The sequence below is a fragment of the Buttiauxella cochleicola genome, from assembly GCF_021282435.1.
Lineage (GTDB): Bacteria > Pseudomonadota > Gammaproteobacteria > Enterobacterales > Enterobacteriaceae > Buttiauxella > Buttiauxella massiliensis.
The window spans coordinates 1-57,671 of record NZ_JAJSOT010000008.1; the positions used below are offsets into that span (position 1 = coordinate 1).

52 protein-coding genes (1 of these 52 running past the window's edge) are annotated in these 57,671 nt (G+C 50.3%); 16 read left to right on the plus strand and 36 right to left on the minus strand.

The window, feature by feature from the left end; all coding sequences use genetic code 11:
- Nucleotides 1-281: 281 nt before the first annotated feature.
- Complete coding sequence (gmhB, locus tag LVQ77_RS17305) at nucleotides 282-842, minus strand: D-glycero-beta-D-manno-heptose 1,7-bisphosphate 7-phosphatase (RefSeq protein WP_151995019.1); 561 nt, start codon at nucleotides 840-842, stop codon at nucleotides 282-284.
- A 190-nt stretch (nucleotides 843-1,032) separates the two neighbouring features.
- Between gmhB and metN the strand changes: the two genes are divergently transcribed.
- From metN to proS, 6 genes are all read left to right on the plus strand, one after another.
- Complete coding sequence (gene metN, locus LVQ77_RS17310) at nucleotides 1,033-2,064, plus strand: methionine ABC transporter ATP-binding protein MetN (protein WP_232905103.1); 1,032 nt, start codon at nucleotides 1,033-1,035, stop codon at nucleotides 2,062-2,064.
- Complete coding sequence (locus LVQ77_RS17315; protein WP_034493533.1) at nucleotides 2,057-2,710, plus strand: methionine ABC transporter permease MetI; 654 nt, start codon at nucleotides 2,057-2,059, stop codon at nucleotides 2,708-2,710. The genes metN and LVQ77_RS17315 overlap by 8 nt, the downstream gene beginning before the upstream one ends.
- A gap of 44 nt (nucleotides 2,711-2,754) precedes the next feature.
- On the plus strand, nucleotides 2,755-3,570 hold the full coding sequence (gene metQ, locus LVQ77_RS17320) for a methionine ABC transporter substrate-binding lipoprotein MetQ (RefSeq protein ID WP_154151392.1): 816 nt from the start codon (nucleotides 2,755-2,757) through the stop codon (nucleotides 3,568-3,570).
- Nucleotides 3,571-3,684: 114 nt separating this feature from the next.
- Nucleotides 3,685-4,089, plus strand: coding sequence for an envelope stress sensor lipoprotein RcsF (gene rcsF, locus LVQ77_RS17325; RefSeq protein WP_232866201.1), 405 nt, complete (start codon nucleotides 3,685-3,687; stop codon nucleotides 4,087-4,089).
- Entirely contained in the window at nucleotides 4,086-4,793 is a 708-nt protein-coding gene (gene tsaA / locus LVQ77_RS17330; protein WP_232905104.1) for a tRNA (N6-threonylcarbamoyladenosine(37)-N6)-methyltransferase TrmO, read from the plus strand. Before rcsF ends, tsaA begins: the two co-directional genes overlap by 4 nt.
- Nucleotides 4,794-4,906: 113 nt before the next feature.
- Nucleotides 4,907-6,625 (plus strand): proline--tRNA ligase, encoded by a 1,719-nt coding sequence (gene proS / locus LVQ77_RS17335; RefSeq protein ID WP_232866198.1) that lies wholly within the window; start codon nucleotides 4,907-4,909, stop codon nucleotides 6,623-6,625.
- Between the two features lie 66 nt (nucleotides 6,626-6,691).
- On the opposite strand, the gene nlpE is transcribed toward proS, so the two are convergent.
- Genes nlpE through LVQ77_RS17350 form a run of 3 tightly spaced genes read right to left on the minus strand, consistent with a single transcriptional unit; the run spans nucleotide 6,692 to nucleotide 8,387 of the window.
- Nucleotides 6,692-7,387, minus strand: coding sequence for an envelope stress response activation lipoprotein NlpE (gene nlpE / locus LVQ77_RS17340; RefSeq protein ID WP_232866205.1), 696 nt, complete (start codon nucleotides 7,385-7,387; stop codon nucleotides 6,692-6,694).
- 38 nt (nucleotides 7,388-7,425) lie between these two features.
- Complete coding sequence (arfB, locus tag LVQ77_RS17345; RefSeq protein ID WP_151995014.1) at nucleotides 7,426-7,845, minus strand: alternative ribosome rescue aminoacyl-tRNA hydrolase ArfB; 420 nt, start codon at nucleotides 7,843-7,845, stop codon at nucleotides 7,426-7,428.
- Nucleotides 7,845-8,387 (minus strand): YaeQ family protein, encoded by a 543-nt coding sequence (locus LVQ77_RS17350; RefSeq protein ID WP_151995013.1) that lies wholly within the window; start codon nucleotides 8,385-8,387, stop codon nucleotides 7,845-7,847. The genes arfB and LVQ77_RS17350 overlap by 1 nt, the downstream gene beginning before the upstream one ends.
- A gap of 205 nt (nucleotides 8,388-8,592) precedes the next feature.
- On the opposite strand from LVQ77_RS17350, the gene LVQ77_RS17355 reads away from it, so the two are divergent.
- Nucleotides 8,593-8,793, plus strand: a complete 201-nt coding sequence (locus LVQ77_RS17355; RefSeq protein ID WP_064540227.1) for a YaeP family protein — start codon at nucleotides 8,593-8,595, stop codon at nucleotides 8,791-8,793.
- The gene (gene rof / locus LVQ77_RS17360; protein WP_151995012.1) at nucleotides 8,780-9,040 is read left to right on the plus strand and encodes a Rho-binding antiterminator; all 261 of its coding nucleotides are present in this window, start codon (nucleotides 8,780-8,782) and stop codon (nucleotides 9,038-9,040) included. Before LVQ77_RS17355 ends, rof begins: the two co-directional genes overlap by 14 nt.
- A 46-nt stretch (nucleotides 9,041-9,086) precedes the next feature.
- On the opposite strand, the gene LVQ77_RS17365 is transcribed toward rof, so the two are convergent.
- The 21 genes from LVQ77_RS17365 to rpsB all read right to left on the minus strand — a co-directional run bounded on the left by LVQ77_RS17365 (nucleotide 9,087) and on the right by rpsB (nucleotide 33,378).
- Nucleotides 9,087-9,398: a c-type cytochrome gene (locus LVQ77_RS17365; RefSeq protein WP_233338217.1), complete on the minus strand. Its 312-nt coding sequence runs from the start codon at nucleotides 9,396-9,398 to the stop codon at nucleotides 9,087-9,089.
- Nucleotides 9,395-10,705, minus strand: a complete 1,311-nt coding sequence (gene tilS / locus LVQ77_RS17370; protein WP_232905105.1) for a tRNA lysidine(34) synthetase TilS — start codon at nucleotides 10,703-10,705, stop codon at nucleotides 9,395-9,397. The genes LVQ77_RS17365 and tilS overlap by 4 nt, the downstream gene beginning before the upstream one ends.
- 63 nt (nucleotides 10,706-10,768) lie before the next feature.
- Entirely contained in the window at nucleotides 10,769-11,158 is a 390-nt protein-coding gene (locus LVQ77_RS17375) for a VOC family protein (RefSeq protein WP_232905106.1), read from the minus strand.
- A 56-nt stretch (nucleotides 11,159-11,214) separates the two neighbouring features.
- Entirely contained in the window at nucleotides 11,215-13,356 is a 2,142-nt protein-coding gene (locus tag LVQ77_RS17380) for a lysine decarboxylase LdcC (protein ID WP_232905107.1), read from the minus strand.
- 270 nt (nucleotides 13,357-13,626) lie between these two features.
- Entirely contained in the window at nucleotides 13,627-14,586 is a 960-nt protein-coding gene (accA, locus tag LVQ77_RS17385; RefSeq protein WP_064516346.1) for an acetyl-CoA carboxylase carboxyl transferase subunit alpha, read from the minus strand.
- A 12-nt stretch (nucleotides 14,587-14,598) separates the two neighbouring features.
- Nucleotides 14,599-18,081, minus strand: coding sequence for a DNA polymerase III subunit alpha (dnaE, locus tag LVQ77_RS17390; protein ID WP_232905108.1), 3,483 nt, complete (start codon nucleotides 18,079-18,081; stop codon nucleotides 14,599-14,601).
- Nucleotides 18,082-18,119: 38 nt separating this feature from the next.
- Nucleotides 18,120-18,716 carry a ribonuclease HII gene (rnhB, locus tag LVQ77_RS17395; protein WP_134186980.1) on the minus strand — a complete coding sequence of 199 codons (597 nt, stop codon included), beginning with the start codon at nucleotides 18,714-18,716 and terminating at the stop codon, nucleotides 18,120-18,122.
- Nucleotides 18,713-19,861, minus strand: coding sequence for a lipid-A-disaccharide synthase (lpxB, locus tag LVQ77_RS17400; RefSeq protein ID WP_232905109.1), 1,149 nt, complete (start codon nucleotides 19,859-19,861; stop codon nucleotides 18,713-18,715). Before lpxB ends, rnhB begins: the two co-directional genes overlap by 4 nt.
- Complete coding sequence (lpxA, locus tag LVQ77_RS17405) at nucleotides 19,862-20,650, minus strand: acyl-ACP--UDP-N-acetylglucosamine O-acyltransferase (protein WP_232905110.1); 789 nt, start codon at nucleotides 20,648-20,650, stop codon at nucleotides 19,862-19,864. It lies immediately after the preceding gene.
- A gap of 3 nt (nucleotides 20,651-20,653) precedes the next feature.
- Entirely contained in the window at nucleotides 20,654-21,109 is a 456-nt protein-coding gene (gene fabZ, locus LVQ77_RS17410; RefSeq protein ID WP_064516336.1) for a 3-hydroxyacyl-ACP dehydratase FabZ, read from the minus strand.
- 116 nt (nucleotides 21,110-21,225) lie between these two features.
- Nucleotides 21,226-22,251, minus strand: a complete 1,026-nt coding sequence (gene lpxD, locus LVQ77_RS17415) for a UDP-3-O-(3-hydroxymyristoyl)glucosamine N-acyltransferase (RefSeq protein WP_154151412.1) — start codon at nucleotides 22,249-22,251, stop codon at nucleotides 21,226-21,228.
- Between the two features lie 3 nt (nucleotides 22,252-22,254).
- Nucleotides 22,255-22,755, minus strand: coding sequence for a molecular chaperone Skp (gene skp / locus LVQ77_RS17420; RefSeq protein WP_232866188.1), 501 nt, complete (start codon nucleotides 22,753-22,755; stop codon nucleotides 22,255-22,257).
- Nucleotides 22,756-22,876: 121 nt separating this feature from the next.
- The gene (gene bamA / locus LVQ77_RS17425; protein ID WP_232905111.1) at nucleotides 22,877-25,291 is read right to left on the minus strand and encodes an outer membrane protein assembly factor BamA; all 2,415 of its coding nucleotides are present in this window, start codon (nucleotides 25,289-25,291) and stop codon (nucleotides 22,877-22,879) included.
- A gap of 32 nt (nucleotides 25,292-25,323) precedes the next feature.
- Nucleotides 25,324-26,676 (minus strand): sigma E protease regulator RseP, encoded by a 1,353-nt coding sequence (gene rseP, locus LVQ77_RS17430; protein WP_232905112.1) that lies wholly within the window; start codon nucleotides 26,674-26,676, stop codon nucleotides 25,324-25,326.
- An 11-nt stretch (nucleotides 26,677-26,687) separates the two neighbouring features.
- A complete protein-coding gene (gene cdsA, locus LVQ77_RS17435; RefSeq protein ID WP_064516326.1) occupies nucleotides 26,688-27,545 on the minus strand; it encodes a phosphatidate cytidylyltransferase in 858 nt (285 codons plus the stop codon).
- Nucleotides 27,546-27,563: 18 nt separating this feature from the next.
- Nucleotides 27,564-28,316: a (2E,6E)-farnesyl-diphosphate-specific ditrans,polycis-undecaprenyl-diphosphate synthase gene (ispU, locus tag LVQ77_RS17440; protein WP_064516324.1), complete on the minus strand. Its 753-nt coding sequence runs from the start codon at nucleotides 28,314-28,316 to the stop codon at nucleotides 27,564-27,566.
- A 186-nt stretch (nucleotides 28,317-28,502) separates the two neighbouring features.
- Nucleotides 28,503-29,702: a 1-deoxy-D-xylulose-5-phosphate reductoisomerase gene (ispC, locus tag LVQ77_RS17445; RefSeq protein WP_232866182.1), complete on the minus strand. Its 1,200-nt coding sequence runs from the start codon at nucleotides 29,700-29,702 to the stop codon at nucleotides 28,503-28,505.
- A gap of 236 nt (nucleotides 29,703-29,938) precedes the next feature.
- A complete protein-coding gene (gene frr, locus LVQ77_RS17450) occupies nucleotides 29,939-30,496 on the minus strand; it encodes a ribosome recycling factor (RefSeq protein ID WP_034460857.1) in 558 nt (185 codons plus the stop codon).
- A gap of 160 nt (nucleotides 30,497-30,656) precedes the next feature.
- On the minus strand, nucleotides 30,657-31,382 hold the full coding sequence (gene pyrH / locus LVQ77_RS17455; protein WP_064516322.1) for a UMP kinase: 726 nt from the start codon (nucleotides 31,380-31,382) through the stop codon (nucleotides 30,657-30,659).
- Between the two features lie 143 nt (nucleotides 31,383-31,525).
- On the minus strand, nucleotides 31,526-32,377 hold the full coding sequence (tsf, locus tag LVQ77_RS17460; RefSeq protein ID WP_064516320.1) for a translation elongation factor Ts: 852 nt from the start codon (nucleotides 32,375-32,377) through the stop codon (nucleotides 31,526-31,528).
- A 275-nt stretch (nucleotides 32,378-32,652) separates the two neighbouring features.
- Nucleotides 32,653-33,378 (minus strand): 30S ribosomal protein S2, encoded by a 726-nt coding sequence (rpsB, locus tag LVQ77_RS17465; protein ID WP_064516318.1) that lies wholly within the window; start codon nucleotides 33,376-33,378, stop codon nucleotides 32,653-32,655.
- Nucleotides 33,379-33,689: 311 nt separating this feature from the next.
- Between rpsB and map the strand changes: the two genes are divergently transcribed.
- From map to LVQ77_RS17485, 4 genes are all read left to right on the plus strand, one after another.
- Nucleotides 33,690-34,484, plus strand: a complete 795-nt coding sequence (map, locus tag LVQ77_RS17470) for a type I methionyl aminopeptidase (RefSeq protein ID WP_151994998.1) — start codon at nucleotides 33,690-33,692, stop codon at nucleotides 34,482-34,484.
- A 62-nt stretch (nucleotides 34,485-34,546) separates the two neighbouring features.
- Nucleotides 34,547-37,219: a bifunctional uridylyltransferase/uridylyl-removing protein GlnD gene (gene glnD, locus LVQ77_RS17475; RefSeq protein ID WP_232905113.1), complete on the plus strand. Its 2,673-nt coding sequence runs from the start codon at nucleotides 34,547-34,549 to the stop codon at nucleotides 37,217-37,219.
- 45 nt (nucleotides 37,220-37,264) lie between these two features.
- The gene (gene dapD, locus LVQ77_RS17480) at nucleotides 37,265-38,089 is read left to right on the plus strand and encodes a 2,3,4,5-tetrahydropyridine-2,6-dicarboxylate N-succinyltransferase (protein WP_034461055.1); all 825 of its coding nucleotides are present in this window, start codon (nucleotides 37,265-37,267) and stop codon (nucleotides 38,087-38,089) included.
- Nucleotides 38,090-38,198: 109 nt separating this feature from the next.
- Complete coding sequence (locus LVQ77_RS17485) at nucleotides 38,199-38,588, plus strand: DUF3461 family protein (RefSeq protein WP_034460862.1); 390 nt, start codon at nucleotides 38,199-38,201, stop codon at nucleotides 38,586-38,588.
- Between the two features lie 31 nt (nucleotides 38,589-38,619).
- On the opposite strand, the gene LVQ77_RS17490 is transcribed toward LVQ77_RS17485, so the two are convergent.
- From LVQ77_RS17490 to dgt, 3 genes are all read right to left on the minus strand, one after another.
- Nucleotides 38,620-39,777 (minus strand): CdaR family transcriptional regulator, encoded by a 1,158-nt coding sequence (locus tag LVQ77_RS17490; protein ID WP_034460863.1) that lies wholly within the window; start codon nucleotides 39,775-39,777, stop codon nucleotides 38,620-38,622.
- Between the two features lie 167 nt (nucleotides 39,778-39,944).
- A complete protein-coding gene (gene degP, locus LVQ77_RS17495) occupies nucleotides 39,945-41,393 on the minus strand; it encodes a serine endoprotease DegP (protein WP_134186992.1) in 1,449 nt (482 codons plus the stop codon).
- A 143-nt stretch (nucleotides 41,394-41,536) separates the two neighbouring features.
- On the minus strand, nucleotides 41,537-43,051 hold the full coding sequence (dgt, locus tag LVQ77_RS17500; protein ID WP_232866180.1) for a dGTPase: 1,515 nt from the start codon (nucleotides 43,049-43,051) through the stop codon (nucleotides 41,537-41,539).
- Nucleotides 43,052-43,143: 92 nt separating this feature from the next.
- On the opposite strand from dgt, the gene mtnN reads away from it, so the two are divergent.
- From mtnN to LVQ77_RS17515, 3 genes are read left to right on the plus strand one after another with little or no spacing between them, the layout of a single operon-like run.
- On the plus strand, nucleotides 43,144-43,842 hold the full coding sequence (gene mtnN / locus LVQ77_RS17505; protein ID WP_134186996.1) for a 5'-methylthioadenosine/S-adenosylhomocysteine nucleosidase: 699 nt from the start codon (nucleotides 43,144-43,146) through the stop codon (nucleotides 43,840-43,842).
- A complete protein-coding gene (gene btuF / locus LVQ77_RS17510; protein ID WP_232866179.1) occupies nucleotides 43,835-44,635 on the plus strand; it encodes a vitamin B12 ABC transporter substrate-binding protein BtuF in 801 nt (266 codons plus the stop codon). The genes mtnN and btuF overlap by 8 nt, the downstream gene beginning before the upstream one ends.
- Nucleotides 44,636-44,660: 25 nt before the next feature.
- Nucleotides 44,661-45,281, plus strand: coding sequence for a TRIC cation channel family protein (locus tag LVQ77_RS17515; RefSeq protein WP_151994993.1), 621 nt, complete (start codon nucleotides 44,661-44,663; stop codon nucleotides 45,279-45,281).
- A gap of 186 nt (nucleotides 45,282-45,467) precedes the next feature.
- Here the strand turns inward: LVQ77_RS17515 and erpA are convergent, their stop codons facing one another.
- On the minus strand, nucleotides 45,468-45,815 hold the full coding sequence (gene erpA / locus LVQ77_RS17520; RefSeq protein ID WP_034460870.1) for an iron-sulfur cluster insertion protein ErpA: 348 nt from the start codon (nucleotides 45,813-45,815) through the stop codon (nucleotides 45,468-45,470).
- 82 nt (nucleotides 45,816-45,897) lie between these two features.
- Complete coding sequence (clcA, locus tag LVQ77_RS17525; RefSeq protein WP_232866178.1) at nucleotides 45,898-47,319, minus strand: H(+)/Cl(-) exchange transporter ClcA; 1,422 nt, start codon at nucleotides 47,317-47,319, stop codon at nucleotides 45,898-45,900.
- Between the two features lie 138 nt (nucleotides 47,320-47,457).
- On the opposite strand from clcA, the gene hemL reads away from it, so the two are divergent.
- Nucleotides 47,458-48,738, plus strand: a complete 1,281-nt coding sequence (hemL, locus tag LVQ77_RS17530) for a glutamate-1-semialdehyde 2,1-aminomutase (RefSeq protein WP_232905114.1) — start codon at nucleotides 47,458-47,460, stop codon at nucleotides 48,736-48,738.
- Nucleotides 48,739-48,773: 35 nt separating this feature from the next.
- Here hemL and fhuB read toward each other — a convergent pair whose 3' ends face one another.
- The 6 genes from fhuB to hrpB all read right to left on the minus strand — a co-directional run.
- Nucleotides 48,774-50,759: a Fe(3+)-hydroxamate ABC transporter permease FhuB gene (gene fhuB / locus LVQ77_RS17535; RefSeq protein ID WP_232905115.1), complete on the minus strand. Its 1,986-nt coding sequence runs from the start codon at nucleotides 50,757-50,759 to the stop codon at nucleotides 48,774-48,776.
- Entirely contained in the window at nucleotides 50,756-51,655 is a 900-nt protein-coding gene (gene fhuD / locus LVQ77_RS17540; RefSeq protein ID WP_232905116.1) for a Fe(3+)-hydroxamate ABC transporter substrate-binding protein FhuD, read from the minus strand. The genes fhuB and fhuD overlap by 4 nt, the downstream gene beginning before the upstream one ends.
- On the minus strand, nucleotides 51,655-52,452 hold the full coding sequence (fhuC, locus tag LVQ77_RS17545) for a Fe3+-hydroxamate ABC transporter ATP-binding protein FhuC (RefSeq protein ID WP_232905117.1): 798 nt from the start codon (nucleotides 52,450-52,452) through the stop codon (nucleotides 51,655-51,657). Before fhuC ends, fhuD begins: the two co-directional genes overlap by 1 nt.
- Nucleotides 52,453-52,499: 47 nt before the next feature.
- Nucleotides 52,500-54,731, minus strand: coding sequence for a ferrichrome porin FhuA (gene fhuA, locus LVQ77_RS17550; RefSeq protein ID WP_232905118.1), 2,232 nt, complete (start codon nucleotides 54,729-54,731; stop codon nucleotides 52,500-52,502).
- A gap of 212 nt (nucleotides 54,732-54,943) precedes the next feature.
- Entirely contained in the window at nucleotides 54,944-57,508 is a 2,565-nt protein-coding gene (gene mrcB, locus LVQ77_RS17555) for a bifunctional glycosyl transferase/transpeptidase (RefSeq protein ID WP_232905119.1), read from the minus strand.
- A gap of 79 nt (nucleotides 57,509-57,587) precedes the next feature.
- Nucleotides 57,588-57,671 carry the 3' portion of an ATP-dependent helicase HrpB gene (hrpB, locus tag LVQ77_RS17560; RefSeq protein ID WP_232905120.1) on the minus strand. It continues 2,349 nt past the right edge of the window, so the window shows 84 of its 2,433 coding nt (coding positions 2,350-2,433); its start codon lies beyond the right edge, outside the window — the gene reads right to left on this strand; it ends in the stop codon at nucleotides 57,588-57,590.

Sequence of the window (57,671 nt, forward strand, 5' to 3'; positions counted from 1 at the left end):
ATCTGAGATATCAATCCTGCGAGTGCCCACACAGATTGTCTGATAAATTGTTAAAGAGCAGTGAGTTGCGCGCTTTCGCTTGCTAACTCGAGGTGGCGTATATTACGCTTTCCTCTTTCAGAGTCAAGCGTTTATTTTCGCTTTTCATCTGGCTGACAAGCCGGTTTGTAAGCCGTTGTGCCGTGTCAGTGGAGGCGCAGTATAGGGATTTTCTGGAAGCTGACAACCCCTATTTTCAAAATAATTACCGACCGCACATTTTTTAGGCGTTAAGCTTATTTTTAGCGCGCTTTTATCGCTTTTGGCAGGTCTGCGAGGCTATTAATGACAAAATCAGCTGCAGCTTCGCTTTGCTCAGTGACTGGCTTACCAGTACGAACCAGTACTTTTGTCCCTACTTGTGCAGCTGACGCTGCCTGCATGTCTTCCAATTTGTCGCCAACCATATATGAAGAAGCCATATCTATATGAAGGAACTCTTGAGCAGAGAGCAACATGCCCGGTTGCGGTTTACGGCAATCACAGGTTTGGCGAAACTCTTCTATTATTGCATCTGGGTGATGCGGGCAATAATAGATACCATCCAGGTCAACACCGCGGTCTGCTAAAGACCAGTCCATCCACTCTGTCAGATTTTCAAAATCATCTTCCGTAAACATGCCACGGGCGATACCTGATTGGTTGGTGACAAGAACCAATGCATAGCCCATTGCTTTTAACTCACGCATTGCGTCAATCACACCATCAATGAACTCGAACTGATCAACTTCATGGACATAGCCATGATCAACATTAATGGTGCCATCACGATCGAGAAAAATAGCGGGAACAGACTGTGCCACTTGGAAACTCCTGAAACTGGGATTATTAGCCGTAGTATCGCATGATTTCTTATCCGGGCGAGAACAGACAATCATTCGCGGATTGATTTAGACGTCTGGATGCCTTAACATCCATATCGATAGCGGTCATCGCCCGTTATCGGCAGCAGAAAATGCCACGGCTTACACTCATACGATAATAAATAACCTAATGATTAAACTTTCGAATATCACCAAAGTGTTCCAACAAGGGAATCGCAGCATACAGGCGTTGAATAACGTCAGCCTGCATGTTCCTGCTGGGCAAATTTATGGCGTGATCGGCGCATCCGGAGCTGGGAAGAGCACTCTTATCCGCTGTGTAAATCTGCTTGAGCGCCCAACAGAGGGTTCAGTACTGGTCGATGGTCAGGAGCTGACAACACTTTCTGAAGGGCAGCTCACCAAAGCGCGCCGTCAGATTGGCATGATTTTCCAGCACTTTAATTTACTCTCTTCCCGTACCGTCTATGGCAACATTGCATTGCCATTAGAGTTGGACAATACGCCGCGCGAAGAAATCAAACGTCGCGTATCTGAATTACTTGATTTGGTCGGCCTGAGTGAAAAACATGATGCATACCCTGCCAATCTTTCTGGCGGGCAAAAACAGCGTGTCGCTATTGCTCGTGCACTGGCCAGCAATCCTAAAGTGTTGTTGTGTGATGAGGCCACCAGCGCACTCGACCCAGCAACAACGCGTTCGATTCTCGAACTACTGAAAGATATTAATCGCCGCCTTGGTCTGACTATTCTATTAATTACCCATGAAATGGATGTTGTTAAACGCATCTGTGACTGCGTTGCGGTCATTAGCGACGGTGAGTTAATAGAACAAGATACCGTAAGCGAAGTGTTCTCTCATCCAAAGACACCGCTGGCACAACAGTTTATTCAATCCACTTTGCATCTGGATATTCCGGAAGATTACGCACAGCGTTTGAGCGCCGATAAAAGCAAAACAACAGTTCCTTTACTGCGCCTGGAATTTACCGGCCAGTCTGTTGATGCTCCGCTACTTTCCGAAACCGCCCGCCGCTTTAATGTGAACAGCAATATTATCAGCGCGCAGATGGATTACGCCGGCGGCGTGAAGTTCGGCATTATGCTGTGTGAATTGCATGGTGAACATCAGGATATGGACGCTGCTATCACATACCTGCAGCAGCAACATGTAAAAGTAGAGGTGCTGGGTTATGTCTGAGCCAATGATGTGGTTACTGTTAAAAGGCGTGTATGAAACGCTGGCGATGACTTTTGTGTCTGGCTTCTTTGGCTTCGTTCTTGGTTTGCCTGTCGGTGTGCTTCTTTATATTACACGTCCGGGGCAAATCAGCGCGAACGCTAAGCTTTATAACAGCCTTTCGGCGTTAGTGAATATCTTCCGTTCTATCCCGTTCATTATATTGCTGGTATGGATGATTCCATTTACCCGAATGATTGTAGGAACGTCGATTGGCCTGCAAGCGGCTATTGTGCCGTTAACCGTAGGCGCAGCACCGTTTATCGCTCGTATGGTAGAAAACGCCCTATTGGAAATCCCTTCGGGCCTGATTGAAGCTTCGCGTGCAATGGGCGCAACACCAATGCAGATTATTCGCAAAGTTCTGCTACCAGAAGCACTACCGGGTCTGGTGAATGCTGCAACCATCACGCTGATTACACTGGTTGGCTATTCTGCTATGGGTGGTGCTGTTGGTGCCGGAGGCTTAGGTCAGATTGGTTATCAGTACGGTTATATCGGTTATAACGCTACCGTGATGAATACGGTATTAGTGTTATTGGTGGTATTAGTGTATTTAATTCAATTCTCAGGCGATCGTATCGTCCGGGCAGTGACTCACAAATAATACGTTCAACACAACATCGTTTTTACACATAGTAAGGAAGGGATATGTCTTTTAAATTTAAAACCTTTGCGGCAGTTGGTGCTCTGATTGGTTCTCTGGCACTTGTGGGTTGCGGTCAGGACGAGAAAGATCCAAACCATATTAAAGTTGGCGTCATCGTTGGTGCTGAACAGCAGGTTGCTGAAGTTGCGCAGAAAGTCGCAAAAGAGAAATACGGCCTGGATGTTGAGCTGGTTACCTTTAACGATTACGTTCTGCCAAACGAAGCTCTGAGCAAAGGCGATATTGATGCTAACGCCTTCCAGCACAAACCATACCTGGATCAGCAGATTAAAGACCGTGGCTACAAACTGGTTTCTGTTGGTAACACATTCGTCTACCCAATTGCAGGCTACTCCAAAAAAATCAAATCATTGGATGAACTGCAAACTGGCGCACAGATTGCTCTGCCAAACGACCCAACTAACCTTGGCCGTTCCCTGTTGCTGCTGCAGAAACAAGGTCTGATCAAACTGAAAGATGGTGTTGGCCTGCTGCCAACAGTTCTGGATGTGACTGAGAATCCTAAAAACCTGAAGCTGGTTGAACTGGAAGCACCACAACTGCCACGTTCTTTGGATGATGCTCAGATTGCTCTGGCTATCATCAATACCACTTACGCAAGCCAGATTGGCCTGACTCCAGCGAAAGACGGTATCTTCGTTGAAGATAAAGACTCTCCATATGTGAACATGATCGTTTCCCGTGAAGACAACAAAGATGCTGAAAACGTGAAGAAATTTGTTCAGGCTTACCAGTCTGACGAAGTTTACGAAGCAGCAAACAAAGTCTTCAACGGCGGCGCAGTAAAAGGCTGGTAAATTTCCATTCTTCTATTTTTGCGTAAATAATCTAAGACGGGCTTATGCCCGTCTTGTTATTTGTACGAGAGCTTGGTTCAATAATCGCGTTTTATCATTCATTGAGGAAAAATTATGCGTGCTTTACCGATCTGTTTATTAGCAGTCATGCTGAGCGGCTGTACGATGCTAAGCAGATCCCCTGTTGAACCTGTTAAAAGCACTGCAACGGCGCCGACGCCAGAACCTGCTAAGCCTAAAGCTCCACGTCCAGCACCAGTAAGAATCTATACCAATGCTGAAGAGTTAGTCGGTAAACCTTTCCGCGACCTCGGTGAAGTCAGCGGTGATTCATGCCAGGTTAGCAATCAGGATTCGCCACCGAATATCCCAACAGCTCGCAAACGCTTACAAGTAAACGCCTCAAAAATGAAAGCAAATGCGGTCTTACTACATAGCTGTGATGTCACCAGCGGTACGCCAGGGTGTTACCGTCAGGCTGTTTGCGTTGGTTCGGCGTTAAACGTTTCTGCAAAATGACTGCATTTAGTTTCGAGCAAATTGGCGTTATCCGCTCTCCTTATAAAGAGAAGTTTGCCGTCCCCCGCCAACCAGGTTTAGTCACTGATGGCGGGGGCGAATTGCATTTACAACCTCCCTACAATGTGGCGGATGCCGTTCGTGGCCTCGAAGGTTTTAGTCATCTATGGCTGCTATTTGTCTTTCACCAAACGATGGAAGGTGGCTGGCGGCCTACAGTTCGTCCACCGCGCCTGGGCGGGAATGCGCGTATGGGGGTTTTTGCCACGCGTTCAACCTTCCGGCCAAACCCTATCGGCATGTCGCTGGTTGAACTGAAAGGTATTCGTTGCCAGAAAGATCAGGTTATTTTGCAGCTAGGCAGTCTGGATTTAGTCGATGGCACCCCCATCGTTGATATCAAACCTTACCTGCCGTTTGCGGAAGCCGTGCCAGAAGCCATAGCGGGTTATGCGCAAAACGCCCCCGCAGCCGATATGCCGGTATATTTTACAGCTGATGTGCAGCAGCAATTACCGGTGCTGGATAAACGTTATCTTTATATTGAGCGTTTCATCCGCCAGGTGCTCGCACAAGACCCTCGTCCGGCCTATCGTAAAACGGAAGATGCGGGTAAAACCTACGCCGTTTTATTGCTGGATTTCAATGTTCGCTGGCGTGTGACAGACGAAGGTTCAGAAGTGTTTGCAATTGAGACCCGTTAATTTATCGCCCTTCTCTTTTGACATTCCGGCCACACTGGTAAACTAAAACACTTATTTTGCATCAGGCTACTCAGGTAGCCAGTTATCTGCCGTTCAAATGGAACCGTAACAACATGCGTACTAGCCAATATCTGCTCTCCACACTGAAGGAGACACCAGCCGACGCTGAGGTCATCAGCCACCAACTGATGCTGCGTGCCGGGATGATCCGCAAACTCGCTTCTGGTTTGTATACCTGGTTGCCGACCGGTCTGCGCGTCCTGAAAAAAGTCGAAAACATCGTGCGTGAAGAGATGAACAACGCCGGTGCCATCGAGATGTGCATGCCCGTGGTTCAGCCCGCAGATTTGTGGCAGGAGAGCGGTCGTTGGGAACAGTATGGCCCAGAGTTGCTGCGTTTTGTTGATCGCGGCGATCGCCCATTTGTTCTCGGCCCAACACACGAAGAAGTCATCACTGACCTGATTCGTAACGAACTGAGTTCTTACAAACAACTGCCACTGAACTTCTTCCAGATCCAGACGAAGTTCCGTGACGAAGTCCGCCCACGTTTCGGCGTCATGCGTTCCCGTGAATTCCTGATGAAAGATGCTTACTCTTTCCATACCTCTCAGGAATCCCTGCAGGAAACTTATGATGCAATGTATCAAGCCTACAGCAAAATCTTCACCCGAATGGGTCTGGATTTCCGCGCGGTAGAAGCGGATACCGGTTCAATCGGTGGCAGCGCATCTCACGAATTCCAGGTGCTGGCTCAGTGTGGTGAAGATGATGTTATCTTCTCAACCGAATCTGATTTTGCAGCGAACATCGAATTTGCTGAAGCAGTCGCTCCGGCTGGCGGTCGTGCGGCACCAACCGTTGAAATGACGCAGATCGACACTCCGAATGCGAAAACCATCGCTGAGTTGGTTGAACAGTTCAACCTGCCGGTAGAAAAAACCGTTAAGACTTTGATGGTTAAAGCTACCGAAGGCAGCGCTTACCCGCTGGTTGCTCTGCTGGTTCGTGGCGATCATGAACTAAATGAAGTTAAAGCAGAAAAACTGCCACAAGTTGCTAGCCCGCTGACTTTCGCGACCGAAGAAGAAATTCGTGCCGTCGCTAAAGCAGGTCCTGGCTCACTTGGCCCAATCAATCTGCCAATCCCTGTTGTGATTGACCGTACCGTTGCTGTAATGAGCGATTTCGCGGCAGGCGCAAACATCGACGGTAAACACTTCGTTGGTATTAACTGGGAACGTGATGTTGCGCTGCCAGAAGTTGCTGATATCCGTAACGTTGTTGAAGGTGATCCAAGCCCGGACGGTAAAGGTACCCTGCTGATTAAGCGCGGTATCGAAGTGGGCCATATCTTCCAGCTTGGCACTAAGTATTCAGAAGCGATGAAAGCTTCTGTTCAGGGTGAAGATGGCCGTAACCAGACGCTAACCATGGGTTGCTACGGTATCGGTGTGACTCGCGTAGTTGCTGCTGCAATCGAACAGAACAATGACGAGCGTGGCATTGTGTGGCCAGATGCAATCGCACCATTCCAGGTTGCGATTCTGCCAATGAACATGCACAAATCTTTCCGCGTGAAAGAACTGGCTGAAGAGCTGTACTCAACTCTGCGTGCCAAAGGCATCGACGTATTAATGGATGACCGTAAAGAGCGTCCAGGCGTGATGTTTGCCGATATGGAACTGATTGGTATTCCTCATACTGTCGTTATCGGCGATCGCAACCTTGATAGCGAAGAAGTTGAATACAAAAACCGCCGTGAAGGTGAGAAGCAGATGATCAAAACCGGCGAAATCATTGATTTCTTGCTGGCACAGATTCAACGCTAAGACTGGCGTATAAAGTAAAAAGCCCCGCTAAGTGATTAGCGGGGCTTTTTTATATCCACTTGTTTATCAATCGTGGCAGCTTTTCTTAGGCTCAAATTTGGCTGCTCGGTCTGCAACGACTGTTTTCTTCAACTCGCCGCTATCTGGTGATGCCTGCAATGTAAAGTGAGCATCAACCACCAGCAATACCGGCTGATAATCCTCACCCCGCGCTGCCGCATATCCACGTTCCAGTTCTGCGTTACTGGCCACAGCGAATGTTTTCCCTGTAGAGCAATCCTGGAAAATCGCCGCATCAGCCATGTACTTATACATGCCTTTCATGGTCATTGGCGTTGCAGGTAACGCTTCTTTACTTGGCGTCAGAGTGTAAGTGAGCTGAGACTCAATCAAGTTACCTGCCCTATCCAACATCTCCAGGTTATCGCCTTTCGGGCGGAAATAGAGTTTTTCGCCGTCGCGTTCAGTGAGAACCAATTTATCCGCGGTACGTGCCCAACTTCCGTAAGAGGCAAAGACTGAAGGTTCTTTCACGCCCTGATAACGTTGATTCATCACCCAGGTACCGTCTTTTTCCAAAAACAGCGACGTTTCAATCCCTGAACAATCCGCGCAAGGTAAAACCCCTTTGTAACTTTGCTGCATTGGCTGTAGCTCTGCGGCTTGAGCAGGCTGTAACGTTTGAACTTCAGCCCGGTTATTACAGCCAAAAAGTGCAAACAAGCTACACACAGCGATAGCTGACAATAGAATCTTTTTCACCATCTCTTCCTTCTTCTGGTCAATATCTTTGCCGTTCGTCATTCAGGGCGACGGACTTTCCCGCGTAATGATTTCGTCGTTGATTTCTGTGATTTCGATGCGAGACGGCGCTCTTTCGATGCACGCGTAGGTCGTGTGGCTCGTCGGTTTTTTTGCTCAACAGTTAACTCTTGAATCAATGAAATCAGCCTTGCTACTGCAGCTTCACGATTCATTTCCTGACTACGGTACTCCTGCGCCTTTATCACCACCACGCCATCGGGCGTAATAAGATGGTGGCTGGCCGCCAGCAAACGTTCTTTATAATACTCTGGCAGGCTGGAGGCCCGGATGTCAAAACGCAAATGAATTGCCGTTGAGGTTTTATTCACATGCTGGCCGCCCGCTCCCTGCGCGCGGATAGCCGTAATAGTGACCTCACTGTCCGGTATTGCAATCGTTCGTGACACTTCGATCATTAATGATGCTGCCAGGCCGTAAAGTGAATTTCGAGATTATTCTCAGCATCAGATAACCAGATTGCACCGTCCTGAATGGTGGCCTGTAAGTTCATCGAACGTGTACCAAATTCGCACAGCTTCGCCAGTTGCTCATCATCCAGATACCAGATAGACAAGTTTTGGTATTGCTTGAGTTTGTTCTGATGCTGCTGCCACCAGACTTCAGCGGCACGACTGTTATAAGTAAACAGCGCCACTTCACCAGACTGGCTACAGGCTTTTTTCAGGCGTTTTTCATCTGGCAGACCTAGTTCAATCCATAGGTCGATACCCATATGGTCGTTACGCTGCCAGATTTCCGGTTCTTCTTCTGCGCTTAAACCCCGGCTGAATTGCAGACGCTCGTTAGCGTATTTAATCCACGCCAGCAGACGCAGCATCATACGTTCTTGCGTTTCCGAAGGATGGCGCGCAAGCGTCAGATTGCTATCCAGGAACTGATTGCGATCGAGATCGGCAACATTCACCATCGCTTTATAGATTGTTGCTTTTAACGCCATCACACTTCTCCGAACTCAATTAGGCGCTCATTGTAACCAAAACCTCGCTAAAACGCTGTTATGTATTCACTCAAGTAGAGGGGTGCGCTGCTGATATCGGTTTCATGCCTGTGGTATAGTCACCTTGCTAAACAGAGTTTATCTTCGTAGGCTTAACTGGCATCACACGATTAAGTCTGAGGTCGGGACTCTGAAAGGAGGGCGTGTGGAAAAGTATTGTGAATTAGTACGAAAGCGCTATGCGGAAATAGCCAGCGGAGATTTGGGTTACATTCCCGATGCACTGGGCTGCGTCTTGAAGGTGCTGAACGAAGTGGCTTCCAACGAAGCACAACCAGAATCTATTAGGGAACAGGCGGCGTATGCGGCCGCGAACTTACTGGTGAGCGACTATGTCAATGAATGATGCCTATCAACCCATCAATTGTGATGATTATGACAATCTCGAGCTCGCCTGCCAGCAGAACTTAATACTGACGCTGGAGTTGAAGAGCGGAGAAGTTTTCAAGGCGAAAGCCAGTGATCTGGTGTCTCGTAAAAACATCGAATACTTGATTCTCGATGATGCCGGTACCACTCGCGAAGTTCGTCTCGATAAAATTGCCAGCTTCAGCCATCCTGAAATTGGTACTGTCGTAGTTAGCGAATCCTGATACGCAAAGTATCCGCATGCGTGGGCAGCCTTGGGGCTGCCCTTTTTTATGGCTTCATTGAAGCGTAATAAGCAGCCAGATTGCTGATGTCCTCGTCGGAAAGGCCACTTACATAAGCCTTCATCACTTCAGCTTGCCCACCACTACGCTCGCCCTTTTTATATGCCTTCAACGAGTGTTCAAGATACGCCTCGTTTTGCCCGGCAAGATTCGGGTACATCGGCACGGAAACTTTCCCCGTAGCCCCGTGGCACGCCACGCACATCATGGCTTTTTGCTCACCTGCAGCGGCATCACCTTTTGCCAGTACCGGTTGAGCACAAAATAATATGCCCGCTAAAACAATGATTCTCTTCATGATTTATTCTCCTTTTGCCAGTCGACATGCCAGCATGATTCTTCCGTCGCCTTTCCATCCTGGGTAACAAAAACCCCAAGAGCGGCAATCAATTTTTCGCCGTAATATAACAGCGGCGTTCTTTCGCGCTGCCATGGCGCAATACCTGACTCTTGCCAGATCTTTTTCAAACTACGGCCACGTTCGCGCCCAACGATATGGAACTGTCCGGAAGCCTTAAAACGTACGGTAACGGGCTCGTCAACACCAGGTATGCGAACCTCCTGCCCAATAGATGCCAATTGAAGAGTGCCTAAGCCACCGGGCAATGTTAATGGCGCAAAAGGTGCAGACCAGGAAACGATCTCATCACCCAATCCGTTCATCAACGGCAACCAGTACAATGCCCCCTGATATCGGCGAACTTCAAAGCTGCCAAATTTCAAACGGGGGTTGGCATCTTCACGACTTGTTGCAACTTCATTCCACAGGCGTGCCAGCGCTGCTCGCGAAGGCATAGCTGCTTTCTGACGGCCAAACCAGCGGCGTAGCAACGCCGAACGCCGGATATCACTGAGCGGCTTTAGAGGCTCAATGAGTAATGAGCCATCGTCCTGAATCAGCGCCTCAAGTTGTTCGGCAAGCAACTCATCAAGTAATTGTTCTTGCTCTCCACATAACTCAGCGCTGCGGGCAACGCTTTGTGGGAAATGGGGCCAACGCTGTTGGATTTCAGGAATGACCCGCAACCTTAAGAAATTCCGATCGTAGCTATCATCCTGGTTACTTTCGTCTTCTATCCACGTTAATTGATGTTCATTAGCCCACGCTTCCAGAACTTTGCGCGTCTGCCCCAGCAATGGCCGGATTAATTCTGTCTCACCAAACGGCAAACGTTCAGGCATTGCGGCCAGCCCCGCAGGGCCACTTCCCCGCTTCAGGGCAAGTAGAAATGTTTCACACTGGTCATCAAGGTGCTGCGCCGTCAGCAAAACTTCGTCTGGTCGTATTGTTTCAGCCAGCGCCTGATAACGTGCTGCTCGCGCATGGGCTTCAATCCCTAATCCATCGTCTGCCAACTGCACTCGTTTTACTTCAAACGGTACGTTCCATTGTTCGCAAACTTGCTGGCAATGTTCGGCCCAATTATCGGCATAGGGGCTTAAACCGTGATGAATATGCATGGCGCGAATCTGGAAATTAGCGACCTGCGTATCGCGAAGCGTAACCAACTGGTGGAGTAAAACCGTGGAATCCAGCCCACCACTAAACGCCACCAGCAAATTCGGGTGCGGCTGCAATAATTTGATGAGAGGACGAAGTGGCATAGTCAGTAACTTGAATAAGGTTTTGCCCGGCACGTTACCGGGCTACGAGAAGAGAGGCAAGCGTTACTGCTGGTATAGCTCAAGAGGCAAGCCGTCGGGGTCGTTAAAGAAAGTAAAACGCTTATCGGTGAAAGGATCGATACGAACCGGCTCACACTTCACGCCATGCGCCTCAAGATGAACGATCGCGCTGTCGATATCGTCAACGCTGAATGCCAGATGGCGCAGCCCGCAGGCTTCCGGTCGGCTTGGTCTGGCGGGGGGGGAAGGAAACGAGAACAGCTCAATGACATATTGCCCGTTCAACGCCAAATCTCCTTTCCATGAATCCCGTTTCTCCCGGTACGCCTCAGCCTGTAGCGTGAAACCGAGAATGTCGCAGTAAAAATGTTTACTGACCTGATAATTCGACGCGATGATAGCGATGTGGTGAACCTGCTTTAAACCCAGCATAAATGCTCCTTTGTTTTTTCTGCACGGTAACGATCGGGATCCGTTAAATCAAGGCGTCAAACCCTTTTTAAGACTCGTACACGGTAAATGCCATCCTCACCCAGTTTGGCTCCGTGAATGTCGGTTTCAAACCCAGGATAGTGCTCTCCAACTGAACACAGCATCAGCAGGAAATCGAGCACCGCACGGCTCTCGTTGGTAATCATCTCACCCGGCATCACAACCGGCACACCTGGCGGATACGGCAGGATCATGTTTGCTGAAACACGGTTTAGCAGTTGTTCTATTTCGACCGTTTCAACGTTGCCTTTCACCTGCTGCTGATAAGCCTGATGCGGCGTCATTTTCATTTCTGGCAGCACATCAAAAGCACGCAGCATCAGGTCAGAAAGATTGTGCTGCTTAATCAGTTTGTGAATGCCCTGCGCCAAATCCTGAATGCGCATATTGCGGTAAAAATCAGGGTCTTCGGCATACAAATCTGGCAGCATGTTTTTCACCCGCAAATTGAGGTCGTACGAGCGTTTAAACTCCGTCAAACCACGCAGCAAACTCAATGCTTTGGTTTTATCTATCCCAATACTGAACAAGAACAACAGGTTATATGGTCCTGTCTTTTCGACGACCACGCCACGTTCATCGAGGAATTTCGCCACCAGCGCCGCCGGAATTCCCTCTTCCGCCATCGTTCCTAATTCATCCATTCCCGGTGTCAGAATCGTGACTTTAATCGGGTCAAGATACATATGGTCGGCATCAGCATCTTTGAAACCGTGCCAGTCTTCTTCGCCAGGCGAAATCGGCCAGCAGGCGGCTTCGTCGATAAATTCAGGCTGCCAGATATCAAAGAACCAATCCTCCGATTCTTCGCGCAGACGCTGAACTTCCCGGCGAAAATGTAGCGCACGCTCAACGGAACGGTTAATCAAACGCTTACCGGGATTACCACGCAGCATGGCCGCCGCTGTTTCAATCGACGCGACTATTGGATAGCTTGGCGACGTGGTGGTGTGCATCATGTAGGCTTCGTTAAACGTTTCCTCGTCGTAATCCCCTTTGATATGGATTAGCGAAGCCTGCGACAGCGCCGCCAGAAGTTTGTGCGTGGACTGGGTTTCGTAGATGATTTTTCCCGGCACACGGTCGCCGCTCATGCCGCTCTTCCCCTGATAAATCGGGTGGAAGTTGGTGTACGGCACCCAGGCTGAATCAAAATGAATCGAAGGCACGTCCAGCGTTTGCTTAATAAATTCGGTGTTGTAGAGCAAACCGTCGTAGGTCGAATTGGTGATCACCGCATGCACCGGCCATTGCGCATCTTTTGTCGCGGCAACTTTTGCCTCGATGCTTTCACGCATAAATTCACGTTTAGGAATGCCACCCAAGATCCCTAATGCGTTGCGTGTCGGCTTAAGCCAGAGAGGAACCAAATCCGTCATCATCAGCAAATGAGTCAACGATTTGTGGCAGTTGCGGTCGATAAGCACCGTGCTGCCGGAAGGTGCGGCATACATGCCGACGATTTTGTTCGACGTTGATGTGCCGTTGGTCACCATATAACTCTGTTCGGCACCGAAAGTGCGGGCAATATATTCCTCGGCTTCCAGATGCGGGCCGGTGTGGTCAAGCAACGACCCCAACTCCGTCACCGAAATAGAGACATCAGCCTTAAGCGTGTTTGCGCCAAAGAAATCGTAGAACAGGCAGCCGACCGGGCTTTTCTGGTACGCCGTTCCCGCCATATGGCCCGGCGTGCAAAAGGTATATTTCCCTTCGTTGACATAATTGAACAGCGCCTTAGTCAGCGGCGGCGTGATGTTATCCAGATATTCATTGGTGTACTGACGGATGCGCAGGGCGATATCGTCGGCGGCACTGAGTGCGTATTCAAAGAACCACAGCGCCATGCGCATTTCGTTGACGCTGACATCCAGCGAAGAGTGCGTATTGATAAACGCATATAGCGGCAGATACTCATTCAGCTCATTTATTTCGCTGCATAAATCCAGGCTGTACTCGTCCCAGTCAAAAATGACGCCACAAATACGCGGATTATGTTCGATGAGTTTGAGCAGGTCGGTGCTGTTGGTTGGGTAAATCAGGCGAAAACCTTGTGCTTCCAGAGCCTGATGCAGTTCTTTAATTGGCTCGTCTTTATAGAAAACGCCGTGCGGCCCCATGATTGCAATAATGTTCAACGCTCACCTCCTGGCAAAAAACCTTCAGGTAATCATAGTTTATTGAAAAGTGGCTGAGGACAAGTGCAGAGGTGTAAAGCTTCTTAAAGTGTGGATTTCAGATAATAAAAAAGGCCAGAATTTCTTCTGACCTTCTTCTTCAATATACCCGTTAGCATTCGAGTTGCAGGTAGGCGGCCAGGGAGCTTATCCCGATGAGCTTACTAAAGTAAGTGATTCGGGTAAGTGAGTGCAGCCAACGCCCCTGCAGCTTGAAGGATGATGGGTATATCACGCGTAGCCGTAACTCATCAGACGATGATAACGACGAGCCAGCAGCTCTTCGGTATTCAGCACGTCCAGATCGGCTAAATCTGCCAGCAGTTGCGCTTTCAGAGAAGCGGCCATTGCTTCCACGTTACGGTGTGCACCGCCCAGTGGTTCAGGAATGACGGAATCAATCAGTTTCAACTCTTTCAGACGTGGGGCAATAATGCCCATGGCTTCTGCGGCGATTGGCGCTTTGTCAGCGCTTTTCCACAGAATAGACGCGCAGCCTTCCGGGGAGATAACGGAATAGGTGCTGTATTGCAGCATATTCACTTTATCGCCCACGCCGATTGCCAGCGCACCACCGGAGCCACCTTCACCAATCACGGTACAGATGACCGGCACTTTCAGGCCAGACATTTCACGCAGGTTACGCGCGATAGCTTCTGACTGACCGCGCTCTTCCGCGCCCACGCCAGGATAGGCGCCAGGGGTGTCGATGAAGGTAATGATTGGCATCTTGAAACGCTCAGCCATTTCCATCAAACGCAGTGCTTTACGGTAGCCTTCTGGTGCTGGCATACCGAAGTTACGGCGGATCTTCTCTTTGGTTTCACGGCCTTTCTGATGGCCAATAACCATCACCGGGCGACCATCGAGACGCGCAATCCCGCCAACAATAGCTTTATCGTCAGCATACGCACGGTCACCCGCAAGTTCATCGAACTCATCAAAAGCGAGACGCAGGTAATCAAGCGTATACGGGCGCTGCGGGTGACGCGCCAGTTGAGCAATCTGCCATGCTCCTAAATCGGCGAAGATCTTACGTGTGAGTTCTACGCTTTTTTCACGCAGACGCTGCACTTCTTCGTCCAGATTAATATCTAACTTTTCATCCTGACGGCTAACTGCAGTCAGGGAATCAATTTTCGCTTCCAGCTCTGCAATCGGCTGTTCAAAATCGAGGAAATTCAGACTCATAATATTCCTGTATTAGTCAAACTCCAGTTCCACCTGCTCCGAGCCTATCAGCGAGCGAAGCTCATTGAGCAAACGATCGCTTGGGGAAACACGCCATGCCGCGCCGAAGCGCAAACGTGCTCGTGCATCCGCTCTCTGATAGTAGAGATGTACTGGAATGGTCCCCGAACGATGGGGTTCCAGAGACTGACGGAGACGGTTCAAAAGCTGGTCATCAATTTGCCTGTCCGTCAGCGAGATAGCAAGCCCACGCGCATACTTTTCGCGGGCCTCGTCTATGTCCATAACTTCGCGAGCGGTCATTTTAAGGCCACCGCTGAAGTCATCAAAGCTGACCTGTCCACTGACGATCAGGATACGGTCTTTTTCCAACAGATGCTGGTACTTTTCTAACGCATCTGTGAATAGCATCACTTCCAGGCGACCAGAACGGTCATCCAGAGTGCAGATGCCAATGCGATTGCCACGCTTGGTAACCATCACCCGCGAAGCAATCACCAGACCCGCAGCTGTGGTCATTTTACCACGTTCTGTCGGGTGCATCTCTTTCAGGCGCATGCCACCGACATAGCGCTCAATTTCTTTCAGGTACTGGGTGATCGGGTGGCCGGTAAGATACAGGCCCAACGTTTCACGTTCACCATCCAGTACCACTTGTTCTGGCCACGGAGTCACGCTGGCGTAGGACTGCTCAACCTGCTCCGGCTCATCGGCCAGCACACCGAACATATCCACCTGGCCGATGGCTTCGGCTTTGGCGTGTTGGTCAGCCGCTTTAAGTGCATCGGGCAGCGCATTCATTAATGCGGCGCGATGCGGTCCGAGGCGGTCAAATGCCCCGGACATCACTAATTTTTCAAGGATTCGTTTATTGAGTTTTTTAACGTCAGCTCGCGCACAGAGGTCGAATAACTCCCGGAAATAACCGCCTTTGTTACGCGCCTCAATTATCGCTTCAATCGGGCCTTCACCGACACCTTTAATCGCACCGATACCGTAAACAATTTCCCCGTCGTCATTAACGTGGAAATGGTACAGCCCGGAGTTGATATCCGGTGGCAGAATTTTCAGACCCATGCGCCAGCATTCGTCGACCAGGCCGACAATTTTCTCGGTGTTATCCATATCCGCGGTCATCACCGCGGCCATAAACTCTGCCGGATAGTGCGCTTTTAACCACAGCGTCTGGTAGGAAACTAATGCATAAGCAGCTGAGTGAGATTTGTTAAACCCGTAACCGGCAAATTTCTCTACCAGGTCGAAGATCTTAATCGCCAGCTCACCATCAATGCCACGAGACTTCGCGCCATCTTCAAAACCACCACGCTGCTTCGCCATCTCGACCGGGTTCTTTTTACCCATCGCACGACGCAGCATATCCGCACCGCCCAGCGAGTATCCCGCCAGCACCTGCGCAATCTGCATCACCTGTTCTTGATACAGGATAATACCGTAGGTCGGCTCCAGCACCGGTTTCAGGCTTTCATGCTGCCATTGAATATCAGGGTAAGAGATGGCTTCACGCCCGTGTTTACGGTCGATAAAGTTATCAACCATGCCTGATTGCAGCGGGCCAGGGCGGAACAGCGCTACCAATGCGATCATATCTTCGAAGCAGTCAGGCTGCAGACGCTTGATAAGATCTTTCATGCCGCGGGATTCTAGCTGGAACACCGCTGTGGTTTCCGAGCGTTGCAGCATGTCGAAGCTTTTCTTATCTTCGAGCGGGATAGCGGCGATATCAATCGGCTCTAAACCTTGCTTCGCCCGACGCGGGTTGATCATCTTCAACGCCCAGTCGATGATGGTCAGCGTACGCAAGCCCAGGAAGTCGAACTTCACAAGGCCCGCATATTCCACATCGTTTTTATCGAACTGGGTGACCGGGTTTTGGCCCTGGTCATCGCAATAAAGCGGAGCAAAGTCAGTAATTTTGGTTGGCGCAATGACCACGCCACCGGCATGTTTACCGGCGTTACGCGTTACGCCTTCAAGTTTACGCGCCATATCAATAAGCGCTTTAACTTCTTCATCTGCGTCGTACATCTCTGGAAGCTGTGGTTCAACTTCAAACGCTTTAGCAAGCGTCATCCCCGGATCGGGCGGGATCAGTTTAGAGATACGATCGACAAAGCCGTACGGGTGCCCCAGTACACGGCCCACATCTCGGATAACCGCTTTTGCCGCCATCGTACCGAAGGTAATAATTTGTGATACCGCCTCGCGCCCGTACATTTCGGCGACGTGGTCGATAACCCAATCGCGTTTTTCCATGCAGAAGTCGATATCGAAGTCGGGCATCGATACACGTTCCGGGTTAAGGAAACGTTCGAACAGCAGGTCAAATTCCAGCGGATCAAGATCGGTAATTTTCAGAGCATAAGCAACCAGTGAACCCGCACCAGAACCACGGCCAGGCCCTACCGGCACGCCGTTGTCTTTGGACCACTGGATAAATTCCATCACGATCAGGAAGTAGCCTGGGAAGCCCATCTGGTTGATAACTTTAAGCTCAATATCCAGTCGCTCGTCGTACGGCGGTCTTTTTGCCGCACGCTCTTCAGGATCTTTGAACAAGAATTCCAGACGATCTTCGAGCCCTTCCTTAGACTTCATCACCAGGAAGTCTTCGGTGGACATCTCACCGGTTGGGAATTGCGGCAGGAAATACTCACCCAAGCGCACGGTAACGTTACAGCGTCTGGCGATTTCTACGCTGTTTTCCAGCGCTTCCGGAATGTCTGAAAAGAGCTCGCACATTTCCTCTTCGGTACGCAGATATTGCTGCGAAGAGTAATTACGTGGGCGTTTCGGGTCGTCAAGGGTAAAGCCATCGTGGATAGCAACGCGGATTTCATGAGCATCAAAATCTGTGGACTCAATGAATCTTACATCGTTGGTTGCTACGACTGGCAAACCACGTTCATCCGCCAGAGCGACGGCTGCGTGCAAATAGCTTTCTTCATCAGGACGACCTGTGCGAATCAGTTCCAGATAGAAGCGATCGGCAAAATATTGCTGATAAAATTCCAGACACAGATCAAGCTGTGCTGTATTTCCACGCAACAAGTTTTTGCCAATATCCCCCATGCGCCCGCCAGAAAGAAGGATCAGCCCTTCGTTCAGTTCGGCAAGCCAGGCTCGGTCGATAATTGGGCCCGCAGCACCGTAACCACGCTGGTAAGCCTTAGAGATGAGCAACGTCAGGTTTTGATAACCGACATTGTTTGCGGCAAGTACGGTTAAATGACTGAGTTCATCACCCAGCAATTCATTCGCAACGTTAAAATCAGCACCAATGATCGGCTTAAGCCCTGCGCCATGCGCAGCACCATAGAATTTCACCAGCCCGCAGAGGTTGGTAAAATCAGTGATAGCAATTGCTGGCATCCCCATCGCCGCGGCTTTCTTCACCAGCGGAGCTGTTTTTGCCAGGCCATCAACCATGGAGTAGTCGCTGTGCACTCGCAGGTGCACGAAACGTGGTTCAGCCATTTCTCATTCCGTTTAGATGTGTAACGTACGTCCGCAAATCAGGACGCCAGTCCGAGAGCGCGTTTGACCGGAGCAAAGCTACGACGATGATGTTCAGTCGCGCCATGCTCTGCCAGCTTTTCCAGATGGAAAGCTGTGGGGTAGCCCTTATGTTGGGCAAAACCGTATTGCGGGAAAGAGAGATCAAGCTCTGCCATTTCACGATCGCGCGTCACTTTGGCAATTATTGATGCAGCACTTATTTCTGCAACCCGGCTGTCACCTTTTACCACAGCCAGAGAAGGCATAGGCAATGCAGGACAGCGGTTACCATCAATCAATACATATTCAGGAACCACGCACAGGCCAGCAACGGCACGCTGCATCGCAAGCATGGTGGCATGCAAAATGTTTAACTGGTCGATCTCTTCTGGCTCAGCACGGCCAAGGCTCCATGACAGCGCCTTTTCGACGATTTCATCGTACAGCGCATTGCGGCGTTTTTCAGAGAGTTTCTTAGAATCAGCAAGGCCAATGATAGGCTTTGCAGGATCGAGAATAACCGCAGCAGTGACGACTGCGCCAACCAGCGGGCCTCGACCCACTTCATCAACACCTGCGACCAGATGTGTATGAGGGTAAATAAATTCAATCATTGAGCGAGCTCCAGCACGGCATTCGCCGCCTGTTCATCGGCATTACAACGAATTTGCTGATGCAGTTCGCGGAAGGTGTCATGCATTTGGTGGCTCTGCGCCCCATCTTCAAGCAGCGGGCCAAGCGCTTTTGCAAGCGCATTGGGCTCGCACTCATCCTGCAATAATTCTTTAACCAGTTCACGGCCAGCCAGCAGATTTGGCAGTGAAACGTAATCCGTTTTGACAAGGCGCTTTGCAAGCCAGAAAGTGAACGGTTTCATGCGATAACCAACCACCATTGGGCATTTTGCCAGCATGCACTCAAGGGCTGCGGTACCCGATGCCAGCAAGGCAGCGTCACTTGCGACCATCGCTTCACGCCCTTGCCCATTGAGCAGGTGCATCGTCAGGTCAGGTGCGACTTCTGCTTTGATACGCTCAAATTGTTCACGACGTTTTGCGTTAACCAGCGGAACGACAATTTCCAGCCCCGAGAAACGCTCACGCAGTAAAAGAGCTGTTTTCAGGAAATCCGCGCTGAGCATTTCAACTTCTGCGCCACGACTCCCCGGTAATAGCGCCAGGCATTTAGCCTCTGGGGAAATTCCCAGAGTCGCGCGTGCGGCATTTTTATCAGGATCAAGCGGCATGGCATCAGCCATGGTATGACCGATAAACCGACACGGGACATTAAATCTATCGTAAAACGCTTTTTCGAAAGGCAGAAATGCGAGCACTAAATCCGTTGCTCTGCCAATTTTGAAAACGCGTTTTTGCCGCCATGCCCACACGGAAGGGCTGACGTAATGAATGGTGCGAATACCCTGCTTCTTAAGATTGCCTTCGAGCGTGATGTTGAAATCAGGCGCATCGATGCCGACAAAAACATCTGGCTGCAATTCGGTGAAACGGCGCGTGAGATCGGCTCGGATATGTAATAAGCGACGCAGGCGACCGAGCACTTCAACAATGCCCATTACCGCTAGCTCTTCCATCTCATACCAGGCTTCGCAGCCTTCAGCCTGCATCAAAGGCCCTGCAACACCAATAAAGCGAGCATCAGGATGACGGGCTTTCAGAGCACGAATCAGACCTGCGCCAAGAATATCGCCGGAAGTTTCTCCGGCGACCAGGGCAATCGTAAGCGGACGACCAGGTTTCATTTAGCGAATCAGACCACGAGTTGAACGTTCAAAAAATTCAACAAATGCGTTCACTTCTGGATGTTGCTCGGCAATCGCAGCAATCTCAGGCTTCGCTTCTTCGAAGGTTTTCCCGCTACGGTAGAGAATTTTATACGCGTTGCGAACAGCATGTATCGCTTCTCTTGAGAAACCGCGGCGTTTCAGACCTTCGATATTTACGCCGAACGGCGTTGCGTGGTTGCCCTGCGCAATAACATACGGTGGAACATCTTGTGCCACACCAGAACACCCCCCCACCATCACGTGCGCACCGATAATGCAGAACTGGTGCACAGCGGTCATGCCACCAATGATTGCGAAATCATCAACGGAAACGTGACCAGCAAGAGTTGCGTTATTTGCGAGGATACAGCGGTTACCGACCGTACAGTCATGCGCTACGTGAGCATTGACCATCAGCAGGTTATCGCTACCCACCTTCGTCAAACCACCGCCCTGCTCTGTTCCACGATGGATGGTGACGCTTTCGCGAATGCGGTTGCGATCGCCAATTTCCACACGGGTCGGTTCACCAGCATATTTAAGATCCTGGTTAACTTCACCAATGGAAGCGAACTGATAAATCTCGTTGTCACGGCCAATAGTCGTGTGACCATTTACCACAACATGAGATTTCAGAACGGTACCTTGACCGATTTCAACATGCGGACCAACAATACAAAACGGACCAATATGGACGTTAGCACCAATAACAGCACCGTCTTCCACAATGGCTGATGGATGAATAAAGGCGGATTTATCAATCACGTATTAACTCTCCCGGCTGCGGGCACACATCATAGTTGCTTCACAGACAATTTTACCGTCAACAGTTGCCACGCCTTTAAAGCGCGTCAGACCACGGCGGGTTTTCTCGAAAGTAACTTCCATGACCATCTGGTCACCAGGTACGACAGGACGTTTGAAACGTGCTTCATCGATACCAGCAAAGTAATAAAGCTCACCAGGTTCCAGTTTCCCTACGCTTTTGAACGCAAGAATACCGGTGGCTTGCGCCATCGCTTCAAGAATCAGCACGCCCGGGAAAATCGGTTTACCAGGGAAGTGGCCCTGGAAAAACGGCTCGTTTACTGTGACATTTTTTACTGCACGTAAAAAACGCCCTTCTTCAAAATCCAGCACGCGGTCTACCAGCAAGAACGGGTAACGGTGTGGCAGAAGTTCCAAAATCTCTTCGATGTGCAGAGTATGAGTGTCGGTAGTCAAGATACTCTTCCTGTCTAAATGTACCAAATGACAATAATAACACGGCCTGCGACTATCTCGAGATAGCTAGCAGGCCGCAAATCAGTAAGCACTAACGCGTCTTGGGCGGGTGACTTTTAGTCTTGTTGATTGATTTTTTTCTCAACGGATTTCAAGCGTTTGCTGATCTCGTCGATATTCATCACCAACGCGGCTGTTTTACGCCACACTTTGTTCGGCTGTAGTGGAATACCTGATGAGTAAACCCCCGGCTCTGTGATAGGGCGCATTACCATGCCCATTCCAGTCACGGTGACTTTATCGCAGATTTCCATATGGCCATTGATAACACTGGCACCACCAATCATGCAGTAACGGCCAATTTTCAGGCTGCCTGCCATGATCACACCGCCAGCAACAGCAGTATTGTCGCCAATCACAACGTTATGTGCAATCTGGCATTGATTATCAATGATAACACCATTGCCAATAATCGTGTCGTCTAGTGCGCCACGGTCAATCGTAGTACAGGCACCGATCTCGACACGATCGCCAATGATCACGCGGCCAAGTTGGGGGATCTTCACCCAGTTGCCACGATCGTTAGCGTAACCAAAACCATCTGAACCGATGACGGTACCGGACTGAACCAGGCACTGTTCACCAATCTGGATTTCATGGTAAATCGACACATTCGCCCACAGGCGTGTGCCAGCACCAATTTTGGTGTGTTTACCCACGAAACAGCCAGGGCCAATTACGACGTTATCGCCCAGCACGACACCAGACTCGATAACCGCATTAGCGCCAATGGCTACGTTATTACCCAACGTCGCAGTTGCATCAATCACTGCACTTGGTGCGATGTTTTGAGCAGGTTGCGGCGTGGAATCAAGGATTTGCGCCATGCGAGCATATGTGAGGTAGGGATTCTTCACTACCAGCGCTGCGCTATGTGCGAAAGGGAGGTCGGCTTCAGTCATAACGACGGCAGAAGCCTGGCAAACAGCCAATTGCTCACGGTAACGTGGGTTAACCATAAACGTAATTTGGCCAGCCTGGGCCGTTTGCATAGATGCAACGCCGGTGATGACGAGATCGCCATCACCGTGCAAATCTGCATCCAACTGCTGGGCTAAATCAGCCAGTCGAATTGAAGACATTACTTATTTAACCTGTTTCAGAACATCTGAAGTGATGTCTTTAACACTGCTACCTGCATAAGCAACGGTGTTAGCATCCAGAACTACGTCGATGCCTTTGTCGTCAGCAACTTTCTTCACTGCGCTCTGAATACGAGTAACAAGTTTGCCACGCTCTTCGTTAGAACGACGTTGACGATCTTGTTCGAATGCCTGAGCTTTAGTCTGGAACTGCTGACGTTGAGCCATCAGATCTTTTTCAGCTTTGCTGCGGTCAGCAGATTTCATGGTAGAGCCATCACGTTGCAGCTTTTGCATTTTGGATTGCAGGTCGCCTTCCATATTCTGCAACTCGCTTGCGCGGCCTTTAAACTCGTTTTCAAGAGTTTTAGACACACCGGTGCTCTGTGCTACCTGTTGGAACAGGTTGCCCATGTTTACTACAGCAATGCTGTCAGCTGCTTGAACGCTGGCAGATGCAGCCATAGCGAGGCCAAGACCTGCGGCAAATAACCACTTTTTCACAATAAACTCCTTACCATCCCGAATGTGTCCGAAGACACTCTTTTTTGCGTGTGCCAGTTCTGCATTTCGCGAACTGGCATCAACGCTACACTGCTTTTATACAATCTTTCGCACAGAACAGTTACCAGGTTTTACCAATGTTAAACTGGAACTGTTCCGCTTTGTCGCCTTCGTACTTCTTGAACGGTTGGGCATAAGAGAAGACCAACGGCCCCAGTGGTGACATCCATTGCAATGCGATACCTGCTGACATACGAATATTACTTGGGTCACTGTAGTCAGGAATCCCGTCAGCAGAATACTTGGTATTATCCCAGTTAGTATCCCAAACAGTACCTGCATCCACGAACAGAGAGGTACGAACTGAGTTCGCATACTTCTCGCTCAAGAATGGCGTTGGCGTGATAAGTTCAAGACTTGCCACTGCCATTGCGTTACCACCGACTGCATCATCAGAACTACACACTTCAGTTGATGAAGCTTTGTTACAGTTATCTGTATCATTGCCGCCGTAATAAACAGCTTTAGGACCAATGTTATTGGACTGGAAACCACGAACAGTACTGGAACCACCGGCATAGAAGTTCTCATAGAACGGCATTTCTTTGCCGCCAAGACCATCACCGTAGCCCCAACGAGTACGTCCTAACATGACCCAGGTATGATCTTCATCAATTGGGAAGTAGCTTGCCGTATCCAGAGTGACTTTATAGAACTCGTTATCAGAGCCCGGCACGGTAACTTTACCGTTCAGGTTCACACGTGAGCCTTCCGTTGGGAAGTAACCACGGTCAAGCTTGTTGTAAGTCCAGCCATAGTTCAGCGTGAAGTCATCTGCAGCAAAACCATTGTCATCAGATGACGTGCTAGCCGATTGACCAACAGAATCCAGATAACGCCACATCGCAACCTGCGGTTGCATGTTGGACAGGTCGTTGTGAACGTAACCTAAGCCCAGACGCAATGTGTTGTTTTCGTTAACCGGGAAGCCAAGCGTTCCGTCCACACCATAACTTGTGTTGGTGTAGTCAGAAAGATCCGCATCATCAGCTTTAAAGTCATTGTAGAAGAGACGGCCACCGAGGCTTACACCGTCAACTGTAAAGTACGGATCGGTTACCGACAATTCAGCATATGTCTGATAATCGTTTTTGGTACCGTTGATACCAACCGAGTAGCCTGTTCCTAACCAGTTATCCTGCTGGACACCGACCTGGAAGCTGATACCACTTTCAGTACCGTAACCCACACCAAAGTTGAAGCTACCGGTGTTGCGCTCTTTAACTTTGTAGACCACATCAACCTGGTCAGGGCTACCTGACACACGTTGCGTATCAACATCTACAGTTTCGAAGTAACCCAAACGATTCAGACGATCTTTACCTGAGTTCACAAGATCGCTACCCAGCCAGGTCCCTTCCATTTGGCGCATTTCGCGACGCAGGACTGAATCTTTACTGGTGTCGTTGCCTTCAAAACGAATTTTACGCACGTAATAACGGTTACCAGAATCAACGTTCACATGCAGTTTAACGGTCTTATCTGCATCGTTGATTTCAGGTTGCGTTTGCACACGTGGATAGGCGTAACCATAACGACCCAACAACTTCTTGATGTCGTCTTCCATCTTGGTCACTTTGGTGCCGTTATAAAGCTCACCTGGTTTGAGTTTAGTCAGCGTTTCAATTTCTGCTGAGTGCCCTGCCAGATTACCGTTCACCGTCACACCAGCAATCTTGTACTGATCGCCTTCTGTAACGTTGATGGTCACGTAAATGCTTTTCTTATCAGGCGTCAAACTGACCTGAGTCGAATCGATGTTAAAGCGAGCATAACCGCGATCCAGATAGTAACTGCGCAGCGTTTCGAGATCGCCGGCCAGCTTCTGTTTCTGGTATTTACGGTCACCCACCACGTTCCACCATGGCACTTCATCGCGCAACTGGAAATGCGAAATGAGTTCATCAGTCGTAAACGCATGGTTGCCGACGATGTTGATTTGCTGAATTTTGGCAGAAACGCCTTCCTGGAATACCAGTTTCAGGTCAACACGGTTACGCGGCAATGGCGTAACAACGGCTTTCACGCTGGCACTGTACTTACCAACGCTGTAGTAGAAATCTTCCAGCCCTTTTTCAATATCAGCCAGGGTCGTTCTATCCAGTGATTCGCCGACACGCACACTAGAAGCCTCGAGGTTCTGCTTGAGCATGTCGTCCTTCACGGACTTGTTACCGGAGAAGGTAATACTCGCGATTGTCGGGCGTTCTTTCACCTGAACAACTAACGTTTCGCCATCACGAAGTACCCGGACATCTTCGAAGTTCCCGGTAGCAAACAGTGAACGAATAGTATTACTGATATCCTCGTCAGAGACAGTATCGCCTACGCGAACCGGCATGCTGAGGAGGGCCGCACCGACGGCGACTCGCTGCAGGCCTTCGAAATGAATATCCTTCACCACGAACCCGTCTGCACCGTATACGGTGGCGCTGCTAAACAGCAGCGACGCTATGAGCAACTTTTTCATCGCCATCGTTGTTATGCGTTCTTCCTAACCTATTCTCTCTAAAACCGAGAGAAATCATTGAAAAGTGCAAGCCCCATCAACAGCACCAGCAATATAGAGCCAATGCGGTAACTAAAGTCTTGAACTCGCTCGGAAACCGGCCCACCCTTCAGCTTTTCAATCGCCAAAAAGAGCAGATGTCCCCCGTCCAGGACGGGTAACGGAAACAGGTTGATTATCCCCAGATTGACGCTAATCAGCGCCAGGAACATCAGATAGTAAATCAACCCAGATTCCGCTGACATCCCTGCCCCTTGAGCTATAGAGATTGGCCCACTGAGATTATTCAGTTTGATGTCACCGGTTATTAATTTTCCCAGCATGTTGACTGTAAGCTTCATCAGTTGCCAGGTTTTATCCGTGGCTTCCGCGACAGCAGCAAACGGCCCATACTGGCGTACTGTTTTATACTCATCAGGCAGCGGGATAACCTTTGGTACTACCCCCGCAAACCCTTCAGCCTTCGCTTTACCCGGTTTTGTATCCGGTATCAGCGTTAAAGACAAGAGCGCCCCTTGTCTTTCTATTTCTAGCTCCAGTGGGTGACCTGGATTGTCACGCACCTGGCTAACAAATTCTGTCCACTGAGCAAGCGCCGCACCGTTGACTTTAACGATCCTGTCCCCGGCTTGCAAACCCGCTTTGCTCGCTGCGGAATTGGGCTGTACTTCTTGTAATACCGTTTCAATTTGCGGGCGACGTGGCCCGATGCCTAATGAGGTGATCGGATCCTGCTTTTCTGGCTCAAATTGCCAGTGGCGCAAATCTAGCGTTTTCTCACTTTTCAGATTTGAACCTAGTGGTGCCAGCGTAAGATTAACACTGTCATCACCAATCTTTGCCATCAACTCAAGTTGAACCGATTCCCAGTCAGGCGTTTCGATACCATCTATCGCTTTAAGTTCCATGCCTGGTGCAATTTGTGCTTCTGCTGCTATCGAGTTGGGTATTACTTCACCAACAACCGGACGAACACCAGGGACACCGATGATAAACACCAGCCAGTAGGCAAACACAGCGAAGATGAAGTTAGCAATAGGACCGGCCGCAATAATCGCAGCGCGTTGAGAAACGGTTTTGTTATTAAAGGCCTGATGACGTAGTTCCGGCCTAACCGGCTCAACACGTTCATCAAGCATTTTGACATAACCACCCAGTGGGATCAGGGCGATTACAAATTCGGTACCGTGGCGATCGGAACGACGCCAGAGCGCTTTACCAAAACCAATGGAAAAGCGCTCCACTTTGACGCCACAGCGGCGAGCAACCCAGAAATGGCCGAACTCATGCACGGTAATTAATACACCCAGTGCGACAATAAACGCAGCCAAATTCCAGAGTAAGCTCAGCATATAACCTTCCGTTAAATCGTCCTGAATACCAGCAATAACAGACAGGCAAATACCGGTACTGCTGCTGTGAGGCTATCAATGCGGTCAAGGATACCACCATGACCGGGGATCAGGTGACCGCTATCTTTAATCCCTGCTTCACGCTTAAACATGCTTTCGGTTAAATCGCCCAATACTGATGCAAGAGCGGCTATCACCGAACAGGTCAACAGAATAGCCGGCGACACATCCAGATTCGCCCACATGCCGAACAGCACGGAGATAATCGCAGAAGTGAACAACCCACCAAAAAAGCCCTGCCATGTTTTACCCGGAGACACTTTCGGCGCTAATTTGTGTTTGCCAAACATTTTGCCAAACATATAAGCACCGGAGTCTGCACCCCAGACCAGAACCATCACATACAATAGCCAGATTGAGCCAGTGTAGTGGTTAATATCGTAATGCCAGTTGCGCAGCACAATCATGCCCCAGAAAAACGGCACAATAGTTAATACGCCAAACAACAGACGCAACGTTTTTGAGTTGCGCCAGATTGATGCTGAACCCGGATAAAACAATACCAGTAACAGCGCGGCAAACCACCAGGCAAGTGATGCCCATAGCGAAGCCTCAATCAACGGAATATGAACCGTACGCTGGTATTCGGGTAATGCATAAAGCATTAATGCCAGTAACAGACCACACAACACAGCAAGCCAAACACGTTGAGAACGTGCTTTAAAACCTGCCAATTGTCCCCATTCCCAGGCTGCCAGCATACATACCACGAGGGTTGTAATAGCAAATCCTACTGGTGGAAGCCAGAATAACGCGGCAATAACCACCGGGATTAAAATAAACGCAGAAAGCAGGCGATACTTCAGCAAAAGTGACCCCCAACAGGCTTACTCACTACCAGGTGCTGTGCCGCCAAAACGACGCTCTCGATTTGCAAAAGCATTTAGTGCACCTTCAAAGTCTTGTTCATCGAAATCAGGCCAAAGAACATCGGTGAAATAAAGTTCTGCGTAGGCAATCTGCCAAATCAGAAAGTTACTAATACGATGCTCTCCCCCTGTCCTAATTACTAAATCTACGGGAGCCAGTTCATTCATGCAGATTTGCTTACTCAGCATCTCTTCATCAATCTGGTCTGGACGCAGTAAGCCTTCTTGTACCTGTTCGGCAAGATGCCGCACACCTTGAATAATATCCCAACGACCGCCATAGTTCGCGGCAATATTGAGAGTCAAACCTGTGTTGGCACTCGTTAAGTCTTCGGCTTTTTTGATACGTTCTTGCAGGCGAGCATTAAATCGGCTGATATCGCCGATAATACGCAAACGGACATTGTGACGATGCAAACTTTTGACTTCACTGTCTAAAGCCCACACAAACAACTCCATTAGTGCGCTAACTTCTTGAGCTGGACGATTCCAGTTTTCACTACTAAAAGCATAGAGCGTAAGGGCATCTATACCATTATTTGCCGCAAAACTTACCGCCCGGCGAACAGATTTCGCCCCCGCCTTATGGCCGGAAACCCTCATCTTCCCTTGTCGTTTCGCCCAGCGACCGTTGCCATCCATAATAATGGCAACATGGCGCGCGCCATGTTCGGATTGTGTTTCGCTTAATTGTTGGTTTGCAGACAACATAACGCGTAATTATTCCCAGATAAGGATTAAGCGGTACTCAGAATGATCTCAGCTTTTACATAAAAAAGCCGTGCTATAACACGGCTTACCAATCTTTCAGTCAGTTATTCCCGGCTGAAAGATGGCGCAGACTATATCACTGAAGCACAAAGCTAACAAATAGAGGCATATCAGCTGAATAAATAATCATCGAGAAGCGATGCGCGTCACCAAACCTCGGGCAACCTCGCGTGCTTTCGCATCAACAGCAAGAACCTCTTCCACACTCTTCGGCTCAGTCAATTCAACACTATCAAGGACGGCACGATTTAAGGAAGCAATGTCTGTAAAACGTAGTTGTTGTTGCAAGAAAGCCTCAACCACAATTTCATTTGCAGCGTTCAGTACGGTCGTTGCGGCCTGCCCTTGCTCAAATGCTTCCATCGCAAGCTTCAGGCAAGGATAGCGATGATAGTCCGGTTCCATAAAGGTGAAAGTACCGATTTTACAAAAATCGAGTGGTTCAACACCCGACTGCACGCGTTCAGGAAATGCCATAGCGTGCGCGATAGGCGTGCGCATATCCGGAGCGCCTAACTGCGCCAGTACACTACCATCACGATAACGAACCATCGAGTGGATAACCGACTGCGGATGTATCAGTACTTCCATTTGTTTAGCTGAAGCATTGAATAGCCAACGAGCTTCAATGTATTCGAGACCTTTGTTCATCATGGTGGCCGAGTCGACTGAGATTTTACGTCCCATCGACCAGTTCGGATGGCTACAAGCCTGGTCCGGAGTCATTGCTGTCAGTTCACCTAACGGCGTCTCACGGAATGGGCCACCTGACCCGGTAAGAATAATCGACGAAACGCCATTACCCTCAAGTTCAGCGTACCCGAGGTTTTGCTGAATTGTTTCCGGTAAACTCTGAAAAATTGCGTTGTGTTCGCTGTCGATAGGCAGAAGTTGAGCGTGGCTTCGTTGTACAGCATCCATAAACAGACGCCCACAAGTCACCAGTGCTTCTTTATTTGCCAGTAACACTTGCTTGCCTGCCGCAATCGCCGCAAGAGTGGGTAACAGGCCTGCAGCACCAACAATAGCCGCCATAACCTGGTTCACTTCGTCCAGCGCAGCCATTTCACAAGCTGCCTGCTGCCCTGCCAGAACTTCAGTGCTACTCCCCTGCTCTTTAAGCAAACGGCGTAACTCACCGGCAGAGATTTCATCATCCATTACTGCCCAGCGAGGCTTGAACTCCAGACACTGCTCAGCCATGCGCACAACATTTTTCCCGGCTACGAGGGCCGTGACGGAAAACTTATCAGGATTATGACGAACAACGCTAAGGGTACTGGTACCGATAGATCCGGTAGAGCCAAGAATGGTCAGTTGCTTCATGGGGCGCTCTGGAGTTTTAATTTTAACAATCATATATCCAAAATAATTCGAGTTGCATTTAGGCGGCAAGAGAGCAAGTCCCGATGAGCTTACATGAGTAAGTGATTCGGGTGAGTGAACGCAGCCAACAAAGATGCAGCTTGAATTAAGACGGGTATAAAAACAAAACGCCGTAGACAATTACCGTGGCGTGAGCCACGGCTTGCATACGGCGTTTGATCCGTCATCTCAACGGATTAGAACTGCATCAACTCAGCTTCTTTCTCAGCAAGCGCAGCATCTACTTTCTTGATAGCAGCATCAGTCATTTTCTGAACGTCGTCCTGAGAACGGCGATCGTCATCTTCACTGATTTCTTTATCTTTCAGCAGCGCTTTAACTTTGTCGTTAGCATCACGGCGAACGTTACGAACCGCCACACGTGCGCCTTCAGCTTCGCCACGTACAATTTTGATCAGATCTTTACGACGCTCTTCAGTCAGTGCAGGTAGCGGAACACGAATGTCAGTACCAGCAGAGCTTGGGTTCAGACCGAGGTCGGAAGTCATGATCGCTTTCTCAACGGCCTGGCTCAAAGAGCGGTCAAACACGTTGATCTTCAGTGTGCGAGAATCTTCAACCGTTACGCTTGCCAATTGGCGCAGTGGAGTCGGGGTGCCGTAATACTCCACAATGATGCCGTCCAGCAGAGATGGAGAGGCGCGGCCGGTGCGGATTTTACTGATTTGGGTTTTGAATGCTTCTACGCATTTTTCCATACGCACTTCGGCATCTTTTCTGATATCGCTAATCACGTTACGAATCCTTGAAAACTGGTTTAGGGCAGACCACACTTCACGCCGCTATGCAGACGCTGCGAGCTAAGTATAGCCCTGTTTATTCATGGCGCCCGTTGGGGTTGCCTATTAACACTATCTGAAACTGAATCTTACCCTGATTAAGCATCGACTGAAATTATTCAGTGATCAATGTGCCTTCTTTTTCACCCATGACCACACGGCGAAGCGCACCAGGTTTGTTCATATTGAAAACACGAATCGGTATTTTGTGATCGCGGGCCAGCGTAAACGCCGCCAAATCCATCACTTTCAGTTCTTTTTCCAGTACTTCGGTATAGGTCAATTGCTCACAAAGCGTGGCGGTAGGATCTTGTACCGGATCCGCAGTAAACACGCCATCTACTTTCGTGGCCTTCAGTACTACGTCCGCTTCAATCTCAATACCACGCAAACACGCAGCAGAGTCAGTAGTAAAGAATGGATTACCGGTACCAGCTGCCAGGATAACTACGCGGTTATTGCGCAGCAAGCTGATAGCTTCTGCCCAGCTGTAGTTATCACATACGCCATTCAATGGAATAGCAGACATCAGGCGGGCGTTCACATAGGCGCGATGAAGCGCATCACGCATTGCCAGGCCGTTCATTACGGTTGCCAGCATACCCATGTGGTCGCCCACAACACGGTTCATACCGGCTTTTGCCAGGCCAGCACCGCGGAATAAGTTGCCACCACCAATCACCACCCCGACCTGAATACCCAATTCAACCAGCTCTTTAATTTCCTGAGCCATACGATCAAGGATGCTTGCATCAATACCGAAGCCTTCGGTACCTTGCAGCGCTTCGCCGCTTAGCTTGAGCAGAATGCGTTTGTAGACAGGTTTTGCATTGGTAGCCATGATTCTTTCCTGGGAACAGTCAACGAATGGGGATGGTAAATTCAGACGACATAATGTCGCATATCAACAAGATCTGTATCAGAGCAGGCTGATTTTTAAAGCCAGATAAAAAGGAACCGCCAATTGGCGGCTCCCTTTAAAAATTAAGACTGCTTGGACATTGCAGCAACTTCTGCTGCGAAGTCAGTCTCAACTTTCTGGATGCCTTCGCCCACTTCAAAGCGGATGAAGCCAGTTACGTCAGCATTGTGCTCTTTCAGCAACTGACCAACAGTTTTGCTTGGCTCGATAACGAAAGGCTGACCAGTCAGAGAAACTTCACCGGTGAATTTCTTCATGCGGCCTTCAACCATTTTCTCTGCGATTTCTTTCGGCTTGCCAGACTGCATAGCGATGTCCAGCTGAACCTGGTACTCTTTCTCAACAACTTCAGCAGACACGTCTTCTGGCTTAACGAATTCTGGCTTGCTTGCAGCAACGTGCATAGCGATTTGCTTAACCAGCTCTTCGTCAGCGCCTTTAGCTGCAACCACAACACCGATGCGAGCACCGTGCAGGTAGCTACCCAGAACATCACCTTCCAGAACTGCAACACGACGAATGTTGATGTTCTCACCGATTTTAGCAACCAGTGCAACACGCTCTTCTTCGAACTGTGCTTTCAGTACTTCGATGTCAGTAACTTTGCCTGCAGCAGCAGCGTCCAGCACTTTGTCAGCAAATGCCTGGAAACCACCATCTTTAGCAACGAAGTCAGTCTGGCAGTTAACTTCCAGAATCACAGCGTAGCCGTCTGCGATCTTAGTTTTGATCACGCCATCAGCAGCTACGTTGCCTGCTTTCTTAGCCGCTTTGATCGCACCAGACTTACGCATGTTTTCGATTGCCAGCTCGATGTCGCCATTAGCTTCAGTCAGTGACTTTTTGCAATCCATCATGCCTGCGCCAGTACGTTCACGCAGTTCTTTTACCAGAGCAGCAGTAATATCAGCCATTCTAAAATCCTCGGTTATCTCGTAGAGAGAGATAAGCCCTGGTCCACGGAATAGACGAACCCTGGCTCAAAATAAAAAGGGGCCTGTACAGGCCCCCTAACCAAACTATTCAATATACCCGTTATCTTTCTAGCCGCAGGGGCGTTGGCTACACTCACTCACCCAGTCACTTACCTAAGTAAGCTCCTGGGGATTCTTGAGCTTGCCGCCTGGCTGCAACTCGAAATCTAAAGGGTATACTTGGTTAATAAGAGCTCAAATAAGAGCGAACCTTATTATTCAGCTTCTACGAAGCTTTCTTCTGCCTGAGAAGCCAGATCCTGAGAGCGGCCTTCACGAACGGTAGCAGCTACAGCACCCAGATACAGGGTTACAGCACGGATTGCATCGTCGTTACCTGGGATAACGAAATCAACGCCATCTGGATCGGAGTTAGTATCAACGATAGAGAATACTGGGATACCCAAGTTGTTCGCTTCTTTGATTGCAATGTGTTCGTGATCAGCGTCGATTACAAACAGTGCATCCGGCAAGCCGCCCATGTCTTTGATACCGCCGAGGCTGTTTTCTAACTTAATCAGCTCACGGGTACGCATCAGCGCTTCTTTCTTGGTCAGTTTGTCGAAGGTACCGTCCTGAGACTGGATTTCCAGGTCTTTCAGACGTTTGATGGACTGACGAACAGTTTTCCAGTTAGTCAGCATACCGCCCAACCAGCGATGGTTCACGAAGAACTGATCGCAGCTCAGAGCAGCTTCTTTTACTGGTTCGCTTGCAGCACGCTTAGTACCAACGAAAAGGATTTTGCCTTTACGAGAAGAAATCTTGCTCAGTTCAGCCAAAGCTTCGTTGAACATAGGTACAGTTTTTTCAAGGTTGATGATGTGAACTTTGTTACGAGCGCCGAAGATGAAAGGCTTCATTTTCGGGTTCCAGTAACGGGTTTGGTGACCGAAGTGAACACCAGCCTTGAGCATGTCGCGCATGGAAACAGTTGCCATGATTAAAACCTCTATATAAAAGTATGGGGTTAAGCCTCCACGTATCCCATATTACCGACCCCTAAGGGCACCCCGGAATATGTGTCGATACGTGTGTGTTATTTACACAAAGTGAGAGTGTTGGCTGTATCCGAAAAATCGGAATACAAGTCCGGCGCGCTTTATACCATAAAACAGACCCGGACTCCAATAGTTGTTAGTTGATAGTGCGCACACTGATTCTCGATTTGGCACCGATCGTAGGCCCTGATACCATTGCCCCACTACTGCTCAATTATTGTCGATAACGACGACACCTGCGGATCGAATTAATGGCTATCTCAATTAAAACACCTGAAGAAATCGAAAAAATGCGCGTCGCGGGCCGTCTTGCCGCTGAAGTGCTGGAAATGATTGAACCCCACGTACGACCAGGCATCAGCACTGGTGAACTGGACCGTATCTGTAGCGATTACATCATTAACCAGCAGCATGCTATTTCTGCCTGCCTGAACTACCACGGCTTCCCGAAATCCGTGTGCATTTCCATTAATGAAGTGGTCTGCCATGGTATTCCTGATGACGCTAAAATCCTGAAAGATGGAGATATCGTCAACATCGACGTAACTGTCATCAAAGATGAATACCACGGTGACACCTCGAAAATGTTCATCGTCGGCAAACCGACTATTCTGGGCGAGCGCCTGTGCCGTATTACTCAAGAAAGCCTGTATTTGTCACTGCGCATGGTAAAACCAGGCATTCGCCTACGCACTCTGGGTGCTGCAATTCAGAAGTTCGTTGAAGCTGAAGGTTTTTCTGTGGTTCGCGAATACTGTGGACACGGTATTGGCCGCGTATTCCACGAAGAACCGCAAGTGCTGCATTACGATGCTGATGATGGTGGCGTTGTGCTGCAACCGGGTATGACTTTCACTATCGAACCGATGGTGAACTCCGGCGATTACCGTATTCGCACCATGAAAGACGGTTGGACGGTGAAAACCAAAGATCGCAGCTTGTCTGCACAATACGAGCATACTATTGTGGTGACAGATAACGGCTGCGAAATTCTCACTTTACGCAAGGATGACACCATCCCCGCGGTGATTTCGCATAACGAGTGATATGCCTGGCGAAAGTCAGCAATCGAAGCCGGCTTATGCCGGCTTTTTTTATGGATGGCGACATGACACCGAGCTTACCCGAGCAGTACGCAACCACAGTGCTTCCTGAGATTTCCGGGCAACCTGAATACCCCGTCAACTGGACAGATTCAGAGCTTAATTGCGCCGAAATTAAAGCCCGCCTCGACACCTTCCAGCAGTGGTTGGGGACAGCATTTGACGACGGTATTTCCGCCGAAAAACTTATCGATGCCCGCACCGAGTTTATCGACCAGTTACTGCAACGGTTGTGGTTAAACTATGGTTTTGGTGATATCGCTGAAACCGCGCTCGTCGCGGTGGGTGGTTACGGGCGCGGTGAACTTCATCCGTTATCTGACATTGATTTGCTGATACTCAGCCGTAAACGTCTGAGCGAGCCACAATCCCAGAAAATCGGTGAGCTTCTCACGCTGCTGTGGGACGTAAAATTAGAAGTTGGCCACAGCGTACGCACGCTTGAAGAGTGCCTGCTCGAAGGTCTGTCTGATTTAACAGTTGCCACCAACCTGATTGAGTCGCGCTTACTAATTGGCGATGTCGCACTCTTCCTTGAACTGCAAAAACACATTTTCAGCGACGGTTTCTGGCCATCCGCCAAATTCTTTGCTGCAAAAATTGATGAGCAAAATGTTCGTCATCAGCGTTACCACGGCACAAGTTATAACCTCGAACCAGATATCAAAAGCAGCCCCGGCGGTTTGCGTGACATCCATACGCTGCAATGGGTCGCGCGCCGCCACTTTGGCGCCACGTCCATGAGTGAAATGGTCGGCTTTGGTTTTTTAACCGAAGCAGAAAGAAATGAACTGGATGAGTGCCAACACTTGCTGTGGCGTATTCGCTTCGCTTTGCATCTCGAAGTAAATCGCTATGACAACCGTTTGTTATTCGACAGGCAGCTCAGCGTCGCTCAGCGTCTGGATTACAACGGTGAAGGCAATCAGCCGGTCGAACACATGATGAAAGATTTCTATCGTGTGACCCGTCGCGTCGGTGAGCTTAACCAAATGCTGTTGCAGCTGTTTGATGAAGCGATTCTTGCGCTAGATGCCAGCGAAAAACCGCGCCCACTGGACGATGACTTCCAGTTACGTGGCACTCTGATTGATCTGCGTGACGAAACGCTTTTTATGCGTGAACCGCAGGCCATTTTGCGCATGTTTTACATGATGGTGCGTAACCGTGACATCACCGGAATTTACTCAACCACCCTGCGCCATTTGCGCCATGCGCGTCGCCATTTAGTACAGCCGCTTTGCTACATTCCGGAAGCGCGCGATCTCTTCCTCACCATATTGCGCCACCCCGGCGCCGTGAGCCGCGCCTTATTGCCAATGCATCGTCACAGTGTGTTGTGGGCGTATATGCCGCAGTGGTCACATATCGTCGGGCAAATGCAATTTGACCTGTTCCATGCTTATACGGTCGATGAACACACCATTCGCGTGCTGCAAAAACTGGAAAGCTTCGCGAAAGAAGAAACTCGTCCAAAGCATCCATTATGTGTCGATCTCTGGCCGCGCCTGTCGCATCCGGAGCTGATCCTGATAGCAGCCCTGTTCCATGATATCGCCAAAGGCCGTGGCGGGGATCACTCGGTTCTCGGCGCACAGGACGTTTTAAAATTTGCTGAGCTGCATGGGCTGAACTCTCGCGAGACGCAGCTTGTCGCGTGGCTGGTGCGCCAACATTTGCTGATGTCGGTCACCGCGCAGCGCCGTGATATCCAGGACCCGGAAGTGATTAAGCAGTTTGCCGAAGAAGTGCAGACTGAAAACCGCCTGCGTTACCTGGTCTGCCTGACCGTCGCTGATATCTGTGCGACCAACGAAACCTTATGGAATAGCTGGAAACAGAGCCTGTTGCGTGAGCTCTATTTCGCTACCGAAAAACAGCTGCGCCGTGGAATGCAAAACAGCCCGGATATGCGTGAGCGTGTGCGCCACCACCAGCTTCAGGCGCTGGCATTACTGCGTATGGATAACATCAACGAAGAGGCACTGCATAATATCTGGCGTCGCTGCCGGGCGAACTATTTTGTTCGCCACACGCCAAACCAAATTGCATGGCATGCGCGCCACTTGCTCAAGCACGACCTCAGCAAACCGATGATTTTGCTGAGCCCGCAGGCAACGCGCGGTGGCACAGAGATTTTTATCTGGAGCCCTGACCGCCCTCACCTGTTCGCCGCTGTTTGTGCCGAGCTGGACAGGCGCAACCTCAGCGTTCATGACGCCCAAATATTTACTACGCGCGACGGCATGGCAATGGACACCTTTATTGTGCTGGAGCCGGACGGCAGTCCGCTTTCAGCCGACAGGCATGACCTTATCCGTCACAGCATTGAACAAGCCATTACGCAGGCAAGCTGGCAAACACCTCAACCGCGCCGCCAGTCTGCCAAACTGCGTCACTTTACCGTCGATACTGAGGTGAATTTCTTGCCAACGCATACCGACCGAAGAACGTTCCTGGAGCTGATTGCTCTGGATCAGCCTGGCTTGTTGGCACGAGTGGGAGAAGTGTTTGCCGATCTCGGAATTTCGCTTTACGGGGCGAGAATTACGACAATTGGCGAGCGAGTAGAAGATTTATTTATAATAGCCACCGCCGACCGGCGTGCTCTTAATAATGAGTTGCAAGAGGAAGTACAGCAACGGTTGACAGCGGCCCTTAATCCAAACGATAAATAACAGTCTGTTAATTTCGTCACAATCAGGAAAATGTTCACAATGCCAATGCAGCAGCTACAAAACGTAATTGAAACCGCTTTCGAGCGCCGCGCCGAAATCACTCCGGCAAATGCTGATACCGTCACTCGTGAAGCGGTAAACCAGGTCATCTCCCTGCTCGACAGCGGTGCGCTGCGCGTTGCCGAAAAAATTGATGGCCAGTGGGTTACCCACCAATGGCTGAAGAAAGCCGTTTTGCTTTCTTTCCGTATCAATGACAACCAGGTTATTGATGGTGCCGAAAGCCGCTACTTCGATAAAGTGCCGATGAAATTCGCCAACTATGACGAAGCACGCTTCCAGAAAGAAGGTTTCCGCGTTGTACCACCAGCGGCAGTTCGCCAGGGCGCATACATCGCGCGTAATACCGTTCTGATGCCTTCTTACGTCAACATCGGCGCATACGTTGATGAAGGCTCAATGGTTGATACCTGGGCAACAGTCGGTTCTTGTGCGCAGATTGGTAAAAATGTTCACCTGTCTGGTGGCGTAGGCATCGGTGGCGTTCTGGAGCCATTACAGGCTAACCCAACTATCATTGAAGATAACTGCTTCATTGGCGCGCGTTCAGAAGTTGTGGAAGGCGTTATCGTTGAAGAAGGTTCTGTGATTTCCATGGGCGTTTACATTGGCCAAAGCACGCGTATTTATGACCGTGAAACTGGCGAAGTGCATTATGGCCGCGTACCAGCAGGTTCCGTGGTTGTTTCCGGCAACTTGCCATCAAAAGATGGTAAATACAGCCTGTACTGTGCAGTTATCGTGAAAAAAGTCGACGCGAAAACCCGCGGCAAAGTTGGAATCAACGAGCTGCTTCGCACTATCGACTAATAAAATGTGCAAAAGGCGGGCTTCCCCGCCTTTTTAGCATTTAGGGCTAGCGGAAAAGGATTTTTCCGTTAATTATCTTGATATTGCTGATATCGAAAAAGGTAACACTATGTACGATAACTTGAAAAGTCTGGGTATTACCAATCCTGATGAGATCGATCGTTATAGCCTCCGGCAGGAAGCCAACAACGATATCCTGAAAATCTATTTCCAGAAGGATAAAGGCGAGTTTTTCGCTAAAAGCGTGAAGTTTAAATACCCACGCCAGCGCAAAACTGTCGTTGCCGATGGCGTCGGCCAGGGTTACAAAGAAGTGCAGGAAATCAGCCCGAATCTGCGCTATGTAATTGATGAATTAGATCAACTTTGCCAGCGAGATCGCACTGAAGTGGATCTGAAACGCAAAATTCTCGACGATCTTCGCCATCTGGAATCCGTAGTTGCTCACAAGATCAGTGAAATTGAATCCGATCTTGAAAAGTTAACCCGCGGTAAATAATGCAAAAGGGCCGGAATCTCCGGCCCTTTTATTATCTTTGCTCATCCAGTTGCAACGCCACATACAGCAGCAATCTATCGTCAAAATTCCCTAAATCTAATCCTGTTAATTCCGAAATACGGTTAAGTCGGTACTCGAGCGTATTACGATGAATAAACAATGCCTTAGATGTTGCCAGCGGCTGTACGTTATGACGGAACCACGCGCTTAACGTTCGGCGCAGTAGCCCGTTGTTATCCATTGATTTCAGGCGAGCTAAAGGTCGCGCCAGTTCATTCGCCTGCCAGCCGCCCCGCAAACTATCCAGCAGCACTGGCAACATCAAATCCTGATAAAAATAGCCCCTGCTTTCCGGCATACGCTGTTTGCCGACCATCATGGTAGTGCGAGCGGTTCGATACGAGCGGGCAATACTGCCAGGCCCGGTAAAATAGTTGCCCAGTGCGACGCGAAAGCGTAGCTGACCATTTTCTTTCATACGGTTGATTAGCTGCTCTACTCGCTTGCGATGATCTTCTGCATCCCAACGGCCAAAGGGATTTAGCGCAGGTTTCAACACCACCATTTCCGTTAACGACACAATGGCTATCAAATTATTCCGCTCAGGTGTTGTTAGTGCAGTTTGCAGCTGCTGTAACTCTTCCATAGCGCTTTCCACGCCAAGCTGCCCACTATCTACTTCCACAACGGCGACCACACGAGGTTGATTCAGATCGATCCCCAAACGTTGTGCCCATTCGCTCAACGCTGGCGTTTGTTCTTCGGCCTGAATCAAATTCATCACTAACTCTTCACGCAGACGAGTGTCTTGTGCCAGCAAGTGCATCAGGCGAGATTGTTCAAGCATCATCTCCGCCGTCATACACACTAGCTCACCGTACTTACGCAGCGAGCCCGGCTCCCCTGTCAGACCGATAACACCGACAATTTCACCTTCGATGCGCAGTGGCAGGTTAATCCCCTGACGCACGCCGTGCAGATGCCGGGCCACGGCATCATCAATATCAACCACACGCCCCTGAGAGAGCACCAGCAATGCACCTTCGTGCAATTCACCAATACGTTCTTTATCACCGCTACCAATGATTCGCCCACGCGCATCCATCACGTTTATGTTGGTATCAATAATGGTCATGGTACGCGCCACAATGTCCTGCGCCATTTTGGTATCAAGGTGCCAGCCTGCCATGTGTCCTCCTGAGTCGTGCTAATGGCCTAGCATAGGCGAGATGGATCGCCTCAGCATTGTGCGAATGCACAAAGCACCGATGAAGAGTATGGAGTTGTGGTAAGGCTCACAAAAAAGGGCCGCAATTTGCGGCCCTGATGGTTTCAGGAGAACTTAGTGGCAATTAATTACTGCATCAACAGATAGATGGTGCTGTCGCCACGCTGAATATTAAGCGCCATTACAGACGGTTTGGTGTCCAGAATTTTGCGCAGTTCAGCGATGTTATTTACAACCTGCTGGTTAACACCAATGATGATGTCGCCTTTTTTCAGGCCAATACGTGCAGCCGGGCTATTGCCTTTTACGTTATTGACGATGACACCCTTCTCATCTTTACCGCTGCGGTTGCTCATTTCCGCACCTTCGATACCAGTGAAGATGGTGGCTGAATCAACCTGAGTCTGGCTGCTTTGTTGCAGTTCCAGGTTTACTGAAACTGGTTTGCCATCACGCAACAAGCCAAGGGTCAATTTGCTGCCGACTGGCATAGAACCCACTTCAGCGCGCAAGGCAGCGAAACTACTAATTGCTTTACCGTTCATGGAAACCACAACGTCACCGGCTTTAACGCCCGCTTTCGCAGCAGAAGAGTTCGGCATAACCTGGCTGACGAATGCACCACGTTGCGCATCAACTTTCATCGCTTTTGCTAACTCGGAGTTCAACTCAGTCCCAAGGATACCCAGTTCGCCACGCTTAACCTGGCCGTATTGCACCATCTGCGCGGTCAGGTTTTTCACCATGTTGCTTGGGATAGCAAAACCGATACCGATGTTGCCACCGTCTGGTGCCAGAATCGCAGTGTTAATCCCGATCAGCTCACCATTAAGGTTAACCAGTGCACCACCGGAGTTACCACGGTTGATTGCCGCATCGGTCTGGATAAAGTTCTCATAATTTTCAATGTTCAAGCCACTACGACCCAAGGCTGAAACAATACCGGAAGTCACGGTTTCGCCCAGACCATACGGGTTACCGATAGCCACGGTGTAATCGCCAACGCGCAGTGCGTCGGAGTCAGCCATTTTAATCGCGGTCAGGTTTTTCGGGTCCTGAAGTTGCAACAGTGCGATATCAGAACGTGGATCTTTACCGACCACTTTTGCTTCGAACTTACGTCCATCACTCAGGGAAACCTGAATTTTTGTTGCATTATCAACAACGTGGTTATTTGTCACCACGTAGCCTTTAGCGGCGTCAATAATTACACCAGAACCCAGTGCTGCAAATTTCTGCTGCTGACCGCCGCCCTGAGGGCCTTGGTCAGCTGGTCCACCCTGGCAGAATGGAGAGCTCTGGAATGGAGAGCCTTCCTGACAGAATGGTGAATTATCGCCAAAGAACTGCTGGAAGTTACGCCCCATACGCGGCGTATTAACAGTGGTGCTCCCCTCAACGTTAATACTCACTACGGAAGGCATCACTTTTTCCAGCATCGGCGCAAGGCTTGGCATAGGTTGCCCAGCGGTTGCAGGTACAGAAGAAGCGGTCTCTGCCGCAATTGCAGATACAGGACTCAGCGCCAAACCCAGGCTAAGAGCCAGCGCGCTCATTGCTAAAGTTGTTTTTTTCATCGATTTCAGTCTCAAGTTAATAAGTCACGCAAAATTGCTGTGTAGGCCAATATAGAGTGACAATTGAGGCGCTAAGTTCCGCCGATAAGTCACTGGAAAAAGTAAAAATTTATTGTCCGTCTTTACAAAACTCAATGAGAAACTTATTCCACCGCCATCAGGCGCCGATACTCATCCCAGGCGAATAAGTCCGTCATTCCACTGATATAATCCTGAATTAGACGACAGCGGTAATAATATTCCCATACCGGGAAATCACTGGCTGACGGCGTCAAATTACTGACTGCTTCAACATACGCAAGCCTATGTTTTGTCGATAATTTGTGGAACAATCGAGTTTCAATCGGTAGACGACGTAAACTTTCTTTCTCCACCAGTTCAGCAAAATCCTCAACTGATATATTGAGTAATGGACTGTAAATTTCAAGTAAGCCACTGATAACGCGATAACCTTGTAACTCAAGTTGCTCAACTTCTGGGTGACTAAATACATGTTTAAATGCAACCTGCTTATATAGCTCCAACAGGCGTGCAAAGGGGCTGTCATCTTCTAGTAGTGCGTGATTGAACTCGCCGCTAAATATATCGCTGATATTATCGATAAAACGTTGCGCGGCATAAGGCACCAACTGGTTTAGCGTGTTGACGCGCAAATACATAAAGAACTGATCTTCGGTACTGCGGCGCATCTGATTTGAACGGGATTTCTCCCAGGCCTCATCCACTACACGCTCAAAAAGATCGCCTTTGCTATGCTCGCCCCAGGCATCACATAAGTGCTGATAAAGTTGTTCAACGCTAAAAATGCGCTTCTCAACCGCATCTTCCAGATCCGCCACACAGTATGAAATATCGTCCGCAGCTTCCATTATCCATGTCAGCGGAAAACGGCTGTATTCTCCCAGTTCAAGCTCGGTACGCAAACGGGCAATGTACGACTCTTCAGAAAGATAGAAACCTGGTTTTTTCATCAGATAGGCATGGCTTTTCGGCGGCTCGCCAACAAACCAGGCCGGGCGCGTATATTTGAGAATGCAACCAACCTGCGCCCAGGTCAGATTCATGCGCAGTAGACTATGCACCAGGCGAATACCCTGCGCATTGCCTTCGAACTGACAAAGATCCTGGCGCACCTTGTGGCGCAAGCCATTCAGTTGATCTTCACCTTCACGCAAGCGTAAAGCTTCAACCCGGCAACGATCGTCGCTGCGCGGCTGGCTTCCGGCATCTGTTGGGAACAAACGCTGGCGGAACCAGTCATTAATAGCTGACTCGCCGAAATGACCAAACGGCGGGTTGCCGATGTCGTGCATCAGGCAGGCCATTTCAACAATGCTTTCAAACGGGCCGGTGAGTTCATGCAGCCCAAAGCGCTCGAGATCCTGCTGCTCCTTCAGGCGGCTCAGCACTTCTTTGGCGATGTAGCGCCCGACTTGCTGAACTTCCATCGAGTGAGTCAAACGTGTGCGAACAGAGGCGTTACGCTCCAGAGGGAAAACTTGAGTTTTCTGCTGCAAACGACGAATTGCCGGAGAGTTAACGATCCGCCCGCGATCGCTTTCAAAGATTCGCAGGATTTCGTGTTCGTTCTTCTGCCCTTCAGGGGAGCGGAAACGACGATGCCAGTTAATTTTCTTGCGGAAATCTATCTCACTCATGCCCTCTCCTGCGCCTTTTAACAGCGGATTAATTCCTTGATGCCAGCCATGATAGACTATGAAGGTAATTTAACACTTTAGCGAGAATCACTATGAAAGTAGGCATCATTGGTGCAATGGAAGAAGAAGTTACGCTGCTGCGTGACAAAATTGAAAGCCGTCAGACTCTGAAGCTTGCAGGGTGTGAAATTTACACCGGCTCCCTGAATGGCGTTGAAGTCGCTTTACTGAAATCAGGTATTGGCAAAGTTGCAGCTGCAATGGGTGCAACTCTCCTGCTTGAGCATTGCAAACCAGATGTAGTGATCAACACCGGTTCTGCGGGTGGTCTCGCATCCACACTTAAAGTTGGCGATATCGTGGTTTCTGATGAAGTGCGTTACCACGACGCAGACGTTACCGCTTTTGGCTATGAATATGGCCAACTGCCAGGTTGCCCGGCAGGTTTTGCTGCTGACGCCAAACTGATTGCCGCGGCCGAAGAGTGCATTGCCGAGCTGAACCTGAACGCTGTGCGCGGTTTGGTTGTTAGTGGTGATGCGTTTATTAACGGTTCTGTGGCACTGGCAAAAATCCGCCATAACTTCCCACAGGCAGTTGCCGTGGAAATGGAAGCAACAGCAGTTGCTCACGTTTGCCATAACTTCGGTACCCCGTTTGTCGTGGTGCGCGCGATCTCTGATGTTGCCGATCAGCAATCCCATCTGAGCTTCGAAGAGTTCTTAGCTGTTGCGGCGAAGCAGTCCACGCTGATGGTTGAAAACCTGGTGCAGAAACTGGCTCGTGGTTAATAAGAACTTTTGGCGCGGCATCACCGCGCTTCTGTGTTGTCTCCCGGCGTGGCTTAATGCCGCGCCGCGGGTTATCTCATTATCGCCGAGCAATACTGAACTGGCATTTGCGGCTGGTATCACGCCAGTAGCGGTCAGCGCCTGGTCAGACTATCCGGAGGCCGCCAAAAAGCTTGAGCAAGTCTCAAACTGGCAGGGAATGAACCTTGAGCGCATCGTGGCGCTAAAACCTGATGTGGTTCTTGCCTGGCGCGGTGGAAATGCTGAGCGCCAGGTCAACCAACTAAAAGCATTGGGTATTAAAGTTGTCTGGCTTGATCCGGCAACGGTCGAAGGTGTGGTTGCCGCATTGCGTCAATTGAGCCAATACAGCCCTACTCCGCAAACGGCCCACAACGCCGCAGATAAACTGGCAAAAGAGTTTGCCGATTTGAAAGCACACTATTCTCAGCACCCGAAGAAAAAAGTGTTTCTGCAGTTTGGCCAGCAGCCGCTATTTACGTCAGGCAGTGGTTCGATTCAGAACGAAATTCTGGAAGTATGCGCAGGGCAAAATATCTTTGCTGATAGCCGGGTTCCATGGCCGCAAGTGAGTCGTGAACAGGTGCTAAGCCGCCGCCCGCAGGCTATTATTATCACCGGCGATGAAACGCAAATCCCTCCGGTTGAACAATTCTGGAATACCCAGCTAAAAATTCCGGTTATTGCAGTGAATGATGACTGGTTTAGTCGCTCAGGCCCACGTATTATCCTCGCCGCAAAACAGCTCTGTGAGGAGCTGGCAGAAAAATAACCTTTTTTATGAGGATAACACCCACATGCTCGTCTATTGGCTGGACATCATTGGCACAGCCGTCTTTGCAATATCCGGCGTACTGCTGGCAGGTAAGCTACGTATGGACCCGTTTGGTGTTCTGGTTCTTGGCGTAGTGACAGCAGTTGGCGGCGGAACTATTCGCGATATGGCACTGGATAATGGCCCGGTATTTTGGGTTAAAGACCCAACCGATTTAGTGGTCGCAATGGTCACTTGTATGCTGACTATTGTGTTGATTCGACAACCGCGTCGGCTACCAAAATGGATTTTGCCAGTGCTCGATGCCGTGGGGCTTGCGGTGTTTGTGGGTATTGGGGTGAATAAAGCGTTTCTGGCTGGCACCAGCCCACTGATTGCTATCTGCATGGGCGTGTTGACCGGTGTTGGCGGTGGGATTATTCGTGACGTTTTAGCGCGTGAAATCCCGATGATCCTGCGTACCGAAATCTACGCCACGGCGTGTATTGCAGGCGGCATTGTGCATGCCACTGCGTATTACACCTTCCACGTTCCACTGGAACAGGCGAGTATGATTGGTATGGTCGTCACCCTCGCAATCCGTCTGGCCGCCATTCGTTGGCATCTCAAATTGCCGACGTTTGCGTTGGATGACCGACAATAGAGAATAAAAAAGCCGGATGACGCTTTCGCTTATCCGGCCTACAAGAATTTTTATAACTAACCATTTAAACCGAATAATTCGAGTTGCAGAAAGTCGACAAAGTCGTAAGTCCCCAGGAGCATAGATAACTATGTGACTGGGGCGAACGGGTGCAGTCGACGCATCTGCAGCTTGAAGTATGAAGGTTTAAACGCTGAAGGAGGAACCACACCCACAGGTGCTTTTCGCATTCGGGTTGGTCACCACAAAGCGCGAACCTTCCAGACCTTCAGTGTAATCCACCGCACCGCCTACCAGATATTGCAGGCTCATTGGGTCAACTACCAGCGCAACGCCTTGCTTCTCGATAGTCATATCGCCGTCGTTAATCTGATCGTCAAAGGTAAAACCATACTGGAAACCGCTGCAACCACCACCGGTGATGTATACGCGCAGTTTCAGATTCGGGTTCTCTTCATCCGCGATCAGGTTTTTTACTTTATTGGCTGCTGCTTCGGTAAACTGCAACGGCAGCACTGCTACGTCATCACTCATCATTTGCTCCCAACGAAATAAGAAGTCGGGTAAAGTTTAACCCAGCCTTTGGGGGTCATTATCTAATACCCGAGTAAATCGTTCAAGTATTCTCCCCGGCAGGGGTTTGCTGTTCTTTGTTCTGCTTTTCCGCTTCCTGTTTAGCAAGCGTACGCGCGAGAATCGAGGAGTATAGCGGTTTCCCACCCAGGAATTGTGCCAATAGTGTCGCGCCAAGGCAGGTAATAATCATTGGCAGAATGAGCTGATAATTGTCAGTCATTTCCAGAACCAACACTATTCCGGTCAATGGCGCACGCACTGATGCGGCAAACAACGCCCCCATTCCGGCGATGGCAAATGTCCCAACTTCAAGATGATAGGCCGGGAACCAGGCCGCACTCGCCATACCAAATGCAGTGCCAAGTAATGTACCCAAAGCGAGCATTGGTGCAAAAATCCCACCAGGCGCGCCGGATGCAAAACACAGCAACGTGGTAATCACACGAGCAATAAAGATAAACAGCAGCATGCCAAGGGTGTAATTGCCTGCGGCGGCAATGGGGATCAGATTAAAACCGCCACCAGCCGCTGCGGGTTGGATAAGACCAAGGATCCCGCAAATACCGCCCAGCAAGCCACCGATAATCACCCATTTTTTCAGATTACCGCCGTGAATACGCTGGAACATATCCTGGGTGCGGAACACCATCGCGTTAAAGAACACGCCGACGATGCCAAATACCATCCCCAACACCAGATACAGCCACAGCGTGTTAACCGGCGCGTTAGCTAGTTTGCCGACTTCGATAACCGCATTTTCACCGTTAAAAATACGGAACACCACGCTCGACATAATCACGCCGATAAACACGGCTTTTATCGAAATCAGGTTGTAGCGAAACTGCGGGCGCATCTCTTCGATGATGAACAGAATCCCCGCCAATGGGGCGTTAAATGCAGCGGATAAACCCGCTGCCGCACCGGTCGCTAACAGTGAATGGCGAGCTTCAGCACCACGCAAGCGGAAAATATCCAGCACCATGCGGCCGATATTCCCACCTAATTGCACCGTTGGCCCTTCGCGCCCGAGCACCATGCCAGCTCCGAGTGTCCCCATGCCACCGATAAACTTCACCGGAATGACACGCCACCAGCGCACCGGACGCAACTCTTCCAGTGCCCCCTCAATTTCAGGGATACCAGAGCCCCCTGCTTCCGGCGCATAACGGCGTACCAGATAGTAGCCAACCATTGCCAAAAGCATTGAGCTAATGAATGCCAGCGGCCAGACAATAAGGCTGTGATCAGCCACATGAGCCAGCATTGCGAGGCGATTTTGTTGAACCCAGGTGACCGCTTTTTCAAAAGCGACACCCACCAAACCGGCTAACGTCCCTACTATCGCGGCCATGAAAAGAATAGCGACTGGAGTTTTATCCTGTCGAATTAGGCGACGCACCATGTCGCCCCTACGTAAGCGCACTACCTGTTGCGCTTCAAAAGAGGGGTGGGAGTGATTCATTAGGCTAATCATTTATTGGTAATACAAATCGAGGGGGCATTCTACTCTCTCGACGCGATTGGGCAAAACTTTCATAACTCCGGGCGTTTCCCTTAGAATAGTGCGTTGCCACAATAATACGAATCCTGGAGCCACCTCATGAGTAAGTCTGAAAACCTGTACGCTGCCGCACGCAAAGTCATCCCTGGCGGCGTGAACTCGCCGGTTCGTGCTTTTACTGGCGTCGGCGGTGTGCCGCTGTTTATTGAACGCGCTGACGGGGCTTACCTGTATGACGCTGACGGCAAAGCCTATATCGACTACGTCGGTTCATGGGGCCCGATGGTTCTCGGCCATAATCACCCGGCAATTCGCAATGCCGTGATTGAAGCGGTTGAACGTGGTTTAAGCTTTGGCGCGCCAACCGAGATGGAAGTAAAAATGGCGGAGCTGGTGACTGAACTGGTTCCAACCATGGATATGGTGCGCATGGTGAATTCCGGCACCGAAGCGACCATGAGCGCAATTCGCCTGGCGCGTGGCTTCACCGGCCGCGATAAAATCATCAAGTTCGAAGGCTGCTACCACGGTCACGCTGACTGCCTGCTGGTGAAAGCTGGTTCTGGTGCACTGACTCTCGGCCAGCCAAACTCTCCGGGCGTTCCTGCTGATTTCGCCAAACACACGCTGACCTGCACCTATAATGATCTCGCATCCGTTCGCGCAGCGTTTGAGCAATATCCGCAAGATATTGCCTGCATTATCGTTGAACCCGTTGCAGGCAACATGAACTGCATTCCACCAAACGATGACTTCCTGCCAGGCCTGCGTGCGCTGTGCGACGAGTTTGGTGCGTTGTTTATTATCGATGAAGTGATGACCGGTTTCCGTGTCGCACTGGCGGGCGCGCAGTCTTACTACGATGTAGAGCCAGACTTAACATGCCTGGGCAAAATCATCGGTGGTGGTATGCCGGTAGGTGCATTCGGCGGTCGTCGTGAAATCATGGATGCGCTGGCACCAACGGGGCCGGTTTATCAGGCGGGTACGCTTTCCGGTAACCCAATTGCGATGGCTGCAGGCTACGCTTGCCTGACTGAAGTCGCGCAACCTGGCATTCACCAGACATTGACAGAACTGACCGAAATGCTGGCAAACGGTTTGTTGCATGCAGCGAAAGAAGAAAACATTCCACTGGTCGTGAACAATGTGGGCGGCATGTTTGGTTTGTTCTTCACGGATGCGGAATCTGTGACGTGCTACCAGGACGTGATGGCGTGTGACGTTGAGCGCTTTAAGAAGTTCTTCCACCTGATGCTGGAAGAAGGTGTTTACCTGGCGCCATCTGCGTTTGAAGCAGGCTTTATGTCAGTCGCGCATTCGAAAGAAGATATTCAGAAGACTATCGACTCTGCGCGTCGGGTGTTTGCGAAGCTGTAATATTTACGCCCTCTTCAGTGAAGAGGGCGTGTTAATCACCGCGTCTGCTTACGCAGCAAATAGATGAAATAAGGCGCGCCGATAAAGGTCGCCAGTAAGCCAGCAGGCACCTGATCCGGGAACAGGATCATTCTTCCGCACCAGTCCGCCGCAACCATCAGCATCCCACCTAATAACGCCGATATTATCAGCTGCGGCATCGCACGCCGGAAACCGAGCATACGCGCGATATGTGGTGCCATTAAACCGACAAAACTGAGTGGACCAACGGTCATCGTTGCCGCCGCGGTTAAGGTTGCAGCGAGCAAAAGCAGCGCAAAGCGTGATGGCGTCAGCGCCATGCCGATTGCCCTTGCGGTCGCTCCGCCTAGCGGAAGTATCATCAACCAACGGCGACACAGCGGCGTCAGGGCAAAAAGAATCACCATTAGAATAAGCGTTCTGACGGCTTGATCGCCGGTAACGTTATACGTTGAGCCAGAAATCCACGTCAGAATCCCCGCCATACGTGGATCGCCACTCGCCATCAGCAACATCAACAACATGGTAAACGCGGTACTCAGTGCCATCCCGGCGAGTAACATGCGTTGCGGGGAAAAACCGCCACGACTGGCTGTGATCATAATCACCAACAGCGTTACAGCTGCACCCAGGCTACCTGCCGGGAACAACCAACCGAATGCATTTCCAGGTACGATAAACAACATCACCACCACGCCGAATGCCGCACCAGAGCTGATACCTAACACTTCGGGGCTTGCCATCGCATTACCGGTCAGTCGTTGGATAACGCTGCCAGCAACCGCCAGCATCATGCCCGCAGTCAGTGCCGCTAATACACGTGGCCAACGCCACTGTAATAACTCATGGAATAACGAACCGCTTACCCAGTTCCAGCCATACGCATCGCGTCCAAGCGTTAGCGCAGTGACAAGAACCAACGCTAACACACCGCTACCGATTAACACCCACCATGCCAGATGCTGGCGCTCGCTCGGAACGTTATCGCCCTGGTTCATCGCTGGCGTGCCAACAGTACGCAAGCGTGGTAGCAGCCACAGCAATAACGGTGCTCCAATAAGAGCGGTCACCGTACCGGTAGAGATCTCACGCCACACGCTGGTAAGCCAGATAACTGATTGATCTGACAACCATAAAATCAATGCACCGATGATTGGCGCAAGGAACAAACGCGCAACCAGGCGACGGGCACCGAGCATTTTCGCCAACAGAGGCGCGAACAGGCCAATAAAACCAATAATCCCAACCGCATTAACCAACAGCGCACTGATGGCAATCGCCAGTACCAGCGTTGCGAGACGCACCATGGAAAGTGCCAGCCCAAGGTTACGCGCCACACCATCGTCGAGGCCCATCAATGTTAGTGGGCGCAACAGCAGCAGTGTTAACAGCAAACCGCCCACCAGGCGAGGCCAGAGGCCGTTGACGATGTCCCAGTCTTGTTGGTTTAACGAGCCAGTGCTCCACAGGAACATGTTCTGCAACTGGTCGTGATGGAAAATAGCCAGCAGCTGGTTTACCGCACCGCAATAAAGGCTCAGCACTAACCCTGCGAGGATCAGCGTGACCGGAGATAACCGCTTGCCCCAGGCGACGCCAAACACCAGTAGCCCCACAACGCCTGCCCCTACAAGAGCGGCAAACTGTTGTGTGGCAAACCCGCCGGGCAATGCCCACAGTGTGGCAACCGTGATACCAAGTTGCGCGCCACTTGCCACACCAAGCGTAGTCGGCTCTGCAAGCGGGTTTCGTAACACTTGCTGGAATAACACGCCCACTAATCCAAGCCCTGCCCCAACTAACAAAGAGATGGCAAGGCGCGGCAGTAAACTGTAGTGGAATAACATCTGATTGATGTCATCAATACTGGGCTGCCACCAGGCCACACTCCACTGCGCAGAAGGCAACTGTGCATTCAGGTTGTGTAGCGTCAGCGCACAGGCAATAACAAACAGCAGAGATAAAAGCAGCGCGGGGAGCAAAGCATAACGATGTTTCACGTCTGGCTCCCTATGGCTTTAGCAAGCGTAGTGGTGAAGTTCATGGCGGAAAGTGTCGCGCCGTAAAGCCATACTGGCGGGACGCGTTGGAAGCGGTTTTGACGAACAAAAGGCATCGAGTTCCACAATGGTGTTGCGGTTACACGGGCCATTTCAGCATCGTTATTATGATCAAAGCAGATAACATCGGCGTCTTTGACTTCGGCTAAGCGCTCAAGGCCAACGACTGCGCTGCCCCAGAAGTTGGTTTCACCTGCCCACGCGTTTTTCACGCCTAGCAACTCCATCACCTGTTGGAACAGACTGTTTTTGCCAATAACCAGCGCGTGGCGTGAATCTAACAATGTCATCAGCAAGACAGGCTTATCCCCGCGGGAAGCAAAGCGGGGTTTCATCTGCTCGATAAAATGATCAAATTTCAGCAGGTGATCGCGTGCTTCCTGCTGCATACCTAATTTTTCGCCCAGTTCTGTCAATGACTGGCGAGCAACGGTCAGCGGTTTCCCGGAACCATCGTTGAAACTAAAACCCAGTCCCGGTGCGATACGCGCTAACTTTTCCGGTGATGGGCCGTAGCCGGCAGAATAGAGAATCAGAGACGGTTTTAACTGTGTCAGAAGTTCAAGATTTGGTTCGGTGCGTAAACCCACTTCAATTATGCCATCGGGCAGTTTCGGCTCGCCGACCCAGGCTTTGTAATTGGTGGTATCCGCCATCGCGTAAGGCGTTATCCCCAACGCCAGCATCAGTTCCACCGGTAACCATTCCAGAGCAACAATGCGCTGAGGATCTATTGAGGCCGCATGTACATTGCCCATTTTGAGCAATAACGGTGAGAGCGCCAGTGCTGCAAGTAACTGCCGACGGCTCAGTAATGGGTTAATCAGCTCACTCATCAGTAGACAAAGCTCACCGGAGCAGCACCCGCCGGATGTGGCAAAATGCCCATCGGGATGCCGTAAATCTGTTCCAGCGTTTCGCTTTGCATCAATTCAGCCGGGCTACCCTGGGCAATCATTTCGCCACCGCGCAGCGCCACCAGATGATCGCAATAACGCGCCGCCATATTAATATCGTGCAGAACCGCAATCACCGTCAGACCACGTTCCTGGCTAAGGCGATGAATCAGCGCCAGCACGTCAACCTGATGGGCAATATCCAGCGCAGAAGTCGGTTCATCCAATAGCAGGCAACGGCTATCTTGCGCCACCAGCATGGCAATCCACGCACGCTGGCGTTCACCGCCGGAAAGGCTGTCTACCAGACGATGAGCAAATGGTTTCAGGCCGACTAAAGAGATTGCCTCGTCAACCAGCTCCCTGTCTGCAACACCAAAACGGCCAAGCGCACCGTGCCACGGATAACGACCAATCGCCACCAGCTCGCGCACCGTCATCCCTTCAGCCGCCGGGAGTTGCTGCGGCAAATACGCGACCTTGCGCGCAAATTCCTTACTGCTCCAGCTATCCAATGGTTGATTGTTAAGACTGATTTCCCCATCAGAGGACTTCTGATGGCGGCCAAGCATTTTCAGCAGTGTCGATTTGCCCGAGCCGTTGTGTCCAATCAGGCCGGTGACTTTTCCGACAGGAAAGGTAATCGACAGAGGATGGAGAAGCGTGCGACCGGGTACGCGGAAGGTAACGTCAGTGAGGCTAAACGTGGTATCGGGATGAACGAGTTTGTCCTGCATGGCAGCCATCTTTGTTGATGGGCACGGCGAACCGTGCCCGAATGCACTTAGAAGCGGAATGTTGCAGTCGCAACAACCTGACGCTCAGCGCCCCAGAAGCAACCGTAGGTTTCGAAGCAGCTGGCAACGTATTCACGATCAAGCAAGTTATTCACGTTCACCGCAATGCTTGAACCGTTCATACCGAAACGGCCCAGGTCATATTTGACCACTGCATCCAATACCGCAGCACTTCCCACTTTGAAGGTGTTCGCAGGGTCACCATAGCTGGATCCGATAAAGCGGCCACCAGTACCCAGCGTCAAACCACTCAACACACCATCGTTGAAGGTGTAATCGCCCCACAGTGATGCCATATGTTCTGGCACTTGCGCAGGGGTATTACCTTTCAAGTTGGTATCTTTGGTGTATTCCGCGTCAGTGTAGGTATAAGAGGCAGTCATGTTGATATTGGCATTGATAGCCGCTTTGGCTTCCAATTCAACACCACGAGCACGCACTTCACCAGCTGGAACTTGATTGAGGGCATTGGTTGGGTCAGCCATCAACGTATCGGACTTGGTCAACTGATAAACCGCACCAGTGATCACGACTGGCATATCTTTCGGCACATACTTCACGCCAGCTTCGTATTGCTCACCTTTGGAGGGTTCATAAGCAACACGTGGTGTGCTGTATAGGCTAAAGGCATTAGGCTCGAAAGACTGGCTGTAACTGAAGTATGGTGAAATACCGTTATCAAACAGATAGTTCACACCACCACGCCAGGTAAACTGCTTATCGTCACGGTCGATGTAACCATTATCACTGCGCACAGTTGTGGCTTGCTTAGACCAGTCGTAACGACCGCCCAATGTCAGCACCCACTTATCCCACTCAGCCTGATCCTGAACGTAGATACCCGTTTGTTTACTTTCGTTCATCTGGTAAGGCACTGCATCGCCGAAATCAACCGATCCCATAGGCGGCAGGTTATTCAAATCCAGTGGCGGTGCATTACCAAACAAGGCGCTGATGTCGTTACGCATACGCGAGTAATCCACACCGGTTAATAGGGTGTGTTCAACAGTACCGGTAGCAAAGTTGCTTTGCAGTTGGGTATCAACGCTAAAGTTTTGCAGGCGTTCATTGTCAACAACTGTGCCACGACCTAAATAGTGGGCACGTTGTTCTGGAGTCAGTGCCTGGCAATAAACGTTGTAGGCGTTCATGCCGTTATTGCACAAACCAGTACCATAGGCACTCTGCTGTGCAACTTTAATCTCAGAGAAACGTAGGTTTTGACGCACTGTGAAGGTGTCGTTAAAGCCGTGTTCGAAGCTGTAACCGACCATTTTTTGATTACGGGAATAGCTGTTATTGGTCGCACCTTCATTAAAGTCGGTTGGCAGATAGCCGCCACCCGGCAAAGGTTCAACCGTACCTTCTTTTGGCAGCCAGCCGTAGTAACCGGTTTCAGGCTCATTCTGGAAATACGACAAGAAGGTGAAATTCGTCTTGTCATCCGGACGCCATGAGAAAGATGGTGCGATAGCATAACGCTGCGCTTCAGAATTCTGCTGTTGTTCATTACCTGAGCGAGCAACACCGGTCAATCGATAGGAGTAAACACCATCGTCATCCAGCGCATCACTGAAATCAAAACCAGTCTGGAACAGGCTGTCTGTGCCCATTTTGAACTGTACTTCTTTAAGCGGTTCTGTGGTTGGGCGCTTACTCACCATAGAAACGATGCCGCCAGGGCTGCTTTTTCCGTACAACACAGAGGTTGGGCCACGCATCAGTTCAACGCGCTCTAACATGTATGGGTCGATGACTGCATCGTTGTAAAAATCACCCTGCATTTTCAGGCCATCCAGATAGTTATTCTGGTTCAGGCCAACAGAAGAAAAGCCACGGATGATCACGAAATCGTAGGTGTTTGAAGCTCCACGGCTACTTACCGTAACACCTGGTGTGTAACCTAACGCTTCTTTCACCGACTGGAATTGATGCGTCTGCATCTCTTCGTTAGTCACAACTGAAATAGACTGCGGAGTCTTCTCAATCGGCGTATCGGTTTTAGTTGCGGTGGCGCTACGTTTAGCCGCAATCGTCGGAGACGGACCCCACGCGCTTTCGTCAGCAGCGCTGGCAGAAACAGTGATGGTGTCTTCTTTAGTAGTTGTGTTGTCTGCTGCAAAGCTTGATGCACTCACGCCACTGACGGCGGCCGCAACAAAGAATGCAAGTTTACGGATTGAGGTGTTGACTGGTTGTCCAGTTCTTAAACGCGCCATTGGTTTTTCTCTGATGAAGTAGTGACGAATGATAACGTAAACGATAATTATTATTAGCCGCAGAATAATAGACGAAACGGAAAGTGCATAGCAAGCAGGAAACGCCCCTGGTAAGCGCGAGGGAATAATAATTAACCAGAGTGATTGCATGGGATTAATAAAAAAGAAAAGCCCCCGTGGTAAACGGAGGCTTTATGGGAAAACCTTGAGGTTTATTTGCTGCCGAACATGTCCTTAATCCAACCTGCAACACCATCACTTGATTCAGGCTGCTGCTGCGGTTGTTGTTGTTGCTGCTGCTGTTGTTGCGGCTGCTGAGTCTGTGGCGACTGTGACTGACTAAACGGATTGTTGTTCTGCTCAGCCTGCTGGCTTTGCTGGCACAACCCGTCCGGATTAGTGGTCCACACTGGCAACACACGATCCCCGCCACCGCCGCACTGGAAGTAGCCTGCGCTATCAACGCCCATATCAACGATGTCTTCCGGTGGATTAAGTACCAGCGGAATTGGCGTCTGGTTAGCCAGATAACGTTGATAAAGCGACATCGCCCCGCTCGCACCATACAACTTGGTCGGCTGGTTGTTGTCACGCCCTACCCATGTAATGGCGACTTCTTTGCCATCAATGCCCGCAAACCAGGTATCCACGTTATCGTTGGTGGTACCCGTTTTTCCTGCTAAGTGCAGGTTCGGATATTTGCCACCTAACGCACGGCCAGTACCGCGAGCCATAACCTGCTGCATGGTAAACAGCGTCATGTATGCGGCCTGTGGTGGAACAGCCTGCTCCGCCTGTGGGAAGCTTTGGTACAGCACGGTGCCATCTTCAGCAATAACCGAACGCAAGGCTGAAAGCGTTGCCCGGTTGCCGCCGCTGGCGATGGTCTGGAATGCCTGAGCCACTTCAATTGGCGTCAGGTTCAGCGCACCCAGCAACATCGCAGGAACCGGATGTAACTGGTTCTGCGGCACGCCAAGCTTGACCCAAGTGTCGGTGACCGCAGGCAGGCCCAGCGCCATCCCCAGGTTGACGGTTGGCACGTTCATGGAACGCGTCAGCGCATCCACTAGCATGACCTTGCCGCTCTCACTGTAACGACGGTCATCGTTTTGTGGCGACCACACTTGCCCGTTCGGTTGCTTCAGCGCGATTGGCGCATCGGCAATCCAGGTATTCAGACGGTAAGCGTCCGGCTGGCTTAATGCCGTCAGATAGGTCGCTGGTTTTGCCAGAGAACCGATAGAACGGCGTGCCTGCATCGCGCGGTTAAAGCCCGCAAACTGCGTTTCCGCTCCGCCGACCATCGCACGAACTTCACCGGTTGAACGGTCAACAATGACCATTGCCGCTTCAAGATCTTTCAGTTTGCGCGAGTTACGCAGAACCGGAACCCCTTCACTCACCGCTTTTTCTGCCGCATCCTGAGAAACGGAGTCGAAAGTGGTAAAGATCTTCACGCCGGACAGGTCTTTAACTTTGTCGCCAAGTTTGGTCTGGAGCTCATTACGAACCATCTGCATAAAAGCAGGCTGCGGTGAAATCACACCACCACGCGGTTGCACACCCAGAGGGCGCGCGCTCAGCATGTCGTAAAGTTCCTGGTCAATCACCTTCTGCTCTTGCAGCAAGCGCAATACAAGGTTACGACGTTCCAGCGCCAGTTTCGGGTTACGCCATGGGTTATAAATCGACGCGCCTTTTACCATGCCCACCAGCAATGCTTGCTGATCGAGGCTCAGTTCTTCTACCGGGCGGCCAAAGTAATACAGGCTCGCCAGTGGGAAACCGCGAATTTCATTGTCACCGCTCTGGCCGAGGTACACCTCGTTCAGGTACAGCTCAAGGATGCGATCTTTGCCGTAACGCGCATCCATGATCAGCGCCATGTACGCTTCGTTCGCTTTACGCCAGTAAGAACGCTCGCTCGATAAGAACAAGTTTTTGACCAACTGCTGCGTCAGCGTACTTGCGCCCTGCACGGTACGGCCAGCTGTCAGGTTCGCCAGCACCGCACGGCCAATGGAGAAGAAGCTAATCCCATCGTGCTCATAGAAATGGCGGTCTTCTGTTGCGATCAACGTGTCGACCAACAGCTCCGGGAAACCGGTGCGCGGCACAAACAGGCGCTGTTCACCGTTCGGTGAAGACAACATGGTGATCAAGCGTGGATCCAGACGGAAGAAACCGAAGCTGCGGTTGTTATCCATGTTCTGGATGGATTCCAGATGGTCACCATCAAAATTCAGACGTGCGCGGATCTGCCCTTCTTTACTGTCAGGGAAATCAAACGGACGGCGGATCATCTCAATGCTGTTGCCCTGTACCGTAAACTCACCAGGGCGCGTCATCTTCGTCACCTGACGGTATTGGGTCGCTTCCAGCAGGTTAACCATCTCTTTTTTGCTGTACGGCATGTCTGGTTCAAGGTTCACCATACGGCCATAGACTGCCGCCGGGAGCTGCCAGACTTTCCCATCAATACGGGTACGGATCTTCTGATCCAGGTAAACACCGTAAATCACGAACAGCACAGCAAAGACAACAAACAGTTTTACCAGGAACCAGAACCAACGGCGCTTTTTACGTGGCGGGCGGCCATTGCCATTGCCACTACCTTTTCCTTTACGTGGCGGCATCGGTTCCTCGTCTTCATAATCATCATCGTAATCCGCGTCATATTCCTCTTCACGGACACGACGACGGCTTACTTTCTCTTTCGCAGGACGTGAAGGTTTTCCTTTACGTCCAATCGGTTCGCGGTCATTCCCCGCCATTGCTTTCTCCACCAAAAATAAGGCGCACGGCCTGATTCTCCTCATCTCAACTCAAGTCGAAAGAGGAAATCTCTCAAAGTTATTGGTACTTTTTGGTACGCCGCGTAGGCAGCGCGTCTGCTGGCGAGTCCGGCCAGACGTGTTTTGGATAACGTCCTTTCAT

Bases quoted from the DNA above. Each gene is read 5' to 3' on its own strand.
- metN (WP_232905103.1), top strand. From the start codon at position 1,033: ATGATTAAACTTTCGAATATCACCAAAGTGTTCCAACAAGGGAATCGC.
- LVQ77_RS17315 (WP_034493533.1), top strand. From the start codon at position 2,057: ATGTCTGAGCCAATGATGTGGTTACTGTTAAAAGGCGTGTATGAAACG.
- metQ (WP_154151392.1), top strand. From the start codon at position 2,755: ATGTCTTTTAAATTTAAAACCTTTGCGGCAGTTGGTGCTCTGATTGGT.
- rcsF (WP_232866201.1), top strand. From the start codon at position 3,685: ATGCGTGCTTTACCGATCTGTTTATTAGCAGTCATGCTGAGCGGCTGT.
- tsaA (WP_232905104.1), top strand. From the start codon at position 4,086: ATGACTGCATTTAGTTTCGAGCAAATTGGCGTTATCCGCTCTCCTTAT.
- proS (WP_232866198.1), top strand. From the start codon at position 4,907: ATGCGTACTAGCCAATATCTGCTCTCCACACTGAAGGAGACACCAGCC.
- arfB (WP_151995014.1), bottom strand. From the start codon at position 7,845: ATGATCGAAGTGTCACGAACGATTGCAATACCGGACAGTGAGGTCACT.
- LVQ77_RS17350 (WP_151995013.1), bottom strand. From the start codon at position 8,387: ATGGCGTTAAAAGCAACAATCTATAAAGCGATGGTGAATGTTGCCGAT.
- rof (WP_151995012.1), top strand. From the start codon at position 8,780: ATGTCAATGAATGATGCCTATCAACCCATCAATTGTGATGATTATGAC.
- LVQ77_RS17365 (WP_233338217.1), bottom strand. From the start codon at position 9,398: ATGAAGAGAATCATTGTTTTAGCGGGCATATTATTTTGTGCTCAACCG.
- tilS (WP_232905105.1), bottom strand. From the start codon at position 10,705: ATGCCACTTCGTCCTCTCATCAAATTATTGCAGCCGCACCCGAATTTG.
- LVQ77_RS17375 (WP_232905106.1), bottom strand. From the start codon at position 11,158: ATGCTGGGTTTAAAGCAGGTTCACCACATCGCTATCATCGCGTCGAAT.
- accA (WP_064516346.1), bottom strand. From the start codon at position 14,586: ATGAGTCTGAATTTCCTCGATTTTGAACAGCCGATTGCAGAGCTGGAA.
- dnaE (WP_232905108.1), bottom strand. From the start codon at position 18,081: ATGGCTGAACCACGTTTCGTGCACCTGCGAGTGCACAGCGACTACTCC.
- rnhB (WP_134186980.1), bottom strand. From the start codon at position 18,716: ATGATTGAATTTATTTACCCTCATACACATCTGGTCGCAGGTGTTGAT.
- lpxB (WP_232905109.1), bottom strand. From the start codon at position 19,861: ATGAAACCTGGTCGTCCGCTTACGATTGCCCTGGTCGCCGGAGAAACT.
- lpxD (WP_154151412.1), bottom strand. From the start codon at position 22,251: ATGTCTTCAATTCGACTGGCTGATTTAGCCCAGCAGTTGGATGCAGAT.
- bamA (WP_232905111.1), bottom strand. From the start codon at position 25,291: ATGGCGATGAAAAAGTTGCTCATAGCGTCGCTGCTGTTTAGCAGCGCC.
- rseP (WP_232905112.1), bottom strand. From the start codon at position 26,676: ATGCTGAGCTTACTCTGGAATTTGGCTGCGTTTATTGTCGCACTGGGT.
- ispU (WP_064516324.1), bottom strand. From the start codon at position 28,316: ATGTTGTCTGCAAACCAACAATTAAGCGAAACACAATCCGAACATGGC.
- ispC (WP_232866182.1), bottom strand. From the start codon at position 29,702: ATGAAGCAACTGACCATTCTTGGCTCTACCGGATCTATCGGTACCAGT.
- pyrH (WP_064516322.1), bottom strand. From the start codon at position 31,382: ATGGCTACCAATGCAAAACCTGTCTACAAACGCATTCTGCTCAAGCTA.
- tsf (WP_064516320.1), bottom strand. From the start codon at position 32,377: ATGGCTGATATTACTGCTGCTCTGGTAAAAGAACTGCGTGAACGTACT.
- rpsB (WP_064516318.1), bottom strand. From the start codon at position 33,378: ATGGCAACTGTTTCCATGCGCGACATGCTCAAGGCTGGTGTTCACTTC.
- map (WP_151994998.1), top strand. From the start codon at position 33,690: ATGGCTATCTCAATTAAAACACCTGAAGAAATCGAAAAAATGCGCGTC.
- glnD (WP_232905113.1), top strand. From the start codon at position 34,547: ATGACACCGAGCTTACCCGAGCAGTACGCAACCACAGTGCTTCCTGAG.
- dapD (WP_034461055.1), top strand. From the start codon at position 37,265: ATGCAGCAGCTACAAAACGTAATTGAAACCGCTTTCGAGCGCCGCGCC.
- LVQ77_RS17485 (WP_034460862.1), top strand. From the start codon at position 38,199: ATGTACGATAACTTGAAAAGTCTGGGTATTACCAATCCTGATGAGATC.
- LVQ77_RS17490 (WP_034460863.1), bottom strand. From the start codon at position 39,777: ATGGCAGGCTGGCACCTTGATACCAAAATGGCGCAGGACATTGTGGCG.
- degP (WP_134186992.1), bottom strand. From the start codon at position 41,393: ATGAAAAAAACAACTTTAGCAATGAGCGCGCTGGCTCTTAGCCTGGGT.
- dgt (WP_232866180.1), bottom strand. From the start codon at position 43,051: ATGAGTGAGATAGATTTCCGCAAGAAAATTAACTGGCATCGTCGTTTC.
- mtnN (WP_134186996.1), top strand. From the start codon at position 43,144: ATGAAAGTAGGCATCATTGGTGCAATGGAAGAAGAAGTTACGCTGCTG.
- LVQ77_RS17515 (WP_151994993.1), top strand. From the start codon at position 44,661: ATGCTCGTCTATTGGCTGGACATCATTGGCACAGCCGTCTTTGCAATA.
- erpA (WP_034460870.1), bottom strand. From the start codon at position 45,815: ATGAGTGATGACGTAGCAGTGCTGCCGTTGCAGTTTACCGAAGCAGCA.
- clcA (WP_232866178.1), bottom strand. From the start codon at position 47,319: ATGAATCACTCCCACCCCTCTTTTGAAGCGCAACAGGTAGTGCGCTTA.
- hemL (WP_232905114.1), top strand. From the start codon at position 47,458: ATGAGTAAGTCTGAAAACCTGTACGCTGCCGCACGCAAAGTCATCCCT.
- fhuD (WP_232905116.1), bottom strand. From the start codon at position 51,655: ATGAGTGAGCTGATTAACCCATTACTGAGCCGTCGGCAGTTACTTGCA.
- fhuC (WP_232905117.1), bottom strand. From the start codon at position 52,452: ATGCAGGACAAACTCGTTCATCCCGATACCACGTTTAGCCTCACTGAC.
- fhuA (WP_232905118.1), bottom strand. From the start codon at position 54,731: ATGGCGCGTTTAAGAACTGGACAACCAGTCAACACCTCAATCCGTAAA.
- mrcB (WP_232905119.1), bottom strand. From the start codon at position 57,508: ATGGCGGGGAATGACCGCGAACCGATTGGACGTAAAGGAAAACCTTCA.